Here is a 57,671-nt window from a genome sequence, read left to right as displayed (position 1 = left end):
CGTGGACACCGTTCCGCCGGCCAAGCCGGTGATCAGCTCGCCCAAGGCGGGCGAGGAGCTGCACGTGGTCCGGCCGCGGGTGGCGGGCAAGGCCGAGCCGGGGTCGATGGTGACCGTGGTGTCCGGGACGGACGGCGCGCTGTGCAGCGCGGTGGCGGCGGTCGACGGCAGCTGGACCTGCCGCGCCTCGCGTGACCTGGCGTCGGGCGAGCAGTTCCTGACGGCGACGGCGACCGACCGCGCGGGCAACGCCACGCGGGGGGACCTGCTCCGGGTCGTCCTCACCCTCCCCGCCCCCACAACGCCGACGTCGTCCCCCTCCCCGTCCCCGACGCCGTCCCCGTCCGCCACGCCGACCCCTACGGCGGCTGCTGGCACGCCGTCAGCGTCGGCTGCACCGTCGGTGCCGCCCACCCCCACTCCCGCAAAGTCGACCCGCCCGACTTCCGCGGCGTCGGCCGCCTCCCCGTCCGCCTCCCCGTCCGCCTCCCCGTCCGCCTCCGCGTCCGCCTTCGTCGGGTCCGCTGGACGGCGGGAGCTTGCGCCGCCGCCCGAGGTGGTCTCCACGGTCCGTCACACCAGCCTCGGGGGCTGGCGGGCTGCGGGCTGCGGGGTGCTGCTGATCATGTCCGGCGTCACGCTGCTCACCCGGCGGATCCTCGGTCGCGGCCAGGGACGCCGCCGGAGGTGAGCAGCGGATCCCGCCACGCCGACGGTTCGTCAGCTTTGCGTCGGCGCGCCGCGCCCCAAATGTCGCATATACGGATTTATGTACTTAGCCTGACAGTTGCGTGACACACCAACCCAGAGGATCCGCGCATGGACGCCCCCGCTGACACTCCACCCCGCACCCCGACCAACCCCCGGCCGGAGCCGGTGCGGACCCCGGTCGGGGCGACCTCGATGCTCAAGGCGCTGCCAACCGCGATCGTCGCGGCCACGGCCACGGCCACGGCGACCGCTCCGCCGCCGATCCGAACGGGTGAAAAGGCGGCGACGTATCCACAGCCTGTGGACACCCGCACGGAGATCGGCGCCCGCCGTCCGCCGCGGGCCGATCCGGAACTCCGCGAGCGCGGCGCCGTCGCTCTGCCGGGGTGGATCGCGCTGCTCGCCCTGCTGCTCGGCGCGGCCTCCATCATCCTCGTGCTCGGCCGGGTCGGACTGATCCCGCACTTCGCCGAAGCCATCCCCGACCTCCGCTCGGACGAGGTGCGGCAGGCCGGCGGACCCGTCGTCACCACTCGCGCGCTCGCGGCCGTGACGGTGACCGGGCTGGCCTGCCTGATCGCACTGGCGGGGCTGATCGCCAACGCGGGCGGCGACACCCGGGTGCTCACCCGATGGGGCCGCTACCGCGGCACGGTCCGGCGCACCGGGCTGCTCTGGGTGAATCCGCTGCTGCACCGCCGTCGGGTCGATGTCCGGCTGCGGCACTGGCGCAGCGAGCCCGTCCAGGTCACCGACCGCACCGGGCAGCCGATTGTCGTCCGGTTGCTGGTGGTCTGGCGGATCAAGGACACCGCACGGGCGCTGTTCGCGGTCGCCGACCACGAGGACTACCTGCGCGAGCAGATCCACGCCGTCCTCACCCGCACCGCCAGCATGCTGCCGTGCGACAGCAACGCCGGTCCCGGCCCGGCGCTGCGGGACGGGCAGTGGTTCGCCGACGAGCTCACCCGTGCCCTCGTCGCCGAGGCGGCCCCGGCCGGGCTCGAGGTCTACTCGGTGCAGCCGCAGGCGCTCGACTACGCCCCCGAGGTGGCCGAGTCGATGCGCCGGCGCCGGCTCGCCGACCTCGACGCGGGCTTGCGCACGGTGCTGGTGGACGACGCGGTGGAGGCGGCCGTGCTGGCCGTCCGGCGCCTGGAGCGCGCCACCACGCACGAGTTGGACCAGGCGGCGCGCAGTGCCCTGATGGAGCAGCTGCTGGTCGCGTTCGTCGCCCCGGCCGGGGTGCCCAGTGCGATGCCCGGCACGGTACCGGCTCCCGCCGCCCGGCCGACCGTCAAGAACGGGACCCGCAAGGAAGGAAACCGAGCATGAGAATAGCCACCGACCCTGCCCTGATCGGCTTCGAGGAGCGCCGGGGCGACTCGGCGCCCCCGCTCGGCTGCCGCTGCCTGCACTGCGTCGCGCAGCACAGCGGCCGGCGCTCCGGCCCGTCGGCGCGGGCGGCGCGCGGGCCGCAGCTCGCTCGCACCGTCCGCGGCGCCTGCCTCGCCACCACGGTGCTGGCCGGCGCCGGAGTGGTCGGGCTCGGCCTCGGTGCCGCGCCGGCGGGTGCCGTGCCGGCGCCGAGCCGGGCCGGGTGGGACGGGTCGAAGTACTGGTTCCGGAGTGCCGGCGGCGAGTGGCGCTACACCCGCCACTACGACGTGTATCTCAGTCGGACCGCCGGAGCCGCCGGATCCGCCAGTACCTCCGGCGGCTCCGACGCGGAGAACAGCGGGATACAGCAGGGGTGGGACGGGTCCAGGTACTGGTTCCAGAACGCGGGCGGGGAGTGGCGGTACACCGCGCACTACGACGTGTACCTGAGCCGGACCAGCGGCGGCAGCTCCGAGCAGGAGGCGCCGGCGGGCGGTGATACCGGAAGCGACAGCAGCAGCGGCACCGAGACCGCCGTCGACTACGCGCTGGCCCAGCTCGGCAAGCCCTACGTCTGGGGCGGCGACGGGCCGGAAGGCTACGACTGCTCGGGCCTGGTGCAGCAGGCCTACGAGCGGGCCGGCATCGACCTGCCGCGGGTGGCCGACGACCAGTACGTGGCGACCACCCCGATCAGCTCGGGTGAACTGCGGCGCGGGGATCTCCTCTTCTGGTCCGACAGCAGCCGCGCCTCCGGCATCCACCACGTGGCGATCTACCTGGGCGGCGGCAGCTATGTGGAGGCCCCGCGCCCCGGGCGCACCGTTCGGATATCCACTCTCAGCCGCTCCTACTACCCGACCCATCTGGGCCGTCCGAGCTGAGCGGAGCGCGGAGTAGCGCCGGGTCCGTCCACAGCCTGTGGACGGACCCGGCGCTTCGCTCGGAGCCGGCTCAGGCCGAGGCGGCGTCCAGCAGGGCCAGCTGCTCGGCCGTCAGCTCCAGCGTGGCGCCGGTCAGCAGCGCGGGCAGCTGCTCGACGGTGCGGGCGCTGGCGATCGGGGCGGCCACCGTCGGCTGCGCGCGCAGCCAGGCCAGCGCGACGCTGGCGACCTCGACGCCGTGGGCCGCCGCGACGGTGTCCAGCGCCGCCAGCACCCGCGGGCCGCGCGGGTCCGCCAGGTGCTTGCCGGCGCCCTCGGCCCGCGCGCTCTGCACGGCCGGGCCGCCGGGCCGGTACTTGCCGGTCAGGAAGCCCGAGGCCAGCGCGAAGTACGGCACGGCGGACAGCCGACGCTCGGCGGCGACCGCGGCCGGCTCGCCCTCGTAGGTGGCGCGCGAGACCAGGTTGTAGTGCGGCTGGAGGGCTATGTACCTGGCCAGGCCCTCGCGGTCGGAGAAGTCCAGCGAGGCCGTCAACCGCTCGGGGCTGATGTTGGAGGCGGCGATCTCGCGGACCTTGCCCTCCTTCACCAGGGCGTCCAGGGTGCTGATGATCTCGGAGACCGGCGTGTCGAGGTCGTCGAAGTGGGTGTAGAGCAGGTCGATCCGCTCGACGCCGAGGCGCCCGAGCGACTGCTCGACGGCGGCCCTGATGGTGTCGGCCTTCAGGCCCTTGGCCGCCGGGTGGTTGCCGATCTTGGTGGCAACCACGATCGCGTCGTGGTGGCCGCGCGAGCGCAGCCAGTTGCCGATGATGGTCTCCGACTCGCCGCCCTGGTTGCCCGGGGCCCAGGCCGAGTACATGTCGGCGGTGTCGACGAAGTTGCCGCCGGCGGCGGCGTAGGCGTCCAGGACGGCGAAGGACTGGGCCTCGTCGGCGGTCCAGCCGAAGACGTTCCCGCCGAGGGCGAGCGGGAAGACGGTGAGGTCGGAGGTGCCGAGCGTCACACTTCGGCTGGTGTCACGGTGGTTGTCGGTCATGAACGGGGCCAACCAGTCGCGGGTGTGGGGCATTCCGCCTTGGGCGGCGGACGCCCGCCCGGGACGCGCCGGTGTCACCCCGAGGAGGGTCCGGGGTGTTCCGCGCGGTCCGAAGTTCGTTAGAGTCCCATGCCATGGCTGAGAACAACTATGAAGACCCCGCCGGCAGCACCCAGATGTTCCGCGCCTTCGTGGAAACCCCGGCACCGCAGGCCCCCGGCAACGTCTCCGTGCACCGCAGCGGCAACCGCACCGGCGTGATCGCCGTGGTGGCGGTCGTGGCCGTGCTGGTCGTCGCCGCGGTCGTCTGGCTCGCGGTCTAGCGACCCCGGGAGCGCGGGCGCCCGGCGCGGGCCGTCAACACGGCTCGCGCCAGGCGTCCAACTCCAGGTGCTTCTCCATGGAGCTCAACTGGAGCTGGTCGGACTGCGCGCAGTACTTCGAGTTCGGCACGTTGTACTCGACGTGCAGGACCGCCTTGCCCTCCTTGATGAAGGGCGTGAGCTGGTCGCACTCCTGGAACTCGGCGCACTGCTCGTCGATCGAGAAGTCGAAGGTGTCGACCAGGGCGGGGACCTGGGCGACGTCGTTCTTCAGGGCGACGCTCAGGCCGGCCTGGTGGGCGATCTCGGCGATCATCCGGTTGTACGTCAGCTGGTCGGCGGCGGTGACCGGGAAGCCGGATTTGTTGGCGTAGGCCTCCAGCAGGTCGGGCTCGATCGCGTCGAAGCCCTTGGCCTTGCACATGTCGAAGCGCTGGGTGAGCAGCGGGCGCAGCACGGCGAGTTGGCGGATGTCGAACCACTTCTCGCCCTTCCACCCGTCACCGGAGCCCAGCACGGACTTGGGGAACGCGGCGGCGTCGGGGCGGAAGTCCTCCCAGGAGCCGGCGTTGATGTAGCAGATCACCTTGCGGCCCTTGGCGTGCAGGGCGGCGACCACCGAGGCGTCGTTCTCGAAACCGTCGATGTCGTAGACCGGGACGTTGACCGACTGGTCGACGGTGCCGCTGAGTTGCCACTGCCAGGCGGTGCCGGGGGCGGGGTGCCAGAACGCCTGCGGGGTGCCCGGGGTGCCCGGGGTGCCCGGGGGGCTGGCGGGGGCCGCGGTGGTGGGGGAACTGCTCGCGTCGTCGCCACCGCCACCGTCGTCGCTCCCGCCGTCACTGCTGCAGGAGGTGACGAACAGTGCGGTGGACAGGGCCAGGGCGGCCAGTAGCGCAGAGGTGCGGCGCGTCACGGGGTAGCACTCCAGATGTCGGCGGTCGGCGCCAGCCCGTACGGCGTGCCGGCCCAGGGGTTGGCGCCGCCCATGGCCACCGCGCAGCCCGAACCGGCACGGCGCGAGGCGAACAGCGCGCCGGCCGCGCCGGCCCGCTCCGAGGGTACGTCGTAGACCAGGTGGCAGAACCGACTGGCCGGGTGATGGCCCGTCCAGAGGGGCAGCACAAGCGCGTCGTAGTCGGTCCAGCTGCCCTCGAACGTGACCAGCAGGTCGCTGAGTTCGGGTTCGGCGTAGGCGGGCTCGGGGTGCACGCCGTGGCCCAGCACGACCGTTGTGCAGCCCGCCGCACGGGAGGCGGTGGCGAGCCGCCGGTAGTGCGCCACGGCTTCGGCGTGGCTGGCGGCCTGGTCGAAGTAGACCCCGGTGACGCCGTACCACTGACGGTAGTTCAGCAGCTCGGCGACCACCTCGGCGTGCGGGCGGCGGCCGTAGGCGGTGTCCACGTAGCCGAGCACGGTGATTCCGGCCGCGTGCAGTCGGTCCGCGGCCTGCTCGAAGGCGGGGTCGGGGGCCGGGCCCGGGCCGTCGGCGATGTTCAGCACGACGGCCCGCACCGCGGCGGGCCCCGCGGCCGCGACCGCCTGCCAGGCCGCCGGGTCCACCGCGGGGTGGACGTACAGCGGCACCAGCAGACGGGATTCGGTGACGGTCATCAAGCAGCGGTCTCCGTGCCGGCTGTCTGCCAGAGGTCGCGCAGAGTGTCCGGCAGTGAGATGGCGGGCTGCCACCCCAGTGCCTTCTCGGCCGCCGAGATGTCGGCCTGCGACCAGGAGACGGCGGCCGAGCGCTGCGAGCCGGCCCCGCTCTCGTTGATCCGGCCGGTGAAGCCGGACGCCGCGACCAGGCCCTCGGCGATCGCCCGGACCGGCTGGGCCCGTCCGCCGGCGATGTTGAGGATCCGCGGCAGCGGCCCGTCGGCGGTCACCGCCAGGGCGACCGCGCGCGCGACGTCCCGGGGGTCGACGAAGTCCCGATACGCGGAGAGGTCACCGACGGTGACCGCTCCGCCGTCGGTGAGCGCCTTCGCCAACTCGCCCGCCAGCCGCCCCGGCAGGGAGGCCGCCGGGGAGCCGGGGCCGACCGGGTTGAAGACCCGCAGCACCACCGCGTCCAGTGCGGACTCGGCCACCGCCAGGCTGCCGGCCAGCTTGGTCACGCCGTAGATCCCGCCAGGACGCGGCTCGCAGCTCTCGGTCAGCGAGGTGTCGCGTTCGCACGCGCCGTACTCGCCGGCCGAGCCGAGGTGCACCAACCGGGCTGTGGGAGCCGCCAGTTGGAGCGCCTCGCAGAGCAGCGCCGGACCGCGCGCGTTCACCTCGGCCTGGTGCAGCGCACTACCGGCCACCGCCCCGGCGCAGTTGACCACCACGTCGGGTGCCAGCTCGGCCAGGTCGGCGGCGAAGCCGGCCAGTTGGGCCGTCTTCAGGTCGACCCGCAGATCGTGCGTCTCCCGGCGCCCGCCGGTGGCCAACTCGGCCTGCGGCAGGGCCCGCAGGGCGGTGGCGATGTGCCGGCCGAGGAAGCCGTCCGCGCCCAGCAGCAGGATCCTCATGCGGCCCGCCCGTCCGAGGCGGCCGGGGAGGTGTCGCCGCCGACCGGGCCGGCGTCGAGGGTGAGCGCCGCGCGCACCGCGTGCAGGCCCTCGCCGATCGGCGTGGCCTCCCGCAGCAGCAGTGAACGGCGGTCGGCGAACTCGGCGTTGGCCCGGTCGTAGTCGTCGGGGCGGCCGATGTCCAGCCAGTAGCCGTCGAACTCGTAGGCCGACGGCGGGGTTTGCGCCTTCAGCAGGTCGAGTACCAGGTCGTCGAAGCCGAGCGGCAGTCCGGGCGTGTAGGCGGTCAGCGCGGAGCGCGAGACGCCGTAGACGCCCATCGACACCCGGTAGTCCATGCTGGGCTTCTCGTGGAAGCCCGTGATGCTGCCGTCCTCGGTGGTCAGCACCCCGAAGTCGATCTTGACCTGGCGTGCGTAGGTGGCGATGGTGAGCGGTGCGCCGGACGCCTCGTGGTGCTTGAGGATCCCGGAGAAGTCCAGGTCGGTGAGGATGTCACCGTTCATCACCAGGAAGTTCTCGGGCAGTCGGTCGAGCATCGTGAGCAGCGGGCCCATGGTGCCCAGGGGAGTGTCCTCGACTGCGTAGCCGACCCGTAGCCCCCACTGCGAACCGTTGCCGACGTAGGCGCGGATGATGTGGCCGAGGTGGCCGATGGCGAGCGTCACCGTCTTGAAGCCCGCGCTGGCCAGTTGGCGCATCACGATCTCGAGGATGGCGTGCTGGTCGCCGATCGGGACCAGCGGCTTGGGAAGCGCTGTGGTGTACGGCCGAAGCCGAACTCCCTTGCCGCCGGCCAGAATCACTGCGTGCATGTGGTTCCCCCACAGGTTGAACGAAGGAGACGAGCGGATGTGGTGCGAGCACGGCCGGAGGGGCAGGTACCGGCCGTGGCACTGTGCTCCAGGAGCCGGGCGGGCCGGTGGGGCCCGCGGGCGGCTCAGACGTTGTAGATGTCGGTCTTGTAGCGGGCCAGGTTGCTCGGGTCGCGGAAGAAGGCGATGGTCTGCTCCAGGCCCTCCTCCAGCGAGTGCGCGGGCGCCCAACCGGTCGCCGTGCGCAGCCGGGTGGCATCCGCGACCAGGCGCATCACCTCGGAGTTGGCGGGGCGGATGCGCTGCTCGTCCTCCTTGACGGTGACGTCCACGCCCATCAGCTTGCCGACCAGGGTGACCAGGTCGCCGACCGAGATCTCGCCGCCGGTACCGGCGTTGAAGGTGCGTCCGACCACGGTCTCGGCCGCCGCGGTGCCCACTGTGTGGAAGGCGTTCGCGGTGTCCTTGACGAACATGAAGTCGCGGGTCGGGCGCAGGTCGCCCAGGGTGATCTCCCGCTCACCGGCAGCGAGTTGGGCGATCACGGTGGGGATCACGGCGCGCATCGACTGACGCGGGCCGAAGGTGTTGAACGGGCGCAGGGTCACCACCGGGGTGCCGAAGCTGGCGTGGTAGCTGTCCGCGAGGCGGTCCCCGCCGGCCTTCGAAGCCGCGTACGGGGACTGGGTGTTGATCGGGTGGTCCTCGCTGATCGGCACGGTCTGTGCCGTTCCGTAGGTCTCACTGGTCGACGTGTGCACCATACGCGGGATGTCGAGGTGCCGGACCGCTTCCAGCACGTTCAACGTACCGGTCACATTGGTCTCGATGTACGAGTGCGGGGCCTGGTACGAGTACGGGATGGCGATCAGCGCGGCCAGGTGGTAGACCGCCTCGGTGCCCTTGACCAGCCCGTTCACCGATCCGGGGTCACGCACGTCGCCCAGCACGATCTCCACGGAGCCGAGCGTGTCCCGGTCCAGCGTCTCCAGCCAGCCGAACGAGGAGAACGAGTTGTACTGGACCATCGCCCGGACGCGGTGGCCGTGGCCGACCAGCCGCTCGACCAGGTGGGAACCGATGAATCCTTCGGCCCCGGTGACTGCGACAGTACTCATGACGTGGAATGCCCTATCTCTGTGGTGTGACGGAAAGTCAGCGGTGCGTGGTGGTGCGCCCGAGGACGACCGTGGCGAGCAGGAAGAGGAGTACGGCGGCTGCTCCGCAGCCGTACAGCTGCACCTGCAACGGATCGGCCCCGGTGAACAGGGTGGCCGACTCGAAGACGGCCGCGGCGGCGCAGAGCCCGGCGGTCCGCCAGCTCAGGCCGAGCGCCTGCAGCAGCAGCGCCGTCCAGAGCGTGGCGGCCAGCAGCAGCAGCGCCCCCAGCCGGGGTACGTCGAGCAGCGCGGTGTGCGGCCACAGCCGGGTGGCCGCCAGGTCCAGCGCGCCGACCATGGCCAGGTAGCCGAGCAGGCAGCCGGTCAGCACCATGACGGTCCGCCGTCGGAAGGCGCCGGGGCTGTGGCTGGTGCGCAGCGCGGCGGTGGCCAGGCTGCGGTACCGGTAGAGCAGCCATTCGGCCAGGCCGAGGCTGAGCGTGAGCGCGACCATCGCCGCCCCCGTGCCGCCGCCGGCCGCGGGTGGCACGGTCGGGCGCACGGCGTGGTGCAGCGTCGCTCCGAGTCCCGCCACCAGCGTCAGCGTGCCGACCGCAAGCCCGAACAGGCCGGCCGCCGCGATCTCGTGCCCGGCCGGCTTGGAACTGCCGGTGACCGGCTCGCTGCGCAGGCAGCCGACCACCTGCCGGCAGGCCAGGCCGACCGCGCCGGCCAGCGTGGCCAGCAGGATCGAGACCCGCACCGCGGTCGGCAGCGGGACGGCCAGCACCAGGCCCGCGCCGGCCACCGAAGGCGCCAACGCGGCCAGCAGCAACCGTTCCTGGCCGAGCACCAAGAGGACGGTCGCGGCCCCCAGGTACACCGACTGACCGCCGGTGAACCAGAGCGCCGACCGCGGCCCGCCCAGCAGGTAGCCGGCCGTGGCGGCCGCCAGCGCGCCCGCCGGTGCGCCCAGCGCCAGTGCCCGGCCTGCCGAGCGCCGGTCGAGCCGGCTCAGCCAGCCGTACGCGCGGTGCGCCAGCGCCTGGTTCCACGCCCAGCTCAGCAGGGTGGCCGCGGCCATCGCCGCCATCCCCGAGGGCATGCCGAAGCGCATCCGGTGCGCGGCGAACAGGTCGGCGCCGAGCAGGTAGCCGAGGCCCGGCAGCGCGAAGACCAGGCCACGCAGCGCGCAGCGCCACGGGTCGACCCGCCACGGGTCGACGGCCGCCGGCGGCGGCCCCGGGTAGCGGCGGCCGACCTTGGCGAAGAGCTCCTCGGCCAGTGTGAAGGCGTCTGGCCGACCGTAGTTGAGCGCGGCCTGCTCGTCCGTCAGACCGTCCGACTCCAGGAACGCGGCGATCTCGTACGGGTGCACCGCGTCGGCGCAGATGTCGGCCAGCCGCTCGGCCAGTTCGTCGATCGGGTCGGGTGAGAGCTCGGACGCGGCGGTCGGCGGCTGCTCCAGGCGCGGTCGTCTGCGCGGGCGCGGCAGCGTGCGCAGCTGCACGGTCTCCTCGGCCCAGCCGGGGGTGCCCTCGTCGGGGACCAGCCGCAGCGGGCCGCTCATCGGGCCTCCCGCTCCCACCAGCCGAAGCCCACTTCGGGCTCCGGCTGCGGGCCGAGCGCCGGGACCGGCGCCGGGACGGCCTGCGCGAACGGGTCGACGGCGACCACGGTGTTCGCCAACCAGCGCTGCTCGCCCAGCAGTTCGGTGTAGATGCCGCGGAACCCGTCGATGTTCTGCCGCAGCGTGAACTGCTCGATGACCCGCAGCCGGGCCTGCTCGCCCATGACGGCCCGGCGCTGCGGGTCGCGCAGCAGCTCCAGGGCGGCTCGGGCCATCGGCTCGGGTTCGCGCGGCGGCACCACCAGACCGGTGTCGCCGACCGCCTCGCGCACGCCGCCGACGTCGGTGGAGACGGTCGCCCGCCCCGAGGACATCGCCTCGATCAGGGTGAAGGGGAAGCCTTCGCTGATGCTGCTGAGCATCACCACGTTGCCGGCCGCGTAGGCGTCCTGGATGTCCTCCACGCGCCCCTCGAAGACCACCGAGTCGCCGAGCCCGAGCTCCGCCGCCAGCGCGATGCAGCCGTCCCGGTAGCCCTCGGCGCCGCGCGCGGTGCCGCCGAACATCCGCAGTCGGGCGTCCGGCAGCTCCGCCCTGACCAGTGCGAACGCGCGGATCAGGGTCTCCAGGTCCTTGATCGGGTCGACCCGGCCGGCCCAGCTCAGGGTGGGGGTCCCGGGCTCGGCGCCGGCGGCCGGGAAGAGGTCGGGGTCCACGCCGTTGTAGACGGTGCGGATGTTGTCCGAGGGGGTGCCGCCGCGCTCCTCCCAGCGCCGGTTGTACCGGTTGCCGGGGGTGACCAGCGCGGCGCGCGAGTAGCTCTCCTCGGCGAGCATCCGGTAGAAGCCGAGCAGCAGCGCCTTGACCGGCCAGCGGTAGGGCCCGGTCCGGTAGCCGAGGTAGCGCTCTCTGAGGTAGATGCCGTGCTCGGTGAGCAGGAACGGCACCGCGAACTGCTGGGCCGCTATCAACCCGGGCAGCGCCGCCAGTCCACCGCTGACCGCGTGCGCGACCCCGTCGCTGGGCGGCTCGACGGACAGCGGGCGCAGCGCGTGCTCCAGCAGGTCGGTGGCGTGCAGCGCGTCGTGCAGGGTGGGCCGGGAGGCGGCGGTCGGCAGGTAGGCACGGGTCCAGACGTGCTGCAGGGTCTTCAGGGCGGGCTCGCTGCGCAGCGCCGCGCTGAGCAGGCCGCGCCGCGCGAAGTCCGCGAAGCCGTACAGCTCGGTGCCGAAGTGGGTGGTGTAGACCGGGTCGAGGATGGCGTGCAGGAAGCGCTCGTACGCGTCGAGGAAGTGCCGCAGGGCGCGGCCGCGGGGCGGTTTGCGGTCGTCCGCGGGGCCCCAGAGCGGGGCGGGGGTGACGCTGCGGACGTTCGCTGGCAGCTCCCAGGCGAGGCCCTCGGTGCCGGTGCCGGTCACCGCGATGATGTCGAAGTCCACATCGGGCATGCCCTGGACCAGTTGGTCGCACCAGACGCTGACGCCGCCGTGCGAGTGCGGATACGTCCCCTCGGTGAGCAGGGTGACGCGCATCCTGCTTCCCTCCCCTGTTGCTGCTTGCTGTGGTGCGGACCCCGGCCGGCGGCGGTGTGGGCCGCCGGCCGGAGCTCGTTACTTGTTACTTGCCGGTGTTCGGGACCAGGGACTTGCCCTTGGTCCGCTTGGTGTCGCCGGGGCTGACCGGAACGGCCTTGGTCACGCCCTGCGGCACGACCGTCTTCGGCGCCGCCGAGTCGACCTTGACCGACTTCGCCTTGACCACGGCCGCACCGGTGGGGGTGTTCGCCGCGCTCAGGGTGAGGGTGACCGCGCCCTGGAAGGGACCCGGAGCGACCCAGCCGGAGAGCGTGCCGGCGTACGCCGAGCCGAACGCGGTGCTGCCGAGCATCAGCTTCTGCGTGGTGCCGGTCGGCATGGTGGCCTCGACCTGCACGCCCGAGGGCGTGCTGACCGTGACGGTGTTGCCGATCCGGTAGCCGGTCACCTGGCCGTTGGAGACGGCCGTGGCCCAGGCGGAACGGTTCTGCAGCTCGCTGCCGATGCTGCTCTCGCTCATGCTCACCAGCGGGGTGTTGCTGTTGTACAGCCCCTTGTAGGTGTTCAGGATGCTGTTGAGGACCGGGTACGCGATCTGGCCCTCGGCGAAGTTGGACTGGTGGATGAAGTGCGGCCGCGGGTCGTTGTTGAGCGCCTGCCCGAGGTCGATCTTGGTCTCGGTGGGCACGATGTACGACGTGTAGCCGGTGTTCTCGTCCAGCGGGGCCGGCAGGCAGGTGGAGTTGCCCGAGGTCTGGCACAGGCCGCTGCCGCCGTTGGCCGTGCTGTTGTAGATCCAGTTGTACTCGTCGGTCTCCTCGACGGCGGTGGCCGCGTTGTAGAAGACGTTCATCGGGTACCGCGGGACCGTCAGCGTCGGGCTGCCGGTGATCGGGCGCTGGTTGAACTCGCGCGAGGCGTCGCTGCCGGTCCACTGGATGCCCGCCGCGGTGAGCGCCGGGGCCAGGTTCGGGTTGTCGGTCGGCTGCTGCGGCAGCGTGACCAGGCCCGAGTGCTCACCGGTGATCAGCTCGGTCGGGTTGATCTTGAGACCCTCCTGCTGGGCCCAGGTGATGTTCTCCTGGATCTCGCTCTGGATGGTGGCCTCGTCGACCCAGAGGGTGTTCCCGCCGGCGTCGGTCTGGCACTTCCACGGCACCACGGTGACGTTCTGCTGGCAGCCGAGGAAGGGGTGGTCCCAGGTGTGGTTGATGAACCGGAACGACGACTGGTCGGCCAGGAACTTCGTCAGCAGCGGGTCGGTCGTTGTGTTGTTCTCCGACTCCCAGTCCGCGCTGCCGCCGCCGTTGAAGGCGAAGTCGACGGTGAAGTTGTTGGCCTTCTCCCACGCGACCAGGGTGTCGACGTCCGAAGGCGTCATCCGGATCGGGTTGAGGTCCGGGCTGGTGTTCGGCGGGCAGGTGACGTCGCCCGGCGTGCACTTGAGGGTCGTGCTCCACCTGTCGTCCGAGAGGAAGAGGTCGTCGACGTGGACCTCGAAGTAGTTGCGGTCGTAGCCGAGGTGGACACCCTGGGTGACCCAGTCGACCATGCCGCGGGCCAGCAGCCGGAACTGCTGCTGGTACTGGTTGTAGACGAAGGTGACGACCAGTTCCTTGCGGTTGTCGTGGGCGTACTCGCCCACCAGCGAACCGCGCGAGGTGGTGCCCGGGATCGGCGCGTCCACCAGGGGTGTGAACGAGGCGCCGGCTGGCAGGGTGGTCAGCGGCGTGGCCAGGTAGCCGTAGCTGGTGCTGATGGCGGGGTTGGGCTGCTCGAACGGGACGCTGCCCGTGAGGTAGCCGAACGGTCCGGCGGTGCCGGCGGCCGTGACAGCACCCTGGGTGCCGTCCAGGCTGCCTATGTACCCGGGGTTCTGCGCCCAGTTGAGACCGACGTCGGGCCGCGCGTAGGTGTACGCGTCGATCTGCCGGATGCCGAACGTCGCCTCGTACGTGGCGAGCGCGGTCATCTCGGCCGAGCCGGTGCCGAAGGGGTTGTCGTTGGGCAGCACGACGCCCTCGAACTTCGCCCGGGGGGCGCCGTTCAGGGTGTCGCTGAGGAAGGCGGCGTTGATCGTCGGACGGTTCGGGTCCGAGAGCTTCACCGTGGTGTACGGGGTGCCCTCACTCGTCAGTTCCGCGGCGATGGCGGCGGTGGCCGGGCCACCGTCGTCCACCAGCAGAACTGCGAGGTCGATGCGGTTCTGAGCCGCGGCGTGCGCGGTTGTGGTCTGCAGACCGGCTGCCAGCAGACCTGCTGCCGCGCAGGCGGCAGCACGACGGGTCGCTTGACCCATAGTTCGGTGTTCCTCCCCTGAGCAGGGCAGACGACCCCGCTCGCCCACCCCGAATGATCACTTGAGTCCCCCGTGCCGCACGGAAATGGCTGCGGTTCACTTGCGACCATGGTGGGGCAGAAATACTTGGCCATGCCGCCAAACGGGTGAGGGGACCGTGAATCTGTCACATATGTTCACGTCGGCGCCATGTTAGGCACCAACTGTGAGTTGCGGAAGACTTAACTGAGCAGGGATTTGCAAGTCCATGACAGCTTCTCCTCGACAAGGCGTGCCACCTGCGGGTATATGACGTGCACAGTGTCAAGAGTGCCGTCACCTTGTGAAGGCGTCCCATCGGACGTACAGGTTCGTAGTCTTGTCTGGTTGAAGCGTCTGAAAGGGGGTGTTCAGAGTGGGTGGCCCCCCCTTTGTTCCGCTCCGTTGTTCGATATTTTAGGAGAACCACTGTGACGCAGCAGTCCATCACGGACAACGTCCAACCGGTAGCACGAACCCTCGGATTGCGCGGAGCGGTCAACGCCCGGGATCTCGGCGGCTACCGCACGGCGCAGGGGCGGCTGGTGCGCCACGGCGTGGCGCTGCGCAGCGACGGCCTGAACCGGCTGGGCGACGAGGACATGGAGCTGCTCGCCACGCTGGGCCTGCGTCAGATCGTCGACCTGCGCAGCCTGGACGAGGTCCGCGAGGCCGGTCCTGACCGGGTGCCAGGACTGCCGGTGGCCGACATCGCGGCCGCCGAGCTCTCCGCCGAGCCAGTCACCGTGCGGCGCACCACACCGGACGGCATCACCCTGCACCACCTGCCGCTGTTCGCCGCGGACTTCGACATCTACGTCGCGCTGCGTGACGCGCTGGCCGACCGCGACCCGGTCAAGCAGCAGGACCTGCTCGGCGATGGCAAGGCCGCCGAGATGATGATCGGCCTCTACCGCTGGTTCATCACCGACCCGCTGGCCCGCGAGCGCTTCGCCACCGTGCTGCGCCTGCTGGCCGCGCCCGACGGTCCGCCGCTGCTCTTCCACTGCACGGCGGGCAAGGACCGCACCGGCTGGACGGCGGCGCTGCTGCTCACCGCTCTCGGGGTCGAGCGCGAGACCGTCTTCGAGGACTACCTGCTGACCAACACCCGCTCGGGCGCGCTGATCGAGCAGATCGTCGACAGCTTCGGCACCCGTGGGCTGATGCAGGAGCCCAAGCTGCTGCTGCCGCTCTTCCGCGCCGACCGCCGCTACCTGGAGGCGGCGTTCACCGAGGTGGCGGCCGGCTGGTCGTCCTTCGAGGACTTCTGGCAGACCGGCCTGGGCCTGGACGACACCGTGCTGGCCGGCCTGCGCGAGAACCTGCTGGAGGACTGAGCGCGCGCCCGGTCAGGCCTTGCTGCTCAGGCCTCGCTGATCAGGCCCTCGCGGAGCTGGGTGAGGGTCTTGGTCAGCAGCCGCGAGACGTGCATCTGGGAGATGCCGATCTCCTCGCCGATCTGCGACTGGGTCAGGTTGCCGAAGAAGCGCAGCATGATGATCCGGCGCTCGCGCGGGGGGAGCTTGGCGAGCAGCGGCTTGAGCGACTCGCGGTACTCCACCCCCTCCAGGGCGAGATCCTCGTAGCCGAGGCGCTCGGCGAGCGGGCCGTCGCCGTCCTCCTCGCCGGGGCTGGAGTCGAGCGAGCTCGCGGTGTAGGCGTTGCCGACGGCCAGGCCCTCGACCACGTCCTCCTCGCTGACGCCCAGGCACACCGCCAGCTCGGCGACGGTGGGCGAGCGGTCCAGGCGCTGGGACAGCTCGTCGCCGGCCTTGGTGAGCGCCAGCCGCAGCTCCTGCAGGCGCCGGGGCACCCGGACCGACCAGCTGGTGTCGCGGAAGAAGCGCTTGATCTCGCCCACCACGGTCGGCATCGCGAAGGTCGGGAACTCCACCCCGCGCTCCGGGTCGAACCGGTCGATCGCCTTGATCAGGCCGATCGTGCCGACCTGGACGATGTCCTCCATCGGCTCGTTGCGGCTGCGGAACCGCGCGGAGGCGTACCGGACCAGCGGCAGGTTGAGCTCGATCAGGGTGTCGCGGACGTAGGTGTGCTCGTCGCTGCCGGCGCTCAGGGTGGCCAGCCGACGGAACAGCGAGCGGGACAGCGTGCGGGTGTCCAGGCCGGGCCCGAGGGCCGGCTGCTGGCGCGGCGCCGGGAGCTGCAGCACGGGCTCGGCGGGGGCGGTGGGCGCGACGGCTTCGCCTGCCGGGGCCTGCTCCTGCGGAGCGTGCTCGGCGACCGCCGTGCTGCCGTGGATCTCTGCGCTGCCCAGCTCTGCGGACATGCACCCACCCCCTCGTCACTGATTCAACGGGCTCCGCCGTGCGGCGGTTCCCCGGTGCGCGCCGAGTCGCCGACGCCCCCCACCGCTTGATTACCGGATCACAGTCCCCGGCAAACCCGAACGTCGCAAGATGTCACGCGCCGGTAGCACGCAGCAATGTCCGCCGCGCGGCCGCTCGGCGTCCACTTCCCTTACTCCTCCCAGGAGTTGCCGGTCCGCAGCCGGGTCAGGATGCGGGCCAGCAGACGTGACACATGCATCTGGGACATGCCGAGCTCGGTGCTGATCTGGGACTGCGTCAGATTGGCGAAGAAGCGCAGCATGACGATCCGTCGCTCGCGCTCGGGCAGCTGCACCAGCAGGTGCCGCACCATGTCGCGGTGCTCGACGTCGGTGAGCGCCGAGTCCTCGTAGCCCAGCCGGTCCAGCAGCGCCAGGCCGCCCTCGTGCTCCTGGGCGGCCTCCAGCGAGGCGGCGCTGTAGGCGCGCCCGGCGTCCAGGCAGGCCCGGACGTCCTCCTCGGGGATCCGCAGGTTGGCGGCGATCTCCGGCACCTTGGGGGTGCGGCCGTGGGTCACCGTCAGCTCCTCCATGGCGCCGCTGACCTGCACCCAGAGCTCCTGGAGCCGGCGCGGCACATGCATGGTGCGGACGTTGTCGCGGAAGTAGCGCTTGATCTCGCCGAGGATGGTCGGCAGCGCGTACGTCGGGAACTGCACGCCGCGGTGCGGGTCGAACCGGTCGATCGCGTTGATCAGGCCGATCGTGCCGACCTGGACGACGTCCTCCATCGGCTCGTTGCGGCTGCGGAACCGGGTGGCCGCGTAGCGCACCAGCGGGATGTTGACCTCGATCAGGGCGGCCCGCACCTGCTCGCGCTCGGGTGCGTCCGGTGGCAGCTCGGCGAGGCGCTCGAAGAGCACCCGGGTGAGCGTGCGGACGTCGATCGGACGCCCCGGCTGCCCGCCGGCGTTGTCGGCGTCCTCCTCCTCGACCACGGCGCCCGAGTCGGCGGCCCCGGCACCGGCCGGTCCGCTCGTCGTACTGCTCATGCCGGCGTCCGGCGTATCGTCCTGGATCCGCACGGACGTGTCATCCTCCCTCGGTCCACCACCCTGTCGTGCCCGGCGAAATCGGTCATAGCATCACAAGACGGGCACAGGTCCTTCAAGTACCCGGTGGAGGCGTGTTGGCGGCGGGGGTGGTGCCGGGACGGCCAGTCGGACGAGTGGGGCCGGGCGCGGCGCGGCCCCCCGGTCCCGCGGGCGACTGCGGGGCAGTCGGCAGCGGGGCGGGGGGCCGTTGGGTCGTGCGGGTGCGATCTACGGGCCGGAGCCGGGATCAGACCTCGAAGTCGGCGACCACGAGAGTGGCGATCTCCCGCCACTGCTTGGCCACCGCGACATGCGCCGGATGGGTGGCGTACGCCGCCAGGGCGGCCTCGTCGGCGAGCAGGCTGTTGAGCGCGAAGTCGTAGGCGACGTCGCGCGGGCTGATGTTCCAGCCGATCTGCCACTCCAACAGCTCGGGGATCTGCTGGTCGAGGCCCACGAAGCCCTCGGCGGCGGCGATCGCGCGCTCGTCGTCCTTGGCGATGCCTTCGTTGAGCTTGAACAGGACCAGGTGCCGGATCACGGTGGCGCTCCTAGTGGTGGGGAGGGTGACGGACCCCGCCACGGTAGTCCGCGGCCGCCGTCGAGCGCGCAGCCGTCCAGCAGCTGATCGAGGAGGCGGTTATTTGACCAGCCCGGTCATGAACGCCCCCACCGACTTCGCGGCCTCCGAGATGCCCACGAAGCCCGACTGGACCAGCTCCGCCGCGCGTGCGGGGGAGTGGATGATCGTGTAACCCACGAAAATCAGCAGCACGTACATGCCGATCTTCCTCGCCTGTGCCATCGAACCGCCCTGCTTCCTCCGCCGTACCCTGTTGCCCCATGTGGTGGGCAGCTTATCCACCGGATGGCCCAACGGATGTCTGCAACGCGTTCACCTGCCGGGACGAAGGTCCCCGGGAGTCGGGTCCTTCTCCGGATGCCGTGCCCCGACCTGCGCGGCAGGATGGAGGGCGTACCGAGGATCTGGCAGGAATCCCCGGTGCGTGGATCCGGAGCTCCCCGCTGTGGGATCGGTGCCGCGGCTTCCCCCCGACGCGGTGCCGATTGTGGGACGTCTCCGCCGGGGGAGCGGCCTCCTCCCCCCGAGGCCGCTCCCCCCACCATTCGTTCACTACGTGAAGCGGACCGCGGCCTCCGACACGAGGCCCAGCTCCTCCCCGGTCACCGGTTCTCCCGTGCTGACCAGCTCGTGCACTTCGCCGGGGAGCCGGCTTGCTCCGCCGCGCGGGTGAAGAGCATTCCCCGTCCGGGTGATGTCCGTGCCCCGGCGAATGGCCGATCCGGACGGTTCGTGGACGATGAGATCCCTTGGCGCGCAAGGGCAGCCGCAGGGTGAGGCCATCGCAACCATCGCGACATCGAGAGTGATCAACTGGCTTCTCGTTGTGATCAACTAGCCCCGAGTTCGGGCAACGACGAGGCCAAGTCCACCGCCCGCTCCACGGGTGTCTACGACCTCACCTTCCAGTAAGCCACCGGTAGTTCCAGGCGGTCTCGCCGGTCCTCTACTCCGTGCACGGCCACCGACCGGCTTGACGACCCGTCCCGCTCTGACCGGAGGAACCCGAACTCCCTTGAACACCACCGCCGCCACCGGCCTGCTCAACGGACCGCGGACGACCCCGAGCACTGCCCGCCCCGCCCCGTCCGACTACGGTGCGACCGCTCCAGAACTCGCCGTGCTGGCGCTGCTGTTGGGCGCCTGCCTGCCGAACGGCGGTGCCGCGTGAGAGTGTTGACCAGGACCAAGCCGCTCGACCTCGGCCCGCTCTTCGAGACCCTGGCCGAGCGCGGCTCGCCCACCGTCGTGCGCCTCAGCCGTCCGCTGGAGCTGGCCCCGGAGGCCGGCACCGAGTGGACCATCCCCCAACTCGCCGAGCTGGTACGGGAGACCTCGGCGCAGCTGGCCGCCGCCGGGGTCGCGCCCGGACACCGGGTCGCCGTCCACAAGCGCAACCACTGGGACTACGCACTGCTGGCCGCAGCCGCCGTGCGGATCGGCGCGGTGCCCGCGCTGATCTCCGGCCACCTCGGCCCGGTCAGCCTGCGCTCCCTGCTGCGCCGGCTGGAGCCGGCCCTGCTGGTGTCGGACCGCTACACGCTCGCCTTCGGCTCGTCCGGGCACGGCATCCGCACGCTCTGCCTGGACGGGCCCGCGCTCGGCGCCATCGACGCCGACTCGCTGCGTGGCGGCGCCGTCCCGCCCGTGCACCGGCGCCGCCACGACGAGCCGCTGGTGATCATCCACACCTCCGGCACCACCGGCCTGCCCAAACTGGTGGTCCACTCGACCAGCAGCCTGATCCGCAAGCTCACCGCCGCCGAGACCCGCGCGCTGCCGATCCTCTCGGTCCGCCGCGAGGACACCGTCGCCAGCGCGGTCTCCTTCTCGCACGGCCGCGCCGTCTCCTGGACCATCTCCGCGCTGTGGCGGATGCCGCGCACGGCCCTGCTGCTGGCGGACTCCGACCCCGAGCAGGCCGGCCGGCTGCTGCGCGCACACCGGCCCACGGTGCTGGAGGCGCTGCCCGCCAGCTACGTCCGCTGGCAGCGGATGGCGGCCGAGCCGGACAGCCCGTTCACCGATATGCGGGTCTTCATCAGCACCTTCGACGCGATGCACCCGCCCACCGTGCGCACCTTCCTGACCGCCTCGCGCCGCCGGCACCCGCTCTGGCTGCAGGGCTGGGGGCAGACCGAGACCGGCCCGCTCACCTTCCGCCTGCTCACCCGGCGGGCGATGGCCGAGCGCGACGGGCGCCACCCCACCACCCGCGACCTGGGCCGGCCGATCCCGGGCCGGGTCGGGCTGCGGGTGGTCCACCCGGAGACCTTCCGCCCGGTGCGCCGCGGCGAACCGGGCGTCATCCTCGCCCGCACCCCCGGCCGCTGCCTCGGCTACGAGGGGGAGCAGGAGCGCTGGGCGGCGAAGGCCAGCGGCCGCTGGTTCAACACCGGCGACATCGGGGTGCGCAGCCGCACCGGCCGGCTGCGGCTGCTGGACCGCGAGGTGGACATGATCCCCGGGCTGAGCTGCGTCGAGCTGGAGGACGTCCTGCACGAGCGGCTGCCCGACGTCGAGGAGGTCGTCGTGCTGGGCACCGGCCGTGAGGCGGGCGGCCACCGCCCGCCGCTGCCCGTCCTGGTCACCCGGGACGGCACGCTCGACCCGCGGCACTGGCAGCGCGCCGTCCACGACCTGCCGCCGCTGGCCGAGCCGCTGCTGATCGGCTGGGACGCGCTGCCGCGCACCGGCACCGGCAAGGTCCGCCGCCACGAGCTCCGCGACCGCTACCTCACGGGCGTCGCCGCCTCCGGCACCGGCCGGTGGACATGAGCGTGCCCGCCCTCGACGCCGCCGTGATCCGCGCCGGCCTCGCCCGCCTGGCCACCGCCCACCGGCCGCGGCAAGCCGCCCGGTCCGTCCAGCTCTTCGAGCCAGCGCCCCGAGTCGGCGGCCGGATGACGTCCAGCCTGCCGACGGCTACCGGATCGACGACGGTGCCGAGACCATCGCCGCCCACGGCTACCCCGCCACCTGGGAGCTGATCCGCGCGGTCGGCCTCGGCACCGCGGACGTCCTGCCGATCGCTCTACGACGCGCTGCTCCAACCGGTCGCGAGCTGCTTCTTCGGCTGGCACCCCGAACGCTCCGCGATCGACCCGATGGCCACCATGCTCGCCGCCACCGGCGGCCCCGGCGCCCGCTGGATGACGTACAGGGACGGCATGGACACCCTGGCCCGCCGCCTCGCGGACCGCCTCCCGGTCACCACCGGCGCCTGCCTCGCCGAGCTCACCGAGCAGCCAGGCGCCGTCCGCCTGCGCTTCGCGGACGGCCGTACCCTCACCGCGCGCCAGGCCGTCCTCGCCCTCCCCGCCGCCCTCGCGCTGCACCCCGCGATGCCCGCCGACGAGCGCCCCTTCCTCACCCGCCCACCCCGCCGCATCGACTACGCCGGTGACTGGCTCCCCCTCCACCCCAACAGCGAATCCGCCGCCCACTCCGCCACCCACCCCATCGACCGCCTCCTCGCTGACTCCACAACTCGTGTTCCTGCCGCCGCCTGACGATCAGACAGCTCCTCGGAACATGACGTCTTCAGTTGGTCGTATCAAACCTGACGAGATTCACACCCGCGCAGTGCTCCGCGCGTGGTCTGCCGATGCCCAGGGCGGTCCTGGCGGCGCGCATCGCGGCCCGGGCGCGGCCGGCCCCGTCGACGGTCGCCGCAGCACCGCCACCGACCGCGATCACCCGCGTGCCGTAACCGGCGCACGGTCGGCAGATGCCTGCCCGCGCCATCGGGGCATGGCACTTGGCGCACTCGTCGTAAGAGGGCTCGGCGGCGGGCTGCTCGGGGGTGTGGAGGGGCGGCATCTTGCGCTTCAGGCGGTTTCGGAGCATGCCGACCGGCGAGTGCACGGTCGTGGGAAGGCCAGACAGCAGGGCCTGAGCGAGCTCTGCCCAGGTGCAGGCGCGGCTCGGACTTGATCACCCTGAACAGGGTCAGTGCTGCCGATCGGTCCAGCTCGTCCGTTTGATGGCCCACCTCCCTCCCGGGTTCCTCTCTGGCCCCGGCAGCGGACGACGGCTCGTCAGCAACCCTGTTGGGGAGGGAGGGTTCTTCGACCAGGTCCTTTACAAGAGGGACGTCAGCAACGCCGGTCTTCGCCGAACCGGAGGCCGGACGGGGGACACCTGGTGCCTCCAGCTGAGGGGTGTCGAAGACGTGGGCCTCGCTGCGGATCCTCCCGTCCTCCATCCGCCGTTTCACGACCCGGTAGTAGCCGGCTTCGGTCAGCTCCTTCAGGGCCTTGCGGATCGCCCCGCGCCCCTGGGGGCTGGAGTCCGCCATCGCTCGGCCATCCTCGCGCCAGCCGTCGGGGCGAGAGAGCAGGTCGGTCAGCAGGCCGCGGGCGGTGTAGCTGAGCCGACGGTCCTGCAGCAGGCCGTTGGGCAGCACGGTGAAGTTTCGCGCGTGAGCGCTACGATGTACAAGCATCTGGAGTTCCTGCTCCTGTGCCGGACCCCGGGGTGTTAGCGCACCGCCGGGGTCACCTATGTTCGGTTCGGATTCGGAACGTAGCACAGACCAGGTCGCACCATCGAGGGTGCGGGCAAGTGGTCAGAATCAACTGCAATATCGTCAGTTGGCCTGCAAGGTAAGCACATTGTCGAGCAGGTGCGTGGTCATCGCTTTCGGTACGTAGCGAAACGCCTAGCTTACGGCCGCCCAGTTCCAGGGCCGTGGACCGTGTCGACCCTGGATGCAGGTGAGGCGGTAGTGGGCTTCCTCGCGGTGGCGGCGTGGGTCGGTGGTACAGCCAGCGGGCGACTGCGAGCTCCCGGACGGCGGCGTCCCACTGCCCGGGTCGGCCGATGCGGACGACGACCTGGTGGTGGTGCCGCCACAGGGCGTTCTCTCCGATGCGGATGGGCTCGGCCTGCTCTGCGGACAAGCTCGCAGCGGCGCACGCCTTTAGCAGAAGCGCGCTGGATTCGTTGGCGCTGGTCAAAATGCCACTGTAGAACGGCACTTCCGCGATGCGGGCGAACCCCCTTGCCGCCGTGGGCTGTAGAGATGAGGGCGGGTCAGCAGTCGCCGGGGAGATCCCCGGCTCGCACGCCGTCCACGAAGGCTCGCCACGCGTCGGCGGGAAAGACCAGCGCGGGACCGTGAGGGTCCTTGCTGTCTCGGACCGCCATCGCGCCAGCGAAACCGTCGGTGACCTCGATACAGTCGCCCTGATTCCCGCTGAACGTGCTCTTGTGCCACACAACGTGGCTAAGGTGCACGCCGTGCCGGTCCGTGTGCATCACTCAAGGTCCTTTGCAGTCTTCGCGATCAGATCGCGCGAGGGTTCCACATCAAGAGCCGCCGCACGCAATAGGTCGAACGCCTGACCGTACTTCCGAAGGTCATCTTCCTGTTCGAGGTAGAGACTACTCGTCAGGGACTCTGTACACACCACGTCGAGATCGCCTCGGATTGGGAACTCCAAGATGACGAACGCGCCGAGCATCCCGGCGTTAGCGCCAGCCCTCAGCGGCACCACCTGCACCGTGATGTTAGGTTCTTCTGATGCCTCGTTCAGGTGCCGGAGCTGCTTGATCATCGTCGCTTCGTTGCCCATGACCCGGTGTAGGGCCGCCTCGTCCACGATCGCCCACAGCTTGAGCGGATCTTGACGACGGAGCGCAGCGTTCTGTCGGGCAAGTCGAACACTGACGAGGGCGTCCAGCTGATCTGGTGGTGTGTCCGGCTGGAGGCCACGCGTGACGGCTCGGGCGTACTCGGAGGTCTGGAGAAGCCCTGGGATCAGGGTGGTTTGGTAGTTCCGAGCCGCTACGGCTTCTGCCTCGAACGAGATGAACGACGCGTACCGCTGCGACAGTACGTCGGAATACGGCTGCCACCAGACGCGACGCTTGCCATCTCGCGCGAGCGTTGCGAGCGCTTCCCGGGTCTGAGGGTCGGTCACCTCATAGACATCGAGAAGTGTCCCTACTTCGTGGGGGCGGACGCCGGAGCGGCCGTTCTCGACTCGACTCACCTTGGATTGGTGCCAGCCCAGGCGGTCCGCAGCCTCGTCAACGGTGATCGCCAATCCCTCTCGGATCTTGCGAAGTTCCGCCCCGAGCATGCGCCGGCGGACAGTCGGAAGTGCTGCCACGGTTCGACCTCCCATCGATGGTGCCCCATGTCTTGGCACAGTCTCTCGCTTGCCAGCGAGGCGTGACGCCAAAGTGCATATGCACTTTGGCGATTCATGTTGCAGCCATAACGCGACAGGAGGCACACTAACGGTGAGTAGTCCGTTGGTTCACTTTTGTGATCTTTGTGGCTCGTCGCCGGGCATTCCTGTGCCCTGTTCCAGCCGTCGCTGGGGCCGTGGAGCGGCGTAGGTCACGTCTTCGGCCCGTGCGCTCGGAAGGTAGCTTCGCCATGCCTGAAATGCCTGACAGGTCACTCGCGTTTGCAGGTCAAGACAGTTGTTGGTTGCCGCGTAGCCGGCGGTCGCCGGGGATCGCCCGGCGGCTTCTGGTCGTCCTGCTGGGAGAGGTCGAGGGTGGTCACCGGTTCTTGGACGTGGGTCTGTTGCTGCTCTCAGAGCTAGTGACCAACGCCGTCGTCCATGGCACGCCCCGCGACAATCTGGTGTGGCTATCGCTTGAGGTAAACGAGTTCCGGTTGCGGATCGACGTGCACGACGCGCGCGGTGACCGCTCGCCGCTGCTTCGCGCAACTGGCCAGGATGACGAGTCAGGGCGTGGCCTTATTCTGGTCAAGTCCCTGTCTCTGCGGTGGGGTTGCTGCCCTCGGGCCGATGTCGGGAAGATCGTTTGGTGCGAGTGCGGCCCGTCGGTCGAGGTTGCGGCAGCGGCAAGTTGAGTCGGCGGGAGGCAGGGATGGGTTAGCCCTTCTTTGCCACGTCTGCCTGCCAGGCGCGATACCGCCAGTCCAGGGCATCACGATGGGGGTAGTTGGGCAGGCCATCCAGCCGCGGCTGGATGATGCCCAGTTGTTTGAGAGTCGGCCCCTGTGGGCGTAGCTCGACCTCCAGGGTGTCGGGGTGGATCGCAAAGAGATGGAGGTCGAAGGCTCGGTGGAGGGCCGCGTTCATAGGCAAGCCATTGCGCGCGTCGGGGCTGCCGTTGTCGGCGTCACCGCGCAGGTGGGCGGCCTCCAGCATCGCCGAAACCTCGACACCGGAAAGCGGGCAACGAGCGCCGTAGCGCTGGATCACCTTGAACTTGAAGCGCGTCTGGTCGGGGCGAGTGCGCACGTTCCGGAGCTGGCTGCGGCTGCGGTTGCCTTCCAGAACGAATGGCTGGTCATCTGAGTGATCTGCATCGAGCACTACTTCGGGCGGCGTGTTGCCATAGCTGACGAAGAACATCTTGGCCGCGTCATCCCAGCCCTCTACCCACGCGAGGCGGACAGAACGCCGGTCCCCGCGTTGGCTGATGGCAAAGACAGGAAGTTTGAGCTGCGCAGTCGCCTTGGTGGCGTTTACCTCCGCCAGATCGTGCCCACCGCGCTTGGTGACTGGGTAGTGATAGAGCATGCCGTCTTCCCTGAGGTCATCCGGGTAGTCCACACCCGTGTGCTTCAACGCGACGGTGACTCCGATGCGGCGGTTGACACGCTCCGTCCGGACCTTGTCGACCCAGATGCCCTGTTGGCCGCCATACGCGCCGACTGCCCGGATGTCGCGGGCCGAGAGCAGACCGTCCTGGCCACGCCGAGCCTGGAGGTTTGCCCAGATGGCCTGCCGCCACGCGAGCTCATCAGGGGTCGTCGTGGTTTGGTCATCAAGCACAGTGAAGTCAAGGTTCCGAAGCAACGGGCTGACGCTATCGGCCTGAGGGCCAGCGGAAACCTGGGCAGCCGAGAGCGGCCCGTCCCCGGGGTGCTGGTAGCCGTACGCGACAGCTGCGATCGCTTGGGCGTCGTAGAGCCGGTCACAGTGGTGGACATAGTGCCGGACGGTCTCGTCAAAGCCATGCTTCTCCAGGAACGAGTCTCGACCTTTACTGTCGAACTCCTTCAAGGCCTGCAAGACGGCCTCGCGGCTGGTCAGTCCCTCGATGCCCATGTGCTCCCCCTGCCGCATCACTCCCAGTACAAGCAGCTTTTACTACGAGTGTGAGTGTCGAGAGGTTCCCGGACGGGACTGAGCCAGCGCCGACACAGATGAAGGGCACGTGATCGACCCCGATCCGGACGGACCCGGCGAGGGGCCAGCAATGGCGGGCGAGACGGAAACTGAGACGAGAAACGAAGAAGACCACCCCTCAACGGTTGAGGGGTGGTCTTCTTCGTGCTGCTCAATGGCGGTAGCGGTGGGATTCGAACCCACGGTGAAGTTGCCCCCACACACGCTTTCGAGGCGTGCTCCTTTGGCCGCTCGGACACGCTACCGAGGGAGACTCTACCGGACGGGTCGCGTGGTCACGAAATCCGTTAGTGGGCGGGGGTCAGCGGTGGGTGTCGAAGAAGGTGCGGAGCTGGGTGGCGCAGGTGTCGGCGAGGACGCCGGGGATGACTTCGGGGCGGTGGTTGAGGCGGCGGTCGCGCATCACGTCGAAGAGGGAGCCGGCCGCGCCGGCCTTCTCGTCGAGGGCGCCGTAGACCACGCGGTCGATCCGGGCGAGGACGATGGCGCCCGCGCACATGGTGCACGGTTCCAGGGTGACCACCAGGGTGCAGCCGGTCAGGCGCCACTCGCCGACGGCGGCGGCGGCCTGGCGGATGGCCTGGATCTCGGCGTGGGCGGTCGGGTCGCCGACCGCCTCGCGTTCGTTGTGGCCGCGGCCGAGGACGGTCCCGTCGGGGCCGAGCAGCAGGGCGCCGACCGGGACGTCGCCGGTGGCCGTGGCCAGGGCGGCCTCGGCGATGGCCAGGCGCATCGTCGCCGTCCAGGGGTCGCGCACCGGGTCGGGGCGGACGGGGGCGGGGAGCGGGGCGAGGGCGACGAGGCCGGGGTCGAGGTGGGGCTGCATCCCACCAGTGTCGGACACGGCTGGCCCCGCCCCGACCCCGCCCGCCGTTAGCGCACCGCCTCCAGGACCTCCGCGCAGCCGAGCGCGTCGGCGATCTCGCTGAGCGCCTCGCCGGGTTCGGCGCCCTCGCCGCTGAGGTCGAGGAGGTCGGTCGAGCTGATTCCGAACTCGGTCAGCAGCTCGGCGTCGCCGAGTGGTCCGACCGGGACCCCGCCGGGGCCGGTGGCCGGGCCGTCGTCCTCGTCGTCCTCCTCGTCGGAGCCGGCGCCGAGCTCGGCGTCCTCGCTCTCCTCCAGTTCGGTGACCAGGCTGTCCAGGTCGTCGAACTCACTGTCGCCGGCCCGGCCGACCAGCTCCTCGGTGAGGACGACGTCCCCATAGGAGCTGCGTGCGGCCGCAGCGGCATCCGATACGAAGATCCGCGGATCCTCCTCGCCGTCCACCCGGACGACGGCGAACCACGAATCCTCCTGCTCGATGAACACCAGCACGGTGTTGTCGTCCTCTGCCGCTTCGCGTGCCAGGTCGGCAAGATCGGCAAGAGTTTCGACACTGTCCAACTCGGTCTCGCTCACATCCCACCCGTCCTCGGTGCGAGCAAGCACTGCAGCGAAGTACGCCACCAGGGACACTCCCAAATGGTCTCGGCCGTCGGCGATCTCGGGCGAACGCGGTCTGGCCGCCCCCGCGCCAGAGGCGGTCCGCTGTTCGGACCGTCCCATCGGAATCGTGACAGAAAGCCTGGCCTTGCGGGGGGTGTTCGGCAGCGCGTCTTTGCAGGTCGTGTCGGAATCCCGGGTTCACGGCGGCGTGGCGCGGCCGGGGTGGCGCGTCGGAGTGGCGCGCGGGGTGTCAGATCCGGAAGGTCCGCATGCGGAGTGCCTCGCGCATCCGGCGCTCCTTGGTCTTCCTGGGTTGCACTCGGGCCCGCAGTTCACGGGCCTCGGCGAGCTCGCGCAGAAAGACGGCCCGCCGGCGCCGGCGCTGGGCCTCCGTCTCGGGCGGTGCTTCGCGCTGCTGCTCGGCGGGCTCCTCGGGGGGTCCATGGATGGGGCCCGGGTCGCTCTTCATACGGTCTGACCTTCCCAGAAGTCATGGATTGACACCACAGGAGCGGCGCCCGGCCAGGAACCCGGCGCGCGAGGGTCGTACGGGTGTCCAGGCGCGGATAGGCTCGGGACCATGCGGATCCACGTCGTCGACCACCCCCTGGTGGCCCACAAACTCTCCACGCTGCGCGACGAGCGCACCGACTCCCCGACCTTCCGTCGGCTCACCGACGAGCTGGTCACCCTGCTGGCGTACGAGGCCACCCGGGACGTGCGGACCGACGAGGTCGAGATCACCACCCCCGTCGCCGTCACCACCGGCACCCGGCTCAGCTACCCGCGCCCGCTGGTGGTGCCGATCCTGCGGGCCGGGCTCGGCATGCTGGACGGCATGACCCGGCTGCTGCCGACCGCCGAGGTCGGTTTCCTCGGCATGGTGCGCAACGAGGAGACGCTGGAGGCGTCCACCTACGCCACCCGGATGCCGGACGACCTCTCCGGCCGTCAGGTGTACGTGCTGGACCCGATGCTGGCCACCGGCGGCACGCTGGTCGCCGCGATCCGGCTGCTGATCGAGCGGGGCGCCACCGATGTGACGGCGGTCGTGCTGCTGGCGGCGCCGGAGGGCGTCGCGGTGCTGGAGAAGGAGCTGGCCGGCCTGCCGGTCACCGTGGTGACCGCCGCCCTGGATCAGCGCCTGAACGAGAACGGCTACATCGTCCCGGGTCTGGGCGACGCCGGCGACCGCCTGTACGGCACCGCGGGCTAGCGAAGCGGAGCCGGCAGGAAGACGTACGCGGGAAGACGTAAGAGGGGGCCCCACCGGCGGTGGGGCCCCCTCTTCGCCGTTCGCTCAGCAGCTGCCGGGCAGCGGGGAGGCGGACGGCGTGGGCTTGAGCGCGGCGGCCAGCGCGGCGGCGGCGGCGTTCGGGTCCAGCAGGGCGCTGTAGCCGTCGCCGATCACGAAGTCCACGCTGGCGTCGGTCCGCTCGTCCGCCATGGTGGCCGCGCCGGTGACCTGGGAGCCCAGCAGGGTGGCCGCGCCGATCCCGGCCTGACCGGCGACCAGTTCGGCGGTGCCGGGCACCTTCTTGTCCAGGGCGGAGGGGGCGTTGCCGACCTTGCCGACGGTGAAGCCGCGCTTCTTGAGCTCGTCGGCTGTCCGGGCGGCCAGGCCGGCCTTGTCGGTGGCGTTGTAGACGTTCACCGTGACGGTCTGCGGCTGCGGGATCGCGCTCGCGGCGGCGACCGGAAGCGAGGGAGCGGCGGCGGCCGGCGAGGCGCCTGCCACAGGTGCAGCCGAGGTCGAGGCCGAGGACGCGGTCGAGGACGAGGCTGAGGCCGCGGATGAGCCGGAGACGGCAGGTGAGCCGGAGACGGCGACCGGCGCGGCCAGCGGCTTGCCCGAGGGCTGGTGGGAGGCGCAGGCCTGCGCGGTGCCGTGCTTGGCCTTACCGGTGAAGATGTCGACCAGTTGCACGCCACCCAGGGCGATCAGCGAGAGCGCGAGCAGCGAGCCCACGAGCATCAGGATCCGCCGACCGCGCCGGGGCGGCGGGCCGAGCCGTGGGTAACTGGTGCCGGTGATACGGAACTGCTTCCCCTTCAAGCCTTGGGGAGTCAACATGCTCACAGTCTGTCTCCCCTTGGTGGAAGGGCAGCCTCGGAGGCGGGCGACGGGTGAGGCCACCGAGGCGGAGAATCCGGATACCCGGAGCGTGGCGCTGCCGTGGTCAGCAGCCTAGTCCGATATGCGGCATGAAGGTAATAAATGATCATCATTTGGCGCATACGGACACTCGAAAGGGTGTACTGACGACCCGTCCATCACCCCGTACGGGTGATGCGCCCTCAGTCCGCGGCGGCCGACCTCAGGACGGACCACCGGGAAAGAACGGCTTATTCCATTTCGAGCACGCGGGCGTGCAGAACCTGGCGCTGCTGCAGGGCGGCGCGCACCGCGCGATGCAGCCCGTCCTCCAGGTACAGGTCTCCGTGCCACTTCACCACGTGGGCGAAGAGGTCCCCGTAGAAGGTCGAATCCTCGGCCAGGAGTGTTTCCAGGTCCAACTGGCCCTTGGTGGTCACCAGCTGGTCCAGTCGCACCGGGCGAGGGGCGACGTCCGCCCACTGGCGGGTGCTGGTCCGGCCGTGATCCGGGTACGGCCGCCCGTTGCCGATGCGCTTGAAGATCACACGGAAAGCCTACCGTTCCGGCGGGGCGCGGCACAGCAAGCGTGGCGTCACAAGCTCGGATCCGGGTGTCCGACCTGCGTCGATGCCGCGAACTGTGGACGAAGTACCGGTGTGCCGCGCCGCTCTGCCGAGCCGTTTGGTGGGGTAATCAGCCCATTTGGGAGAAAACCGTTCGGTGGTCGGGGCGGGGTCAGCCGCGCAGGGCCGTGCCGATCCGATCCATCGAGGAGAGCCGCATCAGCCCGTAGTTGTAGAACTCGACCTCCGGCACACCCAGTTCGCGCAGCATGTCGATCTTGGCGGCCAGGTTGGCCGGACCGTCGCAGTCCTGCGCCATCGGACGCAGGATCACCGCGAGCTCGGTGGGCCGGACGCCGTGCAGGGCGAAGGCGGCGACCTTCTCGCGGACCGCCTCGGGGGTCTTGGCGTAGCCGAGCGTCTCGATCTGCGCGCCGGTGGCGGCGAGCGCCGGCAGGTCGATGCCGGAGAGCCAGCCGGTGCCCGGGCCGCCGCCGTCCATGAAGGTCAGCCGCATGCCGTGCCGCCGGGCCCGCTCGGCCAGCTCGGCGGTGAGCGAGGTGACGGTGGCCGTACCGGCGTCGAGGTACGCGGCCAGCGTGCCGTCCGCGAAGGTGTCCAGGGCGGCGGGTTCGGCTGCGGCGCGCTCGTCGGCCAGTCGGCGGCGGATCTCCTCGGCGACCAGTCGGCGCACCTCGTCGGCCGGCACGCCGCGGGTGGTGGCCGCGGCGCGGCAGTGCGAGCAGAAGCAGACTCCGAGCAGTGCCTCGGCGGCCGCGCCGAGCTGCTCGAAGTAGCGCTCGTGGTGGTAGCCGTGCCGCAGGCCGTGGAAGTGCAGCGACTCGGCGCGGATCGCGTCGACGCCGTACCGGGCCAGCTCGTCGACCAGGGTGTGCGCGTACTCGCGGACCTCCGGGTTGGCCGGGCAGAGCTCGGTGAGGTGGCGGTCGCCGAAGGCGTTGGCGGGGGCGCAGTCGGGGTGCTGGAAGCCGAGCCGGTCGTTGTGGCAGAAGACGGTCCAGGCGTGCAGCTTGAGTCCGCGCCGATGAGTCTCGGTGGCGGCCTCCGCGAACGGGTCGCGCTCGCCGATCGCGCCGGCGGGCGTGGGGGCCAGTCGGCGGCCGGCCCAGCGGGCCGGGTCGGGGCGGAAGTACGCGGCGCCGGGCTCCAGGTAGCGGATCACCCGGTGCGGGTTGTGCGGGAAGACGTCGCGGGCCTCGTGGTAGACCGAGGCCAGCGTGACGCCGCCGACGCCGGCCCGGTCGGTCAGGTTCCCGAAGAAGCCGTCCGCCCCCTCGTCGATCAGGTCGGTTGCGAAGGCGAGGACGGACGACTGCACGGCGCGGCTCCGGAGCAGGGGGGACGGGAGGCTCACGCTAGCGGGCTGTGCTGGAATGGTCTATACCTGCGGAGTCGGCGGAGCGCCGGTTCACAGGCCCAGGTCGTCGAGCTCCTTCAGCAGGTCGGCGCGCGAGCCGGTGGCCGCCGGCAGATTGCCGCGTTTCGGGAAGTTCGGGTTCGTACGCGGGCTGGAAGAGGTGTCGCGCGAACGGCGCTCGCGGAAGATCCAGGCGCCCAGCAGCCCGCCGAACAGCCCGCCGAGGTGGCCGAGCCAGCTGATCCCCGGCGTACCCGGCACGGCGAGGGTGACCAGGTAGGCGAACGAGGCGCCCATCACCAGTCCGACCAGGCTGTCGATCAGGTGGCGGTCGAAGAAGCCGCGCAGCACCACATAGCCGAAGTAGCCGAAGATCAGGCCGCTGGCGCCGACCGTCAGGGTGTCCCCGCGCTCGAAGACCCAGACCGCGAAGCCGCTGGTCAGGGTGATCAGCAGGGTCAGGGCGAGGAACTTCTTGACCCCCCGGTAGGCCGCCAGGAAGCCGAAGACGAAGAGCGGCCCGGAGTTGCCCTCCAGGTGCTGCCAGTTCAGGTGCAGGAAGGGCGCGGTGAACACGTCGGCCAGCCGGCTCGGCTGGTGCGGCAGGATTCCGAAGCGCTGCACCAGCGTGCCGCCGTCCGACCAGTTCGCGATCTGCACGATCCAGACCAGGCAGAGGAAACCGAACATCACGAAGAACGCGGTCCGCGCCTCCGCGATCATCCGGGCCTCGGCGCTCCGTGGTTCGCTGCTGCCAGCTTCTCTGTCCGCCACGATCGGTCCCCTCCCAGCCGGGTCACTGCAGCACTCTAGGCCGGATCGGCCGAACGGGGGACTGTGAGCCTGTCATGGCCGGACGGAATGGGCGCTGCCGTCACGATGAGTATATGAGTGTCCGTCAGATTGTCACCCCTCGGCGAATGGCTGCGATTGCCCTGGCGGCCTGTTCCGCCTTGCTGTCAGCCACTGTCGCCGCCCCCGCCACGGCGGTGCAGGCGCCTGGTGGCCACGCCGCCCGGACCACCGTCAACGACCCGGCCCAGTACGTCAATCCGTTCGTCGGGACCAAGCAGAGCGCCCCCGACTTCGGCGACGGCGGTGGGGCCGGCAACACCTTCCCCGGCGCCAGCGCGCCGCTGGGGATGGTCCAGTGGAGCCCGGACACCGTCGACTACCAGCACGGCGGGTATGTCTACGGCGACCAGCGGATCCGCGGGTTCAGCCTCACGCACATCTCCGGCGCGGGCTGCGGGGACTACGGAAACATCCCCTTCATGCCGATGCTCGGCAGCACCCCGGTCGGCCATTCCACCTTCACGCACGCCCACGAGTCGGCGTCCCCCGGTTCGTACGCGGTGACCTTCGACAACGGGCTGACCACCGAGTTGGCCGCCACCCAGCGCTCGGGCATCGCCCGGTTCAGCTACCCGGCTGGGCAGACCGCCTCGCTCACCATCGACGCGGGCAAGGGTTTCAACGCGGCCTCCGGCTCGGTGACGGTCGGCACCGACCGGGTCTCCGGCTACACCGACAGCGGTGGGTTCTGCGGGATGGGCAACCGCTACCGGATCTACTTCACCGCCGTCTTCGACCACCCCTTCAGCAAGGCCGGCATCGTCACCGGCGGCACGCTGGACACCACCCGCAAGCACGCCGAGGGGCAGAGCGGCGGGGTCGCCTCCCAGCCGGTCAAGCCGGTCGACGGTCGGCCCCAGACCCTGGGTGGAACGCAGCCGCCGGGTAAGACCCGGGCGCCCCGGCCGGTCCACCCCGAGCTGGCCGAGGCTGCCTCGGGCGCGGAGGCGCTGGTCTCCTTCGACACCAGTAGCAGCCGCACCGTCACCGCCCGGGTCGGGATCTCCTTCGTCAGCGCCGACAACGCGGTGGCCAACCTCACCGCCGAGCAGGGCAGCAGCAGCTTCGACCAGGTCAAGGCGGCAAGCCGGGACGCCTGGAACGGGATGCTCGGCCGGATCGCGGTCTCCGGTGGTGAGCCCCAGCAGCTGCGGATGTTCTACAGCGCGCTCTACCACTCGATGCTGCACCCCAGCGTGCTGAGCGACGTGGACGGCCGGTACCCCGGCTTCGACGGCGTGGTCCACACGGCCGCGCCCGGGCACGCCCAGTACGCCGACTTCTCGGGCTGGGACGTCTACCGCTCGCAGGTGCAACTGCTCGCGCTGCTCGCTCCCCAGCAGGCCTCGGACATCGCCCAGTCGGTCCTCAACCAGGGCACCCAGGGCGGCTACTTCGACCGCTGGACCCTGGCCAACGGTGGCACCGGTGTGATGATCGGCGATCCGCTGCCGATCATCGCCGCTGACATCCAGGCCTTCGGCGCGACCGACTTCGACGCCGCCGGCCTGCTGCGCACCGCGGTGGCGGGCAGCCGGGACACCCGCGAGCGCGGCGGCTTCGAGCCCTACGAGGAGCAGGGTTACGTCCCGGTGGGGACGGCGAACGAGGACGAGACGGCCTCCGACACCCTGGAGTACGCCAGCGCCGACTTCGCACTGTCGCAGGTCGCCGGGCGGCTGGGCGACACCGCGACGCACGACACCTTCCTGCACCGCTCGGCGAACTGGCGCAACCTCTTCAACACCACCAACCGCTACATCCAGCCGCGCAACTCCGACCACAGCTGGCCCGACTTCACCCCTGACCAGCAGGACCAGTACGCCGAGGGCAACGGCGCGCAGTACACCTGGGCGGTCCCGTGGAACCACCGCGGGCTCTTCGACGCGATCGGCGGCGACGGCCCGGTGGCCACCCGCTTGGACGACTTCTTCCAGCAGTTCAACGCCGGCCCGGGCGAGCCCAACGCGTACCTGGGCAACGAGCCCACCATCAACACGCCCTGGACCTACGACTACGCGGGTCGCCCCGACCGCACCCAGGACGTGGTGCGGCAGGCGCTGACCACGCTGTACTCGGACGCGCCCGAGGGCGAGCCCGGCAACGACGATCTCGGCGAGCTGTCCTCCTGGGCGGTCTGGTCCGCGCTCGGCATGTACCCGCAGGTCCCCGGCCGGGCCGAACTGGTGCTGGCCAGCCCGCTCTTCCCGGCCGTCACGATCACCCGGGGCAACGGGGTGTCCATCGACATCAGCGCTCCGGGCGCCTCGCAGACCGTCCGGTACGTGCACGGGCTGCGGGTCAACGGCGCGGACTCGCAGCAACCGTGGACCGGCGAGCAGCTGGTCACGCAGGGCGGCACGCTGGAGTACACGCTGGCCGCCGACCCCGACCCGGTCTGGGGGCACGCCGCGCAGGACGCGCCGCCGTCCTTCGACGTCGGCCCGGCCACCCCGAGCACCGGTCCGGTCACCGGCCTGGCCGGGAAGTGCCTGGACGTCAGGTCGAGCGCGGTCGCCGACGGCACCCCCGTGCAGCTCTTCGACTGCAACTCCAGCACCGCGCAGAGCTGGACGCCGGCCTCGGACGGCTCGCTGCGGGCGCTGGGCAAGTGCCTGGACGTCAGCAGCAGCGCGATCGCGGCCGGCAGCCAGGTGCAGCTGTGGAGCTGCAACGGCACCGGAGCGCAGCAGTGGTGGCCGCGGGCGGACGGCACCCTGGTCAATCCGCCGTCCGGGCGCTGCCTGGACGTGCCGGCCAGCGACAGCAGCAACGGGAACAGGTTGCAGATCTGGGGCTGCGACGGCACCGCCGCCCAGCAGTGGCAGGTGACCGACTGAGCCTGCGGGTGCCACCGGATCGCAGGGCCTGACCAGGGAACGGAGGAGGACGGATGGCGGTCACCAAGGGTGTGCTGCGCAGGTTGGGGGAGTGGTGTGCTCGGCACTTCGTCGTGGTGATCGTCATCTGGCTGGTCGGGCTGGGGGGCCTGCACGCCCTGCAGAACACCTTCGGTGGGACCTACTCGGACGACTTCTCGCTGCCCGGCACCCAGTCGCACCAAGGCGCCCAGGTGCTCAGCGCGAACGATCCGCAGGCCGGCGGAATCGGCGCGCAGGTCGTCATGTACGACGCGCAGGGGCCGCTCACGGCCGTGCAGAGCCAGGTGAACCAGGCGGTCGCCTCGCTGCAGCAGCTGCCGCACGTGCTGAGCGCGGTGAACCCGCTGCCGTCCTCCGGCGCGCTCTCCGCCGACCAGAAGACCGCGTACATCACCGTCCGGTTCGCGAGCAATCCGACCTCGTTCGGCCAGTCCTACCTGCAGGGGGTCGACGCCGCGGTGGCGCCGATCCGGGCGGCCGGCGTGCAGGTCGAGTACGGCGGGCCGCTCGGTGAGCTGGCCCGACCCAAGGCGGCCGACCTGGTCAGCGAGGCGATCGGCTTCGCGGTGGCGATCGTGGTGCTGCTGATCGGGTTCGGCAGCGTGATCGCCGCCGGGATGCCGCTGGTCAGCGCGCTGATCAGCGTGATCGTCGGGCTGAGTTGCCTGAGCCTGCTGGCCATCGTCTCCACCTTCGCCACCGTCTCGCCGACCCTGGCGACGATGATCGGCCTGGGCGTGGGCATCGACTACGCGCTCTTCCTGATCACCCGGCACCGCCAGCAGCTCATCGACGGCGCCGATCCGGTCGCCGGGGCGGGCCGGGCGGTGGCCACCAGTGGCCGGGCCGTGCTGGTCTCCGGCTGCACGGTGATCGTCGCGCTGGCCGGGCTGTACGTCTCGCGGGTCAGCTTCATCGGCAAGCTGGGCGTCGCCGCCGCGGTCACCGTGATCACCGCGGTGCTCGGGGCGCTCACCCTGGTCCCGGCGCTGCTCGGGCTGGTGGGCCGGCGGATCGACCGCCTCCAGGTCCGTCCGCCGGTCGCCGAGGGCGGCTCGGCGGCGGGCTCGGAGATCGAGGGCGGTTGGCACCGCTACGCCCAGCGGGTCGAGCGCCGGCCCTGGTGGTTCCTGGTCGGCGGCCTGCTGGTGGTGGGGATCCTGGCGATTCCGCTCTTCTCGATCCGGCTCGGTCACATCGACGACGGCGCGGACCCCACCAGCTTCACCGACCGCCGCGCGTTCGACCTGATCTCGGCGGGCTTCGGACCGGGCGCCAACGGTCCGCTGACCATCGTGGTCGACCAGAGCGCGGTGCCCGCCGCGGACCGCGCCGCGCTCGCGACCAGCGTGCAGAGCGCACTGACCAATGTGCCCGGCGCGGCGAGCATCAGCCCGCCGCAGCCGACCGGCAACGGCAATGTGCTGATCTCCACCGCGCTGTCCACCGTGGTGCCGCAGGACGCCGGGACCACGCAGCTGTTCAATCGGCTGAAGAACGACGTGCTGCCGAAGGCGGTGGCCGGGACCTCCGCCACGACCTATCTGACCGGCACGACCGCCGCCCAGGTCGACTTCCTGGAGCTGATCTCCAAGCGGCTCCCGTTGATTATCGCGGTGGTGGTCGGGCTGGCCTTCCTGATCATCCTGATGGTGTTCCGCGGGCTGCTGGTGGCCGTCAAGGCGGCGGTGCTCAACCTGCTGTCGATCGCCGCCTCGTACGGCGTGGTGGTCGCGGTCTTCCAGTGGGGGTGGGGCGGTCCGGCGCTCGGGGTCTCCGGCACGGTGCCGATCGAGAGTTATGTGCCGATGATGATGTTCGCCATCGTCTTCGGCCTGAGCATGGACTACGAGGTCTTCCTGCTCTCCCGGGTGCACGAGGCGTGGAAGCGCACCGGGGACAGCAAGGGCAGCGTGGCGCACGGTCTGGAGATCACCGCGCGGGTGATCACCTGCGCCGCGCTGATCATGGTGAGCGTCTTCGCGGCCTTCATCCTCAGCGACAACATCGTGGTCAAGATGCTGGGCCTGGGACTGGCGGTCAGCGTGCTGGTGGACGCCACGGTGGTCCGGCTGCTGCTGGTGCCCGCGGTGATGACGCTGCTGGGACGGCACGCGTGGTGGGTGCCCGGTTGGCTGGACAAGCTGATGCCGCACGTGGACACCGAGGGGGAGGCGGAACTCTCGGTGCCGTAGCCCCGGCTCAGGAGGTGCGGCGGGCCTCGATCAGGAAGCGCGCGGTCTGCGCGACGAACGGCCCGTCGCGCTCGATCAGGTCGTGCAGCTCCTGGAGCCGCTCGCGGTAGTGCGCGACGGTGAAGCCGGGGACGATCCAGATCACCTTGCGCAGGAAGTAGACCACCGCGCCGATGTCGTGGAACTCGGTGCGCAGTGTCTCCGAGCGCAGGTCGACCACCTCGAGACCGGCCGCCTCGGCCGCCCGGCGGGCGTCGTCGGGGTGGCGGCCGCGGCGGACCTCCTCGGGCTGCGGGCCGAGGAAGAACTCGACGAGTTCGAAGACGCTGGCCGGGCCGACCTGCTGGGAGAGGTAGCTGCCGCCCGGTTTAAGCACCCGGGCGATCTCCTCCCACCACACCGTCACCGGGTGGCGGCTGGTTACCAGGTCGAAGGCCTGGTCGGCGAAGGGCAGCGGGGGCTCGTCCTGGTCGGCGACCACCACGACCCCGCGCGGGTGCAGCAGCTCGGTCGCCCTGGCGAGGTTCGGCGGCCAGGACTCGGTGGCCACCGCCAGGGGCGGCACCGTCGGCACCCCGGCCAGGACTTCGCCGCCACCGGTCTGGATGTCCAGCGCGGCGGCCGCCCGCGCCCAGCGCTCGCCCATCAAGCGCTGGTAGCCCCAGGACGGGCGCTCCTCGGTGGCCCGGCCGTCCAGCCAGGAGAAGTCCCAGCCGACCACGGAGACGGAGTCGGCCTCGGCGACCAGGTACTCGAATGTGCGTGACATGTCTGAAATCGTTCCAGGCGGGTGGTGGATCGGCCACCGGATATCCCGTTTTGTGCCGTTGTGTCGCCGGTGGAAAATCCCTTTTCTCACTGGTTGATCGGATGAAACGATCGATGGATGACCTACATCATCAGGCCCGTGCGTGCCGAGGAGTGGCCGGCGGCCAAGGAGATCCGGCTGGCCGCGCTGGCCGACCCGATCGCCCACCTGGCCTTCCTGGACACATACGAGGCGGCCGTGATCCGGCCCGACACGTTCTGGCAGGAGCGCACCGCGTGGGCGGCCGAGGGCCGCGTCGTGCGCCAGTTCGTCGGGCAGGACGCGGCCGGGCGGTGGCTCGGCACGGTCACCGCGCGGGTCGAACAGCCCGGCGACGAAGCCCTCTTCGGGCCCGAACCGAAGGCACCGCAGACGCATGTGGTCGGGGTGTTCGTACGGCCCGAGGCGCGGGGGACGGGACTGGCCGAGGCGCTCTTCCAGGCCGCTGTGGAGTGGTCCTGGGAGCTGCCGCAGCCGCGGATCGAGCGGGTGCGGCTCTTTGTGCACGAGCGCAACGCGCGGGCCCAGGCGTTCTACGCCAAGGCCGGCTTCCAGCGGACCGGCCTGCTGGTGGCCATCCCCGATGCTCCGGAGCAGCGGGAGGTCGAGTTCGCCCTCGCCCGGTCCTGATTCAGCGCTGATGCAGCCCTGATTCAGGCTGCCTGGGCCTGGCGGCGGTAGCTGCCCGGGGCCAGGCCGTACTCGCGTTTGAAGGCTTTGCCGAAGGCGAACTCCGAGCCGTAGCCGGCCCGGGCGGCGACGGTGCTCAGCGGGACGTCGGCCTCCCGCAGCAGTTTGGCGGCCGTCGTCATCCGCCAGCGCTTGAGGTAGGAGAGCGGCGGCTCGCCGACCAGCGCGGCGAAGCGGCGGGCGAAGGCGGCGCGGGAGAGGCCGGCCCGGGAGGCCAACGACTCGACGGTCCAGCGCGCCGACGGGTCGTCGTGGATGGCCGCCAGGGCCGGCGCGACCGCCGGATCGCTGAGCGCGGCGGCCCAGCCTTCGGCCGCCGAGCCCGGCTGGTCGTCCAGCCAGGCGCGCAGGATGTAGAGCAGCAGCGAGTCGATCAGCGCCGGCACGATGCCGCCCGAACCGATCCGCGGATTGTCCAGCTCGGAGCCCAGCAGCTGGACGGCGGCGGCCAGTTCGGGATGCCGGCCGTGCCGGGCCGGCAGGTGGATCAGCTCCGGCAGCTGGCGGACCAGCGGGTGCGGCCGGCCCTGGTCGAGGTGGTAGTTGCCGCAGAGCAGGGTGGTGCGCGGGCCGTCGCCGCCGATCGAGAGCGAGCCGATCGGCAGGTCCTGGCAGTACTGCTCGGGCGTGGGGACGGCGGCGGGCGAGGCGGGATCGTCGGCCAGGATGTGGCCGCGGCCGTCCCGCAGGAACACCACGTCGCCGGGGCCCAGCGCGATCGGCTTCAGGTGCGGCGCCGCGTCCGCCAGCGGGATCAGCCAGCAGGTGCCGTGCAGCACCACATGGAAGCCGGCCCCCGCCACCGGCGGCAGTTGCAGGCCCCATGGTGCCCGGCCGTCGGTGCGGACCGACGCCGGCCGGCCGGTCCTCATCGACCCCAACGCCTCGGTGAGCACGTCCATTTGCCGCTCCCTCCTGGTCGTTGCCCCCACGCTACCGGCCGTCGGCCGGTGTTCGCCGCCGGTTCACAGCGTCAGGACGATCTTGCCCTGGGTGCGGCCGGTCCCGAGCAGCTCGTGGGCCTTGGCGACCTCGGCCAGCGGGAACGTCTCGGTGACGTGCGGACGGATCCGGCCGGCCTCGACCAGCGCCGTGATCGCCTCCAGCGAGGCGTAGTCCGGCTCGACCGAGATGCCCGCGAAGCGCCGTCCGGCCGCCTCGGTGGCGGCCGCGAGCTCCGGGTTGCCGTGCTCCAGGATGCTGACCAGCACGCCGCCCGGCCGCAGCACGCTGAGCGAGCGCCGGCCGTCGGCGTTGGAGTCGAAGACCACGTCGAGGTCGTGCAGGACCTCGGTGAAGTCGGTGGTCCGGTAGTCGATCACCTCGTCGGCGCCGAGACCGCGGACGAACTCGTGCTTGCCCGCGCTCGCCAGCGCGATCACGTGCGCCCCACGGGACTTGGCGATCTGCACGGCGAGGTGGCCGACGCCGCCGCCCGCACGGTGGATCAGCACCCGCTGCCCCTCGGCGAGTCGGGCCGCGTCCACCAGGCCCTGCCAGGCGGTGAGCGCCGCGAGCGGCAGGGCGGCGGCGTGCACGTGGTCGAGCGAGGCGGGCTTGCGGGCCACCTGGCGCGACGGGGTCGCGACGTACTCGGCGTAGCCGCCGGCGGCGCGCGGGAAGAACGGCATCCCGTAGACCTCGTCGCCGACCGCGAACCTGGCTCCCGGACCGGCCTCCTCGACCACGCCGGAGATGTCCCAGCCGAGGCTGAACGGCGGCTCGCCCAGCAGCGGGAAGGCTCCCGAACGGACCGCCGCGTCCACCGGGTTGAGTGCACTGGCGTGCACCCGGACGAGCACCTCGCCGGAGCGCGGCGCCGGGCGCGGGGCATCGACGACCTGCAGTACCTCGGGGCCGCCGAACGAGTTCTGGGTGACAGCGCGCATGGGAGTCTCCTGTGTTCCTGTGATGTGTCCTTCGGGCTGATGGCTCCAACTTAGGGAGGGTGAGCGAGACGCAGAATGGCCTGCCGTCTCGGTTTCATGTCCGATCGTCTCGCGGGTGAGTGTTGGGGTACTTCTAGGGCGCCTGTAGGGCCTGTCCTAGCTAGTGGGCGCGGTTGTGGCGGAAGCCGGCGCGGGAGCAGAGGTAGCCCGTCAGGCCGAGGGCCAGGCACCAGGCGAGGGCGAGGACGGCGTTGTGGCCGATCGGGGTGCCGGTCAGCAGGCCTCGGATCGTCTCGATGACGGGGGTGAACGGCTGGTACTCGGCGAACTGGCGGACACCGGGGGGCATCGAGCCGGCCGGGGCGAAGGCGCTACCGATGAACGGGAGGAAGATGATCGGCAGCGGGCTGTTGCTGGCCGCCTCGGGCGTGCCCGAGACCAACCCGATCGCCACCGCGAGCCAGGTCAGGGCGAAGGCCAGCAGCATGAGCAGTCCGGCGGCGGCGGCCCAGGCGGCGAGATGGGCGGTGGGCCGGAAGCCCAGGACCAGCGCGGCGGCGATCACCGACGCCGTGCTCACCACGGTGGTGATCATGCTGTTGATGACGTGCGCGGTCAGGATGGAGCCTCGGGCGATCGGCATGGTGCGGAACCGGTCGACGATGCCCTCGGTCATGTCCGCACAGACCGCCACCGCGGTGGCCATGCTGCCCGACGCCACCGCCGTGATGATGATCCCGGGCGCGATGTAGTCGATGTAGCCGCCCCCGTGGTGCCCGCCCGCCGCCGCGATCCCGGCGCCCAGCGTCTTGCCGAGGACTCCGACGAAGAGCAGCAGCATGATCACCGGGCCGAAGACGGACCCGGTCGTCATGGCGGGATAGCGCAACGTGTGGCGCAGGTTGCGCCGGAGCATCGTGGCCGTGTCGGTCAGGGCGTAGGTCTTGGCGCTCATGCGGAGATCTCCTTGTCAGTGGCGGGGTTGCTGCGGTTGCCGGTCAGGGCGAGGAAGACGTCGTCCAGGTCCGGGGTGTGCACGGAAAGCTCCTCGACGCTGATGGCCTCGCTCCTGAGCCGGTCGAGGAGGGACTGCAGGGACAACACGCCACCGTCGCTCGGGAGTTGCAGGGTCAGCGCGTCGTCGTCGCGGGAGGTCGCGTCGAGGACGCGGGCGGCCGCCTCCAGGTGCGGCGCGTCGGCGAACCGCAGCCGGATGTGGCCGCCGGGGATGAGGCGCTTGAGTTCGGCCGCAGTCCCTTCGGCCACCAGCCGGCCCTGGTCCAACACGGCGATCCGGTCCGCGAGTTGGTCGGCCTCCTCCAGGTACTGCGTGGTCAGGAAGATCGCGACCCCGTCGGCGACCAGCCCGCGGATGATCTCCCACAGGTCGCGGCGGCTGCGCGGGTCCAGGCCGGTGGTCGGCTCGTCGAGGAAGATCAGGTCCGGGTCGGCGATCAGGGTCATCGCCAGGTCGAGTCGGCGCCGCATGCCGCCGGAGTAAGTCGAGATGGGCTTCTTCGCGGCCGCGACCAGGTCGAAGCGCTCCAGCAGCGCGTCGGCGCGGCGGCGGCCTTCGGCCCGTCCCAGGTGGTGCAGATCCGCCATCAGGATCAGGTTCTCCCGGCCGGTCAGCAGGCCGTCGACGGCCGAGAACTGCCCGGTGACCCCGATCGAGGCCCGCACCCCGCCGGGGTCGCGCGCCAGATCGTGGCCGACCACCTGCGCCTGGCCGCCGTCGGCGTCGATCAGTGTCGAGAGGATCTGCACCGTGGTGGTCTTGCCGGCTCCGTTCGGACCGAGCAAGGCGAAGACCGTACCCGCGGCGACGGTCAGATCGAGGCCGTCCAGCACGAGGTGGTCGCCGTAGGACTTGCGCAAGCTGGTCGCACTGATCGCCACGGGCCGGGCGGAGGCGGGCTCGGTAGCCTGGTGGTGCGTTGTCGTCGTGTTCATGGGTAGAGCGTCCGACCCTGACGCAGGGTCAAGGTCAAAGCGGGCGGTTCCGCACAGTTCCGGGGGAGCACAGTTGTTGACGATCGGCCAGGTCGCGACCTATCTGGGAGTGACGGTGCGGGCCATCCGCCACTACCACCAGCGGGGCCTGCTGCCCGAGCCGGAGCGCGACGTCTCGGGGTACCGGCGCTATGGGGCCGACGCGCTCGTCACGCTGGTGCGGATCAGGACCCTGTCGGATGCCGGCGTCCCGCTGGCGCGGATCGAGGAGCTGATGGGTGCCTCGCCCGAGCGGTTCGCCGGGGCGGTCGCAGCGATCGACGCCGACCTGAAGGAGCAGATCAGGGACCTGCGCAGGCGCCGGAGTCGGATCGCCGAACTCTCCTCCGGCGACCGGCTGTTCCTGCCGGAGGAGGTCGTGGCCCTGCTCGGTCGGCTGCGGGAGATCGGAGCCAGCCCGGAGACGGTGCGCACCGAGCGCGACACCTGGATCCTGCTGGTGGCGCAGTACGCGCGACCAGGTACCGCAGTGGGCGCTGGAGAAGCGGGAGCTGTTCGAGGACCCCGCCTTCCAGCGGCTGTACCTGACCTGTGATCAGGCCGCCGGTTGGGAGCGGGACGACCCGCGCCTGGAGGGGCTCGCGGACGAGGTGAACGGCTTCGGTGGACTCCAGGCGCCGCAGTCGGAGGGGACCGAGCCGATCCTGGCGATCGACGCCCTGGTCGCCGTCACGCTCATGGCGGCCCAGAGCGGCCGACCGGTGCCTGCTTTGGAGCGGTTGATCGAACTGTGCCGGAGCCGGGCGAAGGCTGGCTGAGGCACAGTTCGGGTGAGGCGGCGGCCGGGTGAGGCGGATGCCGACTGGGGTTGGCTACTTCCAGGGGAAGCGGTAGGCGCGGTAGGTGTTCACCCCGGCGGGGAACTCGGCGTTGAACAGCAGCTCGCCGGACCGGTTGAACTCGGAGACGTAGGGCAGCGATCCCCAGCCGACGACCTGGTCGCCGTTGCGCAGCGTCTGCGCGTTCCCCTGCGACGAGGCGCTGAGGTTCGCGGGCTGGTCGGTGGAACGCACCAGGGTCGCCTCGTGCGTCCTGGTGTTCAGGCGCACCGTGACCACCCGGCTGTAGGGCAGCTCGGTGACGGCGCCGGATCCCGTGTTGGCGGCACCTGCGGACTCGTTGTCGAAGAAGGTGTAGAGGCCGTTGCCGAGCGGCTGCGGGTCGTGCTGCCAGGCGAAGATCTCCCCGGCGCTGTCCAGCACCTGGCCGGGGGCGGCCGTCAGCTTGAACGAGCTGTCCTTGCCGCCGAGTTGCCACTGGATCCGGCCGGTGTGCCGCGACACCTGGTACGTGGTCCAGGTGTTCCGCGCGTCCAGCAGCAGGCTCCCGTCGGTGTCCAGCTTGACGGCGTTGAGGTGGAACCAGTCCCACGGCGTGGTCGCCGAGGCCGGTAGCGGTTGCTCGCTCTGCGCGTACGGCACGTGATCGGCGCTGTTCCACTCGAAGAGCACCTTGCCGGTGCGGATGTCGACCTCCTGCACGATTCCGTCGATCACCTTCTGATCGGCCGGGCCGCCGATCGAGGTGAGGTCGGCGGTGGCCTCGGCGTAGGAGAGCACGAGCGCGGTGTTCTGCGGCGTGATCAGGAACTCGTGGCCGTCGGCGGAGTACCCGTTACCGGCCTTGACCTCGGCGATCTGCTGGTAGTGGGAGTTGAAGATGTAGTCGACGCCGCTGGACAGCCCGCCCAGACCGGTGCCCTGCCACCAGGTCAGCACCGGCTTGCCCTGGTAGGTCTGCTCCCGGAAGTCGGCGGCCCCCTGTCCGGCTGGCACCGCGTGCGACCAGACGGTCTGCCTGCCGTCCTGGCTGAGGATCTCCACGCCGCTGGCGTACTGGCTCGTCTGGGCGGACGGCGAGACGAAGATGTCCCCGCCGCTGGTCCCCGCCTTGTCGGTCAGGACGGTTATCGGCGGCAGCGGCGGGTTGCCTGGTGTGGACGCGGAGGCGCTGGCTGCCGGGAGGCCGGCCGCGAAGGTTGCGGTTGTCGCCACGGCCAGCGTGCGTGCGGTCCAGGTGTTCTTTCGCATGGTGGTCCTTCGTGAGCTCGAAGCCGAAGCCGAAGCCGAAGCGAGTCGGCGAGATGTGTGGATGGCGGCGTGCGCGACCGGGTCGCCCGCTGCCCGCTGCCCGCCGGGTGCGGGTGCGGGTGCGGAGGCGACGGGATGCGTCAACTGCGGTTGTGTGAAAGGAGAGTGGCGCCGCACACGACCCACGACCTGCCGTCAGTGCTGCTCGGACGGATCAGGTCGGCGGCGAGGACGCCGCGCGCGGTCCGGGCAGGCCGGTCAGATGGGGTGGGACTCCTGCGAGGTGTGGACTCTCAGCAAGAGCGACAGGCGGCAGAGCAGACTCGCTGGAGGTCGATGTGACCGCGAGTTGTCAGGGCGACGGCGTGCTGCTGCATGTCGGCGAAGTTAGCCGGGCTCCGAACGGAGCGTCAACGCGCGTCCGCATGCTGAGCAGAGGTGCTGCTCGCGCCGAAGATCGCGCATTGGGGGGTGATGCATGGGGGGTGGTGCACGGGGCGATGTGCGACGCCCCGTGCACCTATCTCAACTGACGGGGCTTGACGGTCAGTTGGGATCGGCGGTGAGGTCAGGCCGCAGGGTCGGCCTTGCGGCGACGGGCGAACGTCAGCGCACCGGCGCCGGTGGCCACGAGCACGGCGCCAGCGGCTCCGAGCAGCGGCGTGGTGGAGGACAGGCCGGTGTACGCGAGAGCCTTGGAGGTGGTGTTCGACGCGTCAACGGCCGTGCCGGTGCTGCTCGGTGCGGGCTTGGGTGCGGGCGTGGACGTGCCGGTCGCGGCGATCACCGGCACCACCGTGGTGCTGGTCGGGGTGCTCTGCGTCGTCGGGCTGGGGGTGGCCGTGGCTGCGGCGGCCTTGGCGTCGGCGAGCGCCTTGTCCGCGGCGTTCTTGGCGGCCAGCGCGACCTTCACCGCGTCCTGCAGCAAGGAGAGCTTCCTGGTGGCGGCGACCCGCGCATCCTCGACCGCCACGTTGGCGGCGCCGGCGGCGGCCGCGGCGGCGGTGTCGGTGTCCGCAGCCGTCTTGGCGGTGGCCCGGAGCACCGCGAGCGCCCGCAGTCCGGCTGCCCGCTGGTCGTCGGTCATGCCGGCCTGGCCGGCGTCGAATGCTGCGCTCGCGTCGCTGACCGCCTTGTCCGCGGCGGCCTTCGCATCTGCGGCGACCTTCGCGGCGGCTGCGGCAGAATCCGCCCTCTCCTTGAACGGAGCGGGGTCGGCGAGGTAGGCATCCAGCGCCTTGTTCGCGGCGGCCTCGGTGGCAACAGCGTCGTCGTACGACTTCTTCGCCTCAGCGGCCGCCTTCTCCAACTGCGCGATGGTGGGCGCGCCTTGGGACTGCGAGGTGGTCTCGGCCGACGCGGGAGTGACGGAGAGCATGGCGGCGGGCGCGAGTACCGCAGCCATGACGGCCGTCGCGAGAGTACGACGGATATTCAAGTGAATCCCCCATGGATCGAAAAGAGAAGTAAGGTGCAGGCAAAAGTTTGCACCTGATAGATCAAAGGATCATATAAGCATGGGGATTCGGGAGGCGCCCCTTGGTTTCCTCGACGCCGTCGCGGGCTGCCGCCCTGGCATCTCGCGCGGGCGGGCCGATCTTCCTGCTGACCGCCTGTCCTGACCTGCGGTGGAGCGTATTCGCCTGATTTGGACCGGTAGGGCCCGTCAATTCGACTGCCGTGTTCGGCCGTTCTGGTACCCAGGGCGCGGTGGGCTGGTGGGGCTTGTGGATACTGGGTTGTGCGGTGCTGGTTGATCGGACATCCTCCCGATTCGGGGTACCGCCAGCGCTTGCTCGTTCTTGGGGGATCAATCGTGCCAGTACGTCGTCATGTCGGCCTTGCCGCGGCGATCGTGAGTTCCACCATTCTCGGATCGGCGTTGCCGGCGTTTGTCGCGCAGGCCGATCCGACCACGCTGTACGTCAACAACACGTACGACGCGGGGTGTTCCGACGGTGGTACGGGCACGCAGGCGAAGCCGTTCTGCACCGTGCAGGCGGCGGCGAACGCCGCTCAGCCTGGCCAGACCGTGCAGATCGCCCCGAACACCACCTATCCGGAGCAGGTCACCGTCACCCACTCCGGAGCTCCGGGCAACCCCATCACCTTCCAGGGCGGCCCGAACTTCAGGGATCCTTCGAGCACGATCGGTGCCCCCTCTGGCAGTGCCAACGCGCAGACCATGCCGCACGCGTTCGTGCTGTCCGGCGTGCACGACGTCACGGTGACGGGCCTGAACCTCCAGGCGCCTCAGGAGGGGGTCCTCGCCTCGGGCTCCGACCGGATCACCGTGGACGGAAACTACCTCCGAGGTGCCGGAACCGGGGTCACTCCCGGCACCCCGGGCATCCGGCTCACCGGGAAGACCACGGCGTCCACGGTCAGCCGCAACACCATCGGTATGGGCGGCGCCGGGGTCGTGATCGACGCCGGCGTCTCTGGCGCGGTCGTCACGACCAACCAGATCGTGTCCGATGGTGTGGGCGTCGCGGTCACCGATGCCCCGGGCACCGTGGTGACCAGTAACACGGTCGTCGCGGGTTGCAACACCGCTGTCGCGCTCGTCGGGAGCTCGGCGAACTCCACGATCGAGAACAACATCGCCGAACCCAACAGCTCCCCGTGTACTGGGCAGCCCGATGTGGCGGTCTCGGCTGCCTCGGTCAGCGGAACCAAGGTGGACTACAACCTGGTGTCCAAGGCGTTGAACAGCGTGAACTACGCATGGGGCGATGCGACTTACACGTCGCCGGCCGCGTTTGCCGCTGCGACCGGCCAGGGCAGCCACGATATCGCCACCGCTCAGCCTTCCAGTGGTGCAGCGGTTGACTCGGCCGATGCCACGGCGCCCGGCGAACTGGCCACCGACATGCATGGCCACCCGCGGGTTGATGACCCGCAGGTCCCCAATACTGGTACCGGCGTGGGTTATTACGACCGGGGGGCAACCGAGCTCCAGGATCCGGTTTCGGCGACTGTCTGGGCGCAACCGAGCCATGCCGTTGGGCATCCGCTGGACGCCGACATCCTGGTGTCGGTGAACAACGCCTGGGGGCCGGTCACCGGGACACTGGACTTCGGGGACGGAAGCCCGAAGGCGACGCCGGCGAGCGGTTCGGCCCCGCTGACGCACACCTACCCGGCCCCCGGCACCTACCCTCTCTTGCTCACCGTCACTGACGGCACCGCCATCCGGACGGCCACCTACACGGTCACGGTCGGGGCCATTACGGCCGCTGTTTCGGCATCGCAGACCGGCTGGTCGGTGCCCACGGCGACGTTCAGCGAGAGCGCGACGAGTCCTTGGCCGGTTGCCAAGTCCGTGCTGGACTTCGGCGACGGCTCGCCGCAGGCGGTGAACTCCGGGCCGTTGTCCCCGGCCCCGTTTACGCACGCGTACCCCGCGCCCGGGAAATACACGGCGACGCTGACCGTCACCGATGACCACGGGCGTTCGGCGACCTCGTCGCAGGACGTGCGGCTGGACGCCTTGCTGCCGCTGAATCGCATGATCGAGATGGTGCAGTTCGGGCAGTTGACGGAGGTCTACAGCACCGGTGCGGGCTGGTACGCCAATGACATCACCGCGCCCAACCTGGCCCCCGTGAGCGCGCTGGACTTCACCTACAGCAAGTCGGGTGCGCGGGTGATCGAGGCCATTGAGGGTGGTGTGCTGCATGAGATCTACTCGGCGGCGGACGGTTGGCACGACGGTGCGATCCCGGGTGCCGGCACGAACGTCACCGCGCTGAGCGTCTCCTACAACTCGTCGGGTGGGCGGGTGATCGAGGTGAGCGAGAGTGGTGTGCTGCATGAGATCTACTCGGCGCCGGACGGTTGGCACGACGGTGTGATCCCGAGTGCCGCGCCGAACGTCACCGCGCTGAGCTTCTCGTACAACAGGTCGGGCGGGCGGGTGATCGAGGCCAGCGAGGGTGGTGTGCTGCATGAGGTCTACTCGGCGGCGGACGGTTGGCACGACAGCGCGATCCAGGGTGTCGCGCCGAACGTCTCGGCACTGAGCTTCTCGTACAACACGTCGGGCGGGCGGGTGATCGAGGCCAGCGAGGGTGGTGTGCTGCATGAGATCTACTCGGCGCCGGACGGCTGGCACGACAGCGCGATTCCTGGCGCCGGAACCGACATCAGGAGCCTCTCGTTCAAGATCCGGCCGACCGGTGACCGCGTCATCGAAGCCATCGAGAGCACCACGCTGCACGAGATCTATACCGACGGTGGCACCTGGCGCGATTCGCCCACGCCGATCACCGGGGCCAACACGACGAGCGCCTCGCTCGCCCTGCGCTGACGTATGTAACGCCGGCAGGATCACCCCTCGTGGGTGGTCCTGCCGTGCCGTTCCCGTACCCGGGGCGCGGTGGGCGGGCGGGGCTTGTGGATACTGGCTTGCGCGGTGCTGGTTGATCGGACATCCTCCGCTTTGGGGGTACCACCAGTGCTTTTCTCGTTCTTGGGGGATCAATCGTGCCAGTACGTCGTCATGTCGGCCTTGCCGCGGCGATCGTCAGCTCCGCCATTCTCGGATCGGCGCTGCCGGCGTTCGTGGTGCAGGCCGATCCGACCACGCTCTACGTCAACAACACTCCCACCACGCCTTGCACCGACGGTGGTACGGGTACGCAGGCGCGGCCGTTCTGTACCGTGCAGGCGGCGGCGAACGCCGCGCAGCCCGGTCAGACCGTGCAGATCGCCCCGGGCAACTATCAGGAGCAGGTCACTGTCACCCACTCTGGAACTCCGGGCCACCCGATCACCTTCCAGGGCAGCCAGTACGCCTACGACAAGACGTCTACGAGCACGATCGGTGTCTTTGGCAACAGTGGCGATGCGCAGACCCTGCCACACGCCTTCGTGCTGTCCGGCGTGCACGACGTCACGGTGACGGATCTGGAGCTCCGGGCGCAGCAGGAGGCGGTCCTCGTCTCGGACTCCGACCGGATCATCGTGAATGGAAACACCCTTGATTCGCTCTTGTACGGGGTCACTCCCAGCGCCCCGGGCATCCGGCTCACCGGGAAGACCACGGCGTCCACGGTCAGCCGCAACACCATCTACCTGGGCGTCTCCGGCGTAGCGGTCGACGCCGGCGTCACCGGTGCGGTCGTCACGACCAACCTGATCTCGTCCGGAGGTGCGGGCGTCACGGTCACCGATGCCCCGGGCACCGCGGTGACCAGCAACACGATCGATGCTAGTTGCAGTACCTCGGTCGTGCTCGCCGGGAACTCGGCGAACTCCACGATCGAGAACAACATTGCCGTAGCCGGTACCTCCCAGTGTGCTGCCCAGCCCGATCTTGTGGTCTCGGCTGCCTCGGTCAGCGGAACCAGGGTGGACTACAACCTGGTGTCCCAGGCGTCGGGCAAGGTGAACTACGCATGGGCCGACGCCACTTACACGTCGCCGGCCGCGTTTGCCGCTGCGACCGGCCAGGGCAGCCACGACATCGCCAGCGCTTCTCGGTACCCCAACATTCCTGCAGCGATTGACTCGGCCGATGCCACGGCGCCCGGCGAACTGGCCACTGACATGTACGGCAACCCTCGGGTCGACGACCCGTTGGTCGCCAACACCGGTACCGGCGTGGGTTACTACGACCGCGGGGCATTCGAGCTCCAGGATCCGGTGTGGGCGACCATCACGGGGCAACCGACCCTGGCCACCGGACATCCGCTGGACGCGGCCGTCCAAGTGGCGGTGAACAACGCCTCCTGGGGGCCGGTCACCGGGACGGTGGACTTCGGGGACGGCAGCCCGAAGGCGACGTCGGTGACCGGTTCGACCCAGCTGACGCACACCTACCCGGGCCCCGGCACCTACACCCTCTCGCTCACCATCGCCGACGGTACCGCCACCCGGACGGCCACCGGAACGGTCACCATCCAGCCGCTCTGGCCCCTCGCGGCCTCCGTCTCGGCGTGGCAGCCCGACTGGTCCGTGCCCCGTGAGCAGATCACCGAGGCCGTGGGGAGTCCTTGGCCTGTTACCAAGTTCGTGGTGGACTTCGGTGACGGCTCGCCGAAGGTGGAGAACTCCGGGCCGTTGGCCCCGGCTCCCTTCATGCACACGTACCCCGGGCTGGGGACGTACACGGCGACGCTGACCGTCACCGACGACCACGGCCGGTCGGTGACCACGTCACAACCCGTGCGGGTGGGCGTTCTGCTGCCACTGAACCGCACGATCGAGACGGCGTACAACGGGTCGCTGATGGAGGCCTCCAGCGACAGCCTGGGCTGGCACCAAGGCAGCGGCTCCAGCCAGTTCTTCGGGGCGGGGCCCGTAAGCGCGATGGACTTCTCCTTCAGTCCGTCGGGTGGGCGGGTGATTGAGGCGATCGAGGGTGGCGTGCTGCACGAGATCTACTCGGCTCCGGACCGTTGGCACGACACTGCGATTCAGGGTGTCGGTGCGAACGCCACCGCGTTGAGCTTCTCGTACAGTCCGTCGGGTGGGCGGGTGATTGAGGCGATCGAGGGTGGCGTGCTGCACGAGATCTACTCGGCTCCGGACGGGTGGCACGACGGTGCGATTCAGGGTGTCGCGCCGAATGCCACCGCGTTGAGCTTCTCGTACAGTCCGTCGGGTGGGCGGGTGATTGAGGCGATCGAGGGTGGCGTGCTGCACGAGATCTACTCGGCTCCGGACGGGTGGCACGACGGTGCGATTCAGGGTGTCGCGCCGAATGCCACCGCGTTGAGCTTCTCGTACAGTCCGTCGGGTGGGCGGGTGATCGAGGCGGTTGAGAACGGTGTGCTGCACGAGGTCTACTCGGCTGCGGACGGGTGGCACGATGCCGTTGTTCCCGGCGCAGGTGCCGGCATCAAGAGCCTGTCGCTCAAGTTCCGGCCGACCGGTGACCGTGTCATCGAAGCCGTCGAGAACGACAGCATGGCGCACGAGATCTACACCAACGCGGGCACCTGGCGTGACTCGATCACGCCGATCGACTTGGGTTTCCTCACGAGCGTCTCGCTCGGCCTGCGCTGACGCACCGTCCCACCGGCAGGGCCGCCCTTCGGGGTGGCCCTGCCGTGCCGTTGCCGTACCCGGGGCGCGGTGGGCGGGCGGGGCTTGTGGATACTGGCTTGCGCGGCGCTGGTTGATCGGACATCCTCCCGCTTTGGGGGTACCACCAGCGCTTGCTCGTTCTTGGGGGATCAATCGTGCCAGTACGTCGTCATGTCGGCCTTGCCGCGGCGATCGTGAGTTCCACCATTCTCGGATCGGCGTTGCCGGGGTTTGTCGCGCAGGCCGATCCGACCACGCTCTACGTCAACAACGCCTCACCCTCGGGCTGCTCCGACGCCGGTACGGGCACGCAGGCGAAGCCGTTCTGTACCGTGCAGGCGGCGGCGAACGCCGCGCAGCCCGGCCAGACCGTGCAGATCGCCCGGAACACCACGTACCTGGAGCAGGTCACTGTCACCCACTCCGGAACTCCGGGCCACCCCATCACCTTCCGGGGCAGCCCGGACGTCGCGAGTCCTTCTGGCATGATCGGTGTCCCCGCCAGTAGTCCTGATGCGCAGACGATTCCGCACGCATTCGTGCTCTCCGGCGTCCACGACGTCACGGTGACGGGCCTCAACCTCCAGGCGTCGCAGGAGGCGGTCCTCGTCTCGGGCTCCGACCGGATCACCATGGACGGAAACACCCTTTGGTCGGCCGGAGGTGGGGGCACTCCTGGTGTCCCGAGCATCCGGCTCACCGGGAAGACCACGGCGTCCACGGTCAGCCGCAACACCTTCTACCGCGCCGCCGCCTACATCCTGGACGACACCCTCGTCTCCGGCGTCGCGGTCGATGCCGGCGTCACCGGCGCGGTCGTCACGACCAACCTGATCTTGTCCGGAGGTACGGGCGTCACGGTCACCGATGCCCCAGGCACCGTGGTGACCAGCAACACGCTGGGCGTGGGTTGCAACATGACTGCTCTTGTGATCGCCGGGAGCTCGGCGAACTCCACGATCGAGAACAACATCGCGACCTCCCCCATCTCCACGTGTGCCGGACAGCCTGATCTGGTGGTCTCGGCTGCCTCGGTCAGCGGAACCAAGGTGGACTACAACCTCGTGTCCCAGGTGTCGGGCAAGGTGAACTACGCCTGGGGCGATGCCACTTACACGTCGCCGGCCGCCTTTACCGCTGCCACCGGCCAGGGCAGCCACGACATCGCCAGCGCTAACACTTCGAGCAATGGTGGGTGGGTTGACTCGGCTGATGCCACGGCGCCCGGCGAGCTGGCCACCGATCTCTACGGCAACCCGCGTGTCGATGACCCGCAGGTCGCCAACACGGGTACCGGCGTGGGTTACTACGACCGCGGGGCAGTCGAGTTCCAGGATCCGCTTGGGCCGAGTGTCTCGGCGCAACTGAGCTATGCCGTTGGGCATCCGCTGGACGCGGCCGTCCAGGTGGGGGTGGGCAGCGCCTGGGGGCCGGTCACTGGGACGCTGGACTTCGGGGACGGAAGTCCGAAGGTGTCGTCGGTGACGGGTGTGGTGACGCACACCTACCCGGGCCCCGGCACCTACACCCTCTCGCTCACCGTCACCGACGGTATGGTCACCCGGACGGCCACCAGCAGGTTCACTGTCCAGCCGGTCTGGCCCATCACGGCCGCTTTCGGGGGATGGCAGACCGACTGGTCAGTGCCCACGGAGACGTTCAGCGAGAGCGCGACGAGTCCTTGGCCCGTTGCCAAGTTTGTGCTGGACTTCGGTGACGGCTCGCCGAAGGCAGTGAACTCCGGGCCGTTGTCCCCGAACCCGTTCACACACACGTACCCGGGGCCGGGGACGTACACAGCGACCCTGACCGTCACCGATGACCACGGCCGTTCGTCGACCACGACGGAGAAGGTGCCGGTGGGCGTCTTGCTACCGCTGAACCGCACGATCGAGACGGTGCAGAACGGGCGGCTGACGGAGATCTACAACGACAACCTGGGCTGGCACACCAACGCCATCACCGCCAGCAACAAGCTGATCCCCGCGAGCACGCTGGACTTCACCTACACCCCGTCGGGTGCGCGGGTGATCGAGGCGGTGGAGAACGGTGTGCTGCATGAGGTCTACTCAGCGGCGGACGGTTGGCACGACGGCGCGATCCAGGGTGCCGGTGCGAATGCGACCGCGCTGAGCTTCTCACTCAGCCCGTCGGGTGGGCGGGTGATCGAGGCGATCGAGGGTGGTGTGCTGCACGAGATCTACTCCGCGGCGGATGGTTGGCATGACAATGCGATCCAGGGTGTCGCGCCGAACGTCTCGGCGATGAGCTTCTCGTTCAGCCCGTCGGGTGGGCGGGTGATCGAGGCGATCGAGGGTGGTGTGCTGCACGAGGTCTACTCCGCGGCGGATGGTTGGCATGACAATGCGATCCAGGGTGTCGCGCCGAACGCTTCGGCCCTGAGCTTCTCGTACAACAAGTCGGGTGGGCGGGTGATCGAGGCGATCGAGGGTGGTGTCCTGCATGAGGTCTACTCCGCGGCGGATGGTTGGCACGACGCCGTTGTTCCCGGTGCCGGTGCCGGCATCAAGAGCCTGTCGCTCAAGTTCCGGCCGACCGGTGACCGTGTCATCGAAGCTGTCGAGAACGACAGCACGGTGCACGAGATCTACACCAACGCGGGCACCTGGAGCGACTCGCCCACACCGATCAACTCGGGCAACCTGACGAGCGTCTCGCTCGCCCTGCACTGACGCATCGTCCCACCGGCAGGGCCGCCCTTCGGGGTGGCCCTGCCGTGCTGTTTCCACCCGGAGGCACCCAGGGCGCCGCCCACTCGGGTCAGTCGGCAGGACGGGCGACCTGGGCGTCCGGTGACAGGACTTGAATCTCCCGCAGGGGGAGTTCCTACCGTCAGGTGACCGCGGAAGGCTCGGCGGGGCCGATCGTGCGGGCAACGCGTGCAAGGCGCACAAGACGGTAGAAGGAGGCAGCGATGACGGCGTTCGTACTGGTGTCGGGCAGCTATACCGGCGGCTGGATATGGCGGGAAGTGGCCGCACGGCTGCGGGAGTCGGGAGCCGAGGTGCACGCGGTCACGCTCACCGGCATGGGCGACCGCCGCCACCTGGCGGGACCGGACACGGAACTGGAGACGCATATCGAGGACCTGGTGCAGGTGATCGACCACCTGGAGGCCCCGGAGGTGGTGATCGTCGGCCACGACTACGGCATCCACCCGGTGCTGGGCGCCGCCGATCGGCGCCCGGACCGGGTCGCGCGGATCGTCTACCTGGATTCGGGCCTCCCCCTGGACGGTGAGTCGGTGCTCGACCTGCTGCCCGATCCGGCGGTGCGCGAACGGCTGGTGCAGCGGGCCGAGTTCGGCTGGCGGATCGCCCCGCCGTCGCTCGACGAGTGGCCGCTCTGGGGCAGTACCGCCGGCGTCCCGGCAGACGCGCTGGCACGGCTGGTCCGGCTGGCCACGCCGCAGCCGCTGGGTACGCTCACCCAGCCGCTGCGGCTGTCGGGGGCGCTCGCCCGGATACCGACCTCCGGCATCCTCTGCACGGCCAACGGGTCGAGCATCGCCATGGTCAAGATCGTGGTCCGCATGGGGGACCCGCGCTACAAGGCGCTCACCGACCCCCGGGTGGGCTTCTTCGAGCTTGAGACCGGCCACTGGCCGATGCTCTCCGCCCCCGACGAGTTGGCCGAGGTACTGATTCGAGCCGCCGCGGGGGAAGGTCAGCGGGTGCCCGCAGCCGTGCGGGACCAGTCCGTACAGCCGCTGCCCTTCCTGCTGGACGTGCCGGAGCAGCGCCGTGAGCGGGTGGGACAGGTCGACCTCTATCTGCCGGCGGACACCGACGGCCCGCGCCCGGCGGTGGTGTTCGTGCATGGCGGCCCGTTTGCCGCCGACCTGGAGCCCAAGCCGCGGGACTGGCCGACCTTTGTCGGCTACGGCCAGTACGCGGCGAGTCTGGGCGTGGTCGGTGTGACGGTGGATCACCGGCTGCACGGTCTGGGCGACTACGGGCGCGCCGCCGAGGACGTCGCCGCAGCCGTCGAGCTCGCACGAGCCGATCCGCGCGTCGACGGGGACCGCGTGGCCCTGTGGTTCTTCTCCGGCGGCGGGCTGTTGTCGGCGCACTGGCTCGCGGCGCCCCCGGCGTGGCTGCGGTGTGTGGCGGCGAGCTACCCCGTGCTCGCGCCGCCGCCGAGCTGGGGGCTCGGGGAGTCCCCGTTCCACCCTGCGGCTGCGGTGGGCGGTGCGGGGGAGCTGCCGATCGTGGTGACCCGCGTGGGACTGGAGGTCGCGGAAATCGCGGTGACGGTCGAGCAGTTCCTGGCCGCCGCCGACGACTGCAAGGCCGATGTCGAGGTGATCGACGTGCCGCTCGGCCACCACGGCTTCGAGTCGATCGACCACACCGACGAGGCGCGCCAGGCGGTGGAGCGCGCGGTGCGATCCGTACTGGGCCACCTGCAGGGCTGAGCCCGTCGCCGGCGTTCCCGGCGTCGTCGATAGCGGCGATGGCCCCGGCCGGTCCTCCCGGTCGGGGCCATCGTGCCGTTCTGGTACCCGGGGCGCGGCGGCCGGGCGGGGCTGAGGATACTGGCTTGCGCGGCACTGGTTGATCGGACATCCTCCCGCTTTGGGGGTACCACCAGCGCTTTTCTCGTTCTTGGGGGATCAATCGTGCCAGTACGTCGTCATGTCGGCCTTGCCGCGGCGATCGTCAGTTCCGCCATTCTCGGGTCGGCGCTGCCGGCGTTCGTCGCGCAGGCCGATCCGACCACGCTTTACGTCAACAACGGCTCCGCTGCGGGCTGCTGGAACGGCGGTCCGGGTACGCAGGCGGAGCCTTTCTGCACTGTGCAGGAGGCGGCGAACGCCGCACAGCCCGGTCAGACCGTGCTGATCGCCCCGAACACCTACTATTCGGAGCAGGTCACCGTCACCCACTCCGGAACTCCGGGCCACCCCATCACCTTCCAGGGCAGCCCGAACGAGACGGTTCGGCCGGGCACGATCGGTGTCAACCCCTACGGCGGTATCACCGAGCTGACCAGGCTGCACGCTTTCGTGTTCTCCGGCGTGCACGACGTCACGGTGACGGGCCTCGACCTCCAGGCGCCGCAGGAGGCGGTCCTTGTCTCGGACTCCGACCGGATCACCGTGGACGGAAACGGCCTTGCGGCGGTCGGTGACGGGCTCGCTCCCTACCCCCCGGGCATCCGGCTCACCGGGAGGACCACGGCTTCCACGGTCAGCCGCAACAGCATGAACCTGGCCGGCTCCGGCGTAGTGGTCGACGCCGGCGTTACCGGCACGGTCGTCACGACCAACCGGATCGAGTCCGGGGACGTCCCGCCGGGAAGTGGTGAAAGTGCGGGCGTCACGGTCACCGATGCCCCGGGCACCGTGGTGACCAGCAACTCGTTCAGCGCCATTTGCGGTACTGCTGTTGTGCTCGCCGGGAGCTCGGCGAACTCCACGATCGAGAACAACATCGCCGTACCCCTATTCACCCCGTGTCTCGCGCAGCCCGATCTGGCGGTATCGGCTTCCTCGGTCACCGGG

At 70.4% G+C, this 57,671-nt stretch carries 49 protein-coding genes, 1 tRNA gene and 1 pseudogene (2 of these 51 running past the window's edge); 19 read left to right on the top strand and 32 right to left on the bottom strand.

The genetic code is table 11. The annotated features are described in order from the left end of the window. The 3 genes from P3T34_RS19460 to P3T34_RS19450 form a co-directional block, all read left to right on the top strand. On the top strand, positions 1–691 hold the 3' portion of the coding sequence (locus P3T34_RS19460) for an Ig-like domain-containing protein (protein ID WP_280667308.1). It extends 1,754 nt beyond the left edge of the window; the window shows 691 of its 2,445 coding nt (coding positions 1,755–2,445); its start codon lies off the left edge, out of view; the stop codon is at positions 689–691. Positions 692–819: 128 nt separating this feature from the next. Then, the gene (locus tag P3T34_RS19455; RefSeq protein ID WP_280667307.1) at positions 820–2,046 is read left to right on the top strand and encodes an SPFH domain-containing protein; all 1,227 of its coding nucleotides are present in this window, start codon (positions 820–822) and stop codon (positions 2,044–2,046) included. Further along, on the top strand, positions 2,043–2,975 hold the full coding sequence (locus P3T34_RS19450; RefSeq protein ID WP_280667306.1) for a C40 family peptidase: 933 nt from the start codon (positions 2,043–2,045) through the stop codon (positions 2,973–2,975). Before P3T34_RS19455 ends, P3T34_RS19450 begins: the two co-directional genes overlap by 4 nt. 70 nt (positions 2,976–3,045) lie before the next feature. On the opposite strand, the gene P3T34_RS19445 is transcribed toward P3T34_RS19450, so the two are convergent. Next, positions 3,046–4,014: an aldo/keto reductase gene (locus tag P3T34_RS19445; protein ID WP_280672223.1), complete on the bottom strand. Its 969-nt coding sequence runs from the start codon at positions 4,012–4,014 to the stop codon at positions 3,046–3,048. Between the two features lie 134 nt (positions 4,015–4,148). Between P3T34_RS19445 and P3T34_RS19440 the strand changes: the two genes are divergently transcribed. Continuing rightward, entirely contained in the window at positions 4,149–4,337 is a 189-nt protein-coding gene (locus P3T34_RS19440) for a hypothetical protein (protein WP_280667305.1), read from the top strand. A 34-nt stretch (positions 4,338–4,371) separates the two neighbouring features. Here the strand turns inward: P3T34_RS19440 and P3T34_RS19435 are convergent, their stop codons facing one another. From P3T34_RS19435 to P3T34_RS19400, 8 genes and pseudogenes are all read right to left on the bottom strand, one after another. Next, a complete protein-coding gene (locus tag P3T34_RS19435; RefSeq protein WP_280667304.1) occupies positions 4,372–5,253 on the bottom strand; it encodes an endo alpha-1,4 polygalactosaminidase in 882 nt (293 codons plus the stop codon). Next, positions 5,250–5,951 (bottom strand): spherulation-specific family 4 protein, encoded by a 702-nt coding sequence (locus tag P3T34_RS19430; RefSeq protein ID WP_280667303.1) that lies wholly within the window; start codon positions 5,949–5,951, stop codon positions 5,250–5,252. The genes P3T34_RS19435 and P3T34_RS19430 overlap by 4 nt, the downstream gene beginning before the upstream one ends. After that, entirely contained in the window at positions 5,951–6,850 is a 900-nt protein-coding gene (locus tag P3T34_RS19425) for an NAD(P)-dependent oxidoreductase (RefSeq protein ID WP_280667302.1), read from the bottom strand. Before P3T34_RS19425 ends, P3T34_RS19430 begins: the two co-directional genes overlap by 1 nt. Before the next feature lie 104 nt (positions 6,851–6,954). Then, a pseudogene (locus tag P3T34_RS19420) lies at positions 6,955–7,665 on the bottom strand (sugar phosphate nucleotidyltransferase); the annotation flags it as partial. 125 nt (positions 7,666–7,790) lie between these two features. Then, positions 7,791–8,783, bottom strand: a complete 993-nt coding sequence (locus tag P3T34_RS19415; protein ID WP_280667300.1) for an SDR family NAD(P)-dependent oxidoreductase — start codon at positions 8,781–8,783, stop codon at positions 7,791–7,793. Positions 8,784–8,820: 37 nt separating this feature from the next. Beyond that, on the bottom strand, positions 8,821–10,335 hold the full coding sequence (locus tag P3T34_RS19410; RefSeq protein WP_280667299.1) for a hypothetical protein: 1,515 nt from the start codon (positions 10,333–10,335) through the stop codon (positions 8,821–8,823). Further along, the gene (gene pelF, locus P3T34_RS19405) at positions 10,332–11,867 is read right to left on the bottom strand and encodes a GT4 family glycosyltransferase PelF (protein ID WP_280667298.1); all 1,536 of its coding nucleotides are present in this window, start codon (positions 11,865–11,867) and stop codon (positions 10,332–10,334) included. Before pelF ends, P3T34_RS19410 begins: the two co-directional genes overlap by 4 nt. Positions 11,868–11,952: 85 nt before the next feature. Next, positions 11,953–14,169: a hypothetical protein gene (locus P3T34_RS19400; protein WP_280667297.1), complete on the bottom strand. Its 2,217-nt coding sequence runs from the start codon at positions 14,167–14,169 to the stop codon at positions 11,953–11,955. A gap of 449 nt (positions 14,170–14,618) precedes the next feature. On the opposite strand from P3T34_RS19400, the gene P3T34_RS19395 reads away from it, so the two are divergent. Further along, entirely contained in the window at positions 14,619–15,527 is a 909-nt protein-coding gene (locus P3T34_RS19395; protein ID WP_280667296.1) for a tyrosine-protein phosphatase, read from the top strand. A 26-nt stretch (positions 15,528–15,553) separates the two neighbouring features. Here the strand turns inward: P3T34_RS19395 and P3T34_RS19390 are convergent, their stop codons facing one another. The 4 genes from P3T34_RS19390 to P3T34_RS19375 form a co-directional block, all read right to left on the bottom strand. Then, on the bottom strand, positions 15,554–16,477 hold the full coding sequence (locus P3T34_RS19390; protein ID WP_280667295.1) for an RNA polymerase sigma factor SigF: 924 nt from the start codon (positions 16,475–16,477) through the stop codon (positions 15,554–15,556). 191 nt (positions 16,478–16,668) lie between these two features. Then, positions 16,669–17,529 (bottom strand): RNA polymerase sigma factor SigF, encoded by an 861-nt coding sequence (locus P3T34_RS19385; protein ID WP_280667294.1) that lies wholly within the window; start codon positions 17,527–17,529, stop codon positions 16,669–16,671. Positions 17,530–17,818: 289 nt separating this feature from the next. After that, entirely contained in the window at positions 17,819–18,112 is a 294-nt protein-coding gene (locus tag P3T34_RS19380; protein ID WP_280667293.1) for a Dabb family protein, read from the bottom strand. Between the two features lie 99 nt (positions 18,113–18,211). Then, positions 18,212–18,376 (bottom strand): hypothetical protein, encoded by a 165-nt coding sequence (locus P3T34_RS19375; RefSeq protein ID WP_280667292.1) that lies wholly within the window; start codon positions 18,374–18,376, stop codon positions 18,212–18,214. A 793-nt stretch (positions 18,377–19,169) separates the two neighbouring features. Here P3T34_RS19375 and P3T34_RS19370 point away from each other — a divergent pair. The 3 genes from P3T34_RS19370 (at position 19,170) to P3T34_RS19360 (ending at position 21,666) form a co-directional block, all read left to right on the top strand. Continuing rightward, the gene (locus tag P3T34_RS19370) at positions 19,170–19,325 is read left to right on the top strand and encodes a hypothetical protein (protein WP_280667291.1); all 156 of its coding nucleotides are present in this window, start codon (positions 19,170–19,172) and stop codon (positions 19,323–19,325) included. A 5-nt stretch (positions 19,326–19,330) separates the two neighbouring features. After that, positions 19,331–20,932, top strand: a complete 1,602-nt coding sequence (locus tag P3T34_RS19365; protein WP_280667290.1) for a class I adenylate-forming enzyme family protein — start codon at positions 19,331–19,333, stop codon at positions 20,930–20,932. A 266-nt stretch (positions 20,933–21,198) separates the two neighbouring features. Further along, positions 21,199–21,666, top strand: a complete 468-nt coding sequence (locus tag P3T34_RS19360) for an FAD-dependent oxidoreductase (protein ID WP_280672221.1) — start codon at positions 21,199–21,201, stop codon at positions 21,664–21,666. Positions 21,667–21,697: 31 nt separating this feature from the next. Here the strand turns inward: P3T34_RS19360 and P3T34_RS19355 are convergent, their stop codons facing one another. The 8 genes from P3T34_RS19355 to P3T34_RS19320 all read right to left on the bottom strand — a co-directional run bounded on the left by P3T34_RS19355 (position 21,698) and on the right by P3T34_RS19320 (position 28,177). Then, the gene (locus tag P3T34_RS19355; RefSeq protein WP_280667289.1) at positions 21,698–22,003 is read right to left on the bottom strand and encodes a hypothetical protein; all 306 of its coding nucleotides are present in this window, start codon (positions 22,001–22,003) and stop codon (positions 21,698–21,700) included. 1,188 nt (positions 22,004–23,191) lie between these two features. Next, positions 23,192–23,416, bottom strand: a complete 225-nt coding sequence (locus tag P3T34_RS19350) for a DUF397 domain-containing protein (RefSeq protein WP_280667288.1) — start codon at positions 23,414–23,416, stop codon at positions 23,192–23,194. Next, positions 23,416–24,273 carry a helix-turn-helix transcriptional regulator gene (locus tag P3T34_RS19345; RefSeq protein ID WP_280667287.1) on the bottom strand — a complete coding sequence of 286 codons (858 nt, stop codon included), beginning with the start codon at positions 24,271–24,273 and terminating at the stop codon, positions 23,416–23,418. Before P3T34_RS19345 ends, P3T34_RS19350 begins: the two co-directional genes overlap by 1 nt. 741 nt (positions 24,274–25,014) lie before the next feature. Then, positions 25,015–26,199 carry an HNH endonuclease gene (locus P3T34_RS19340; RefSeq protein WP_280667286.1) on the bottom strand — a complete coding sequence of 395 codons (1,185 nt, stop codon included), beginning with the start codon at positions 26,197–26,199 and terminating at the stop codon, positions 25,015–25,017. A gap of 236 nt (positions 26,200–26,435) precedes the next feature. Further along, a tRNA-Ser gene (locus tag P3T34_RS19335) sits at positions 26,436–26,525 on the bottom strand. A gap of 56 nt (positions 26,526–26,581) precedes the next feature. Next, positions 26,582–27,106 (bottom strand): tRNA adenosine(34) deaminase TadA, encoded by a 525-nt coding sequence (tadA, locus tag P3T34_RS19330; RefSeq protein WP_280667285.1) that lies wholly within the window; start codon positions 27,104–27,106, stop codon positions 26,582–26,584. A 47-nt stretch (positions 27,107–27,153) separates the two neighbouring features. Then, positions 27,154–27,729: a hypothetical protein gene (locus P3T34_RS19325; protein ID WP_280667284.1), complete on the bottom strand. Its 576-nt coding sequence runs from the start codon at positions 27,727–27,729 to the stop codon at positions 27,154–27,156. A 229-nt stretch (positions 27,730–27,958) separates the two neighbouring features. Beyond that, complete coding sequence (locus tag P3T34_RS19320; RefSeq protein ID WP_280667283.1) at positions 27,959–28,177, bottom strand: hypothetical protein; 219 nt, start codon at positions 28,175–28,177, stop codon at positions 27,959–27,961. A 111-nt stretch (positions 28,178–28,288) separates the two neighbouring features. Between P3T34_RS19320 and upp the strand changes: the two genes are divergently transcribed. Further along, on the top strand, positions 28,289–28,924 hold the full coding sequence (gene upp / locus P3T34_RS19315; protein ID WP_280667282.1) for a uracil phosphoribosyltransferase: 636 nt from the start codon (positions 28,289–28,291) through the stop codon (positions 28,922–28,924). An 84-nt stretch (positions 28,925–29,008) separates the two neighbouring features. On the opposite strand, the gene P3T34_RS19310 is transcribed toward upp, so the two are convergent. The 4 genes from P3T34_RS19310 to P3T34_RS19295 form a co-directional block, all read right to left on the bottom strand. Continuing rightward, positions 29,009–29,782 carry a LytR C-terminal domain-containing protein gene (locus P3T34_RS19310; RefSeq protein ID WP_280667281.1) on the bottom strand — a complete coding sequence of 258 codons (774 nt, stop codon included), beginning with the start codon at positions 29,780–29,782 and terminating at the stop codon, positions 29,009–29,011. A gap of 272 nt (positions 29,783–30,054) precedes the next feature. After that, positions 30,055–30,351 carry a type II toxin-antitoxin system VapB family antitoxin gene (locus P3T34_RS19305; RefSeq protein WP_030061387.1) on the bottom strand — a complete coding sequence of 99 codons (297 nt, stop codon included), beginning with the start codon at positions 30,349–30,351 and terminating at the stop codon, positions 30,055–30,057. A gap of 190 nt (positions 30,352–30,541) precedes the next feature. Then, entirely contained in the window at positions 30,542–31,708 is a 1,167-nt protein-coding gene (locus tag P3T34_RS19300) for a hypothetical protein (protein ID WP_280667280.1), read from the bottom strand. A 90-nt stretch (positions 31,709–31,798) separates the two neighbouring features. Then, positions 31,799–32,521, bottom strand: coding sequence for a rhomboid family intramembrane serine protease (locus P3T34_RS19295; RefSeq protein WP_280667279.1), 723 nt, complete (start codon positions 32,519–32,521; stop codon positions 31,799–31,801). A gap of 146 nt (positions 32,522–32,667) precedes the next feature. Here P3T34_RS19295 and P3T34_RS19290 point away from each other — a divergent pair, with 146 nt between their 5' ends. Together P3T34_RS19290 and P3T34_RS19285 are read left to right on the top strand one after the other, a co-directional pair. Continuing rightward, a complete protein-coding gene (locus tag P3T34_RS19290) occupies positions 32,668–35,442 on the top strand; it encodes a lectin (RefSeq protein WP_280667278.1) in 2,775 nt (924 codons plus the stop codon). 53 nt (positions 35,443–35,495) lie between these two features. After that, on the top strand, positions 35,496–37,679 hold the full coding sequence (locus P3T34_RS19285) for an MMPL family transporter (RefSeq protein WP_280667277.1): 2,184 nt from the start codon (positions 35,496–35,498) through the stop codon (positions 37,677–37,679). Between the two features lie 7 nt (positions 37,680–37,686). On the opposite strand, the gene P3T34_RS19280 is transcribed toward P3T34_RS19285, so the two are convergent. After that, positions 37,687–38,448, bottom strand: coding sequence for a class I SAM-dependent methyltransferase (locus P3T34_RS19280; protein ID WP_280667276.1), 762 nt, complete (start codon positions 38,446–38,448; stop codon positions 37,687–37,689). Between the two features lie 117 nt (positions 38,449–38,565). Between P3T34_RS19280 and P3T34_RS19275 the strand changes: the two genes are divergently transcribed. Further along, positions 38,566–39,117, top strand: coding sequence for a GNAT family N-acetyltransferase (locus P3T34_RS19275; RefSeq protein ID WP_280667275.1), 552 nt, complete (start codon positions 38,566–38,568; stop codon positions 39,115–39,117). Between the two features lie 23 nt (positions 39,118–39,140). On the opposite strand, the gene P3T34_RS19270 is transcribed toward P3T34_RS19275, so the two are convergent. From P3T34_RS19270 to P3T34_RS19255, 4 genes are all read right to left on the bottom strand, one after another. Then, positions 39,141–40,079: an AraC family transcriptional regulator gene (locus tag P3T34_RS19270; RefSeq protein WP_280667274.1), complete on the bottom strand. Its 939-nt coding sequence runs from the start codon at positions 40,077–40,079 to the stop codon at positions 39,141–39,143. Between the two features lie 63 nt (positions 40,080–40,142). Beyond that, on the bottom strand, positions 40,143–41,066 hold the full coding sequence (locus P3T34_RS19265; protein ID WP_280667273.1) for an NADP-dependent oxidoreductase: 924 nt from the start codon (positions 41,064–41,066) through the stop codon (positions 40,143–40,145). Between the two features lie 160 nt (positions 41,067–41,226). Beyond that, a complete protein-coding gene (locus P3T34_RS19260; protein WP_280667272.1) occupies positions 41,227–42,021 on the bottom strand; it encodes an ABC transporter permease in 795 nt (264 codons plus the stop codon). Beyond that, complete coding sequence (locus tag P3T34_RS19255) at positions 42,018–43,019, bottom strand: ATP-binding cassette domain-containing protein (protein ID WP_280667271.1); 1,002 nt, start codon at positions 43,017–43,019, stop codon at positions 42,018–42,020. The genes P3T34_RS19260 and P3T34_RS19255 overlap by 4 nt, the downstream gene beginning before the upstream one ends. A gap of 76 nt (positions 43,020–43,095) precedes the next feature. Between P3T34_RS19255 and P3T34_RS19250 the strand changes: the two genes are divergently transcribed. Further along, positions 43,096–43,614 carry a MerR family transcriptional regulator gene (locus P3T34_RS19250; RefSeq protein WP_280667270.1) on the top strand — a complete coding sequence of 173 codons (519 nt, stop codon included), beginning with the start codon at positions 43,096–43,098 and terminating at the stop codon, positions 43,612–43,614. A gap of 55 nt (positions 43,615–43,669) precedes the next feature. Continuing rightward, positions 43,670–43,837 carry a hypothetical protein gene (locus tag P3T34_RS19245; RefSeq protein WP_280667269.1) on the top strand — a complete coding sequence of 56 codons (168 nt, stop codon included), beginning with the start codon at positions 43,670–43,672 and terminating at the stop codon, positions 43,835–43,837. 54 nt (positions 43,838–43,891) lie between these two features. Here P3T34_RS19245 and P3T34_RS19240 read toward each other — a convergent pair whose 3' ends face one another. Both P3T34_RS19240 and P3T34_RS19235 read right to left on the bottom strand, forming a co-directional pair. Beyond that, on the bottom strand, positions 43,892–45,109 hold the full coding sequence (locus tag P3T34_RS19240; RefSeq protein ID WP_280667268.1) for an arylsulfotransferase family protein: 1,218 nt from the start codon (positions 45,107–45,109) through the stop codon (positions 43,892–43,894). A 568-nt stretch (positions 45,110–45,677) separates the two neighbouring features. Then, the gene (locus P3T34_RS19235; protein ID WP_280667267.1) at positions 45,678–46,514 is read right to left on the bottom strand and encodes an LAETG motif-containing sortase-dependent surface protein; all 837 of its coding nucleotides are present in this window, start codon (positions 46,512–46,514) and stop codon (positions 45,678–45,680) included. A gap of 411 nt (positions 46,515–46,925) precedes the next feature. Here P3T34_RS19235 and P3T34_RS19230 point away from each other — a divergent pair, with 411 nt between their 5' ends. The 5 genes from P3T34_RS19230 to P3T34_RS19210 all read left to right on the top strand — a co-directional run. Next, positions 46,926–49,421, top strand: a complete 2,496-nt coding sequence (locus P3T34_RS19230) for a PKD domain-containing protein (RefSeq protein WP_280667266.1) — start codon at positions 46,926–46,928, stop codon at positions 49,419–49,421. 176 nt (positions 49,422–49,597) lie between these two features. Beyond that, complete coding sequence (locus P3T34_RS19225) at positions 49,598–52,123, top strand: right-handed parallel beta-helix repeat-containing protein (RefSeq protein WP_280667265.1); 2,526 nt, start codon at positions 49,598–49,600, stop codon at positions 52,121–52,123. Positions 52,124–52,338: 215 nt separating this feature from the next. Beyond that, positions 52,339–54,837, top strand: a complete 2,499-nt coding sequence (locus P3T34_RS19220) for a PKD domain-containing protein (protein ID WP_280667264.1) — start codon at positions 52,339–52,341, stop codon at positions 54,835–54,837. Positions 54,838–55,079: 242 nt separating this feature from the next. Further along, positions 55,080–56,582: an alpha/beta hydrolase gene (locus tag P3T34_RS19215; protein WP_280667263.1), complete on the top strand. Its 1,503-nt coding sequence runs from the start codon at positions 55,080–55,082 to the stop codon at positions 56,580–56,582. Between the two features lie 72 nt (positions 56,583–56,654). After that, positions 56,655–57,671: the beginning of a right-handed parallel beta-helix repeat-containing protein gene (locus P3T34_RS19210; protein ID WP_280667262.1), read on the top strand. The gene runs 1,662 nt beyond the window's last position; 1,017 of the gene's 2,679 nt are visible here — the first part of the coding sequence; the start codon lies at positions 56,655–56,657; its stop codon lies beyond the right edge, outside the window.

The sequence above is a fragment of the Kitasatospora sp. MAP12-44 genome, from assembly GCF_029892095.1.
Lineage (GTDB): Bacteria > Actinomycetota > Actinomycetes > Streptomycetales > Streptomycetaceae > Kitasatospora.
The sequence above is the reverse complement of the archived record's forward strand: the minus strand, read 5'-3'. Positions and strand labels throughout refer to the sequence as shown.

Coding starts and splice junctions, on each gene's coding strand:
- P3T34_RS19455 (WP_280667307.1), top strand. CDS start 820: ATGGACGCCCCCGCTGACACTCCACCCCGCACCCCGACCAACCCCCGG.
- P3T34_RS19450 (WP_280667306.1), top strand. CDS start 2,043: ATGAGAATAGCCACCGACCCTGCCCTGATCGGCTTCGAGGAGCGCCGG.
- P3T34_RS19445 (WP_280672223.1), bottom strand. CDS start 4,014: ATGACCGACAACCACCGTGACACCAGCCGAAGTGTGACGCTCGGCACC.
- P3T34_RS19440 (WP_280667305.1), top strand. CDS start 4,149: ATGGCTGAGAACAACTATGAAGACCCCGCCGGCAGCACCCAGATGTTC.
- P3T34_RS19430 (WP_280667303.1), bottom strand. CDS start 5,951: ATGACCGTCACCGAATCCCGTCTGCTGGTGCCGCTGTACGTCCACCCC.
- P3T34_RS19425 (WP_280667302.1), bottom strand. CDS start 6,850: ATGAGGATCCTGCTGCTGGGCGCGGACGGCTTCCTCGGCCGGCACATC.
- P3T34_RS19415 (WP_280667300.1), bottom strand. CDS start 8,783: ATGAGTACTGTCGCAGTCACCGGGGCCGAAGGATTCATCGGTTCCCAC.
- P3T34_RS19410 (WP_280667299.1), bottom strand. CDS start 10,335: ATGAGCGGCCCGCTGCGGCTGGTCCCCGACGAGGGCACCCCCGGCTGG.
- pelF (WP_280667298.1), bottom strand. CDS start 11,867: ATGCGCGTCACCCTGCTCACCGAGGGGACGTATCCGCACTCGCACGGC.
- P3T34_RS19400 (WP_280667297.1), bottom strand. CDS start 14,169: ATGGGTCAAGCGACCCGTCGTGCTGCCGCCTGCGCGGCAGCAGGTCTG.
- P3T34_RS19390 (WP_280667295.1), bottom strand. CDS start 16,477: ATGTCCGCAGAGCTGGGCAGCGCAGAGATCCACGGCAGCACGGCGGTC.
- P3T34_RS19385 (WP_280667294.1), bottom strand. CDS start 17,529: ATGAGCAGTACGACGAGCGGACCGGCCGGTGCCGGGGCCGCCGACTCG.
- P3T34_RS19375 (WP_280667292.1), bottom strand. CDS start 18,376: ATGGCACAGGCGAGGAAGATCGGCATGTACGTGCTGCTGATTTTCGTG.
- P3T34_RS19355 (WP_280667289.1), bottom strand. CDS start 22,003: ATGCTCCGAAACCGCCTGAAGCGCAAGATGCCGCCCCTCCACACCCCC.
- P3T34_RS19350 (WP_280667288.1), bottom strand. CDS start 23,416: ATGCACACGGACCGGCACGGCGTGCACCTTAGCCACGTTGTGTGGCAC.
- P3T34_RS19340 (WP_280667286.1), bottom strand. CDS start 26,199: ATGGGCATCGAGGGACTGACCAGCCGCGAGGCCGTCTTGCAGGCCTTG.
- tadA (WP_280667285.1), bottom strand. CDS start 27,106: ATGCAGCCCCACCTCGACCCCGGCCTCGTCGCCCTCGCCCCGCTCCCC.
- P3T34_RS19320 (WP_280667283.1), bottom strand. CDS start 28,177: ATGAAGAGCGACCCGGGCCCCATCCATGGACCCCCCGAGGAGCCCGCC.
- upp (WP_280667282.1), top strand. CDS start 28,289: ATGCGGATCCACGTCGTCGACCACCCCCTGGTGGCCCACAAACTCTCC.
- P3T34_RS19310 (WP_280667281.1), bottom strand. CDS start 29,782: ATGTTGACTCCCCAAGGCTTGAAGGGGAAGCAGTTCCGTATCACCGGC.
- P3T34_RS19290 (WP_280667278.1), top strand. CDS start 32,668: ATGGCTGCGATTGCCCTGGCGGCCTGTTCCGCCTTGCTGTCAGCCACT.
- P3T34_RS19285 (WP_280667277.1), top strand. CDS start 35,496: ATGGCGGTCACCAAGGGTGTGCTGCGCAGGTTGGGGGAGTGGTGTGCT.
- P3T34_RS19280 (WP_280667276.1), bottom strand. CDS start 38,448: ATGTCACGCACATTCGAGTACCTGGTCGCCGAGGCCGACTCCGTCTCC.
- P3T34_RS19275 (WP_280667275.1), top strand. CDS start 38,566: ATGACCTACATCATCAGGCCCGTGCGTGCCGAGGAGTGGCCGGCGGCC.
- P3T34_RS19270 (WP_280667274.1), bottom strand. CDS start 40,079: ATGGACGTGCTCACCGAGGCGTTGGGGTCGATGAGGACCGGCCGGCCG.
- P3T34_RS19265 (WP_280667273.1), bottom strand. CDS start 41,066: ATGCGCGCTGTCACCCAGAACTCGTTCGGCGGCCCCGAGGTACTGCAG.
- P3T34_RS19260 (WP_280667272.1), bottom strand. CDS start 42,021: ATGAGCGCCAAGACCTACGCCCTGACCGACACGGCCACGATGCTCCGG.
- P3T34_RS19255 (WP_280667271.1), bottom strand. CDS start 43,019: ATGAACACGACGACAACGCACCACCAGGCTACCGAGCCCGCCTCCGCC.
- P3T34_RS19240 (WP_280667268.1), bottom strand. CDS start 45,109: ATGCGAAAGAACACCTGGACCGCACGCACGCTGGCCGTGGCGACAACC.
- P3T34_RS19235 (WP_280667267.1), bottom strand. CDS start 46,514: ATGGCTGCGGTACTCGCGCCCGCCGCCATGCTCTCCGTCACTCCCGCG.
- P3T34_RS19215 (WP_280667263.1), top strand. CDS start 55,080: ATGACGGCGTTCGTACTGGTGTCGGGCAGCTATACCGGCGGCTGGATA.